This window comes from Stenotrophomonas sp. Bg11-02 (genome assembly GCF_002836635.1).
Lineage (GTDB): Bacteria > Pseudomonadota > Gammaproteobacteria > Xanthomonadales > Xanthomonadaceae > Stenotrophomonas > Stenotrophomonas lacuserhaii.
On sequence record NZ_PJAY01000040.1, the window covers coordinates 1 to 52,299 of the forward strand.

Consider the following 52,299-nt stretch of genomic DNA (forward strand, 5'->3'; position numbering starts at 1 on the left):
CCATGGTCGGCGGAATGTATCCGTGGCCCACAGCGGGGAGCGGCCGACCATTTCGCTTTTCTTTTTTCTTTTCTGTGGTGGGCGCCCGGGATATGTCACAGGGCCGGGCGGTGGGGCTGGGCGGGGGCGTTGAGTGCCATGGATGGCACGAAACGAGGCCCGCAGGATGCGGCTCTTGCCGTCCCCCGACCAGCCCCACCGCCCGGCCCAAACCAAAGAAATCGCACTGAGCGACCCGCCACGAGGGGCTCCGCCGTTCGCTGCAGACGGCGCTGCCGCTACAATCCCACCATGCTGAATTCCATGAACCAGACCCGTGCACGGGTCAATCCCGGCCGCGCGCCATGAGCGCTCGCGGTGGCAATGACGGCCAGGTCCGCATCATCGGCGGGCAGTGGCGCAACACCCGGCTGCCGGTGCCGACCCTGCCGGGCCTGCGTCCCAGCAGCGACCGCGTGCGCGAAACGCTGTTCAACTGGCTGATGCCCCGTCTGGGCGGCGCGCGCGTGCTGGATGTGTTCGCCGGCAGTGGCGCGCTGGGGCTGGAGGCGGTATCGCGTGGCGCGGCCCACGCCACGCTGGTCGAACGGGATCCGCAGCTGGTCGCCAACCTGACCGCCGTGGTCACCAGGCTGAAGGCCGAGGCCCGCGTGCAGGTGGTTCAGGCCGATGCGCTGCGCTGGCTGCAGACCGCCGCACCGGCCCAGGCCAGCATCGCCTTCGTCGATCCGCCGTTCGCCGCCGGGCTGTGGGACAGCACGCTGGCGCTGCTGCCACGGCACCTGAGCGCCGATGCCTGGCTGTACCTGGAATCGCCGGACGGGCAGGCCCCGGCCTTGCCGGCGGAGTGGCTGCTGCACCGCGAAGGCGCCACCCGCGAGGTGCGCTTTGCGCTGTACCGGCGCGCCGCTGCTACACTTTGACCCAATCTGAACGTTCACGACCGCAAATGACCGTCGCCAATCGTCGCATCGCTGTCTATCCGGGCACCTTCGACCCCATCACCAACGGTCACATCGACCTGGTGAACCGGGCAGCGCCGCTGTTCGAAAAGGTGGTGGTGGGCGTCGCACAGAGTCCGTCCAAGGGCCCGACGCTGCCGCTGGAGCTGCGTGTGCAGCTGGCACGCGGGGCGCTGTCCCACCATGACAACGTGGAAGTGATCGGCTTCGACACCCTGCTGGCGCACTTCGTGCGCTCGGTCCAGGGCGGCATCCTGCTGCGCGGCCTGCGCGCGGTCTCCGATTTCGAGTACGAGTTCCAGATGGCCAGCATGAACCGCCACCTGATCCCGGAAGTCGAAACCCTGTTCCTGACACCAGCCGAGCAGCACAGCTTCATTTCGTCCTCGCTGGTACGTGAAATCGCACGACTGGGTGGCGACGTGTCCGGCTTCGTGCCGGCGTCGGTGCTCGATGCGCTGCGCAAGGCCCGCGAAGCCAAGGCGGCGCAGGCCTGATCCACCCGCCCGTGGCGGATGACCGCCGTCGGCACCTTTTTGTATCCACTGCAATCCACAGAACCACCACGGGAGATCATCCATGAACACCACCATGCGCGCGATGCTGCTGGCCTCGCTGGCCCTGGCCTTCACTGCCTGCAAGAAGGAAGAAGCTCCGGCCGCCGCTGCCGATGCTCAGCAGGCGCTGGTCGCCCCGGCCAAGGACGATGATGCCGGCTGGAAGAAGTACCTGCAGACCGTCGCCGTGCAGAACATGGGCACCGTGACCAACAGCCCGTTCCTGTATTACCTCGCACCGGAATCGGATCCGGAGTTCGCTGCCAAGTTCGAGCGCCAGACCGAGAGCGCCACCCAGGCCGTCGCCCGTGGCGTGCAGCCGGGCAACATGCTGGCCTTCGGTTCGTCGGCATCGGGCAAGATGGCCGACATGATCCAGGTCGTGTTCAAGGACGTGTCGCCGGATTCGATGAAGAACGTGCGCGTGCTGTTCATCGGCGACGCCGCTGACAACGCCCGCGTCCAGTCGGTCGTGCAGCCCACCGGTGCCGACTACGTTTTCGTCGAAGCCAAGTAATCCTCGTGCGGTAGCGGCCACGCCAGCCGGTGTGGTCGTGGGCGGCGCCTGCGTGGCGGCGCCCCTGACCGGCCCGCGCGCCCGCGCAGGCCGGTGCCAGTCCAGCATCCCGGTGCCCTGCGGCGGGATGCGGTGCGCGGGCGAGGAGTCATCGCCGTGTCGCTGAAAATCAACGAGCTCTGCGTCAACTGTGACGTCTGTGAGCCGGCCTGCCCCAACCAGGCCATCTCGATGGGTGAAACCATCTATGTGATCGACCCTGCGCGCTGCACCGAGTGCGTGGGCCATTTCGACGAAGCCCAGTGCGTGGTCGTCTGTCCGGTCGAATGCATCGACCCGGATCCGGACATCGTCGAGACACATGACCAGCTGATGGCCAAGCTGCGTGGCCTGCAGCACGATCACCCCGAACTCTACGCGGAGCCCCCATCCGAATGAACCCGATCCTGCGTCCCCTGTTGCTGCTGGGCCTGCTGCTGTCCGCCCCGCTGGCCCATGCCGACGGCCCGGCACGTGCCGCCCACCCCGATGGCGCAGCCATCGCCAGTGGCCACCAGCTTGCGACCCAAGCTGGCATGCAGATCCTGGCGCAGGGCGGCAACGCGTTCGATGCGGCCGTGGCGGTGTCGTCCACGCTGGCCGTGGTCGAGCCGATCAGCTCCGGGCTGGGCGGTGGTGGGTTCTTCCTGCTGCACGATGCGGCCTCCGGCAAGGACCTGATGCTGGACGCGCGCGAGACCGCGCCGGCCGCGGCTACCGAGGCGGCGTTCCTGGACAAGGACGGCAAGCTGGATCGTGACCGCTCGGTCAATGGCGCCTGGTCGGCCGGCATCCCCGGCCTTCCCGCAGCGCTGGTCGAGTTGTCGTCCAGGCATGGCAGGCTGCCGCTGAAGACTTCGCTGCAGCCGGCCATCCGCATCGCCCGCGAAGGCTTCCCGGTGTATGCACGGATGGCCAAGGGCTACCAGTCGCGGCGTGAAGTGATGGAGCGTTATGCCGGCACGCGCGAGGTGTACCTGCGCAACGGCAAGCCGATCGCCGAGGGAGACACCTTCCAGCAGCCGGAACTGGCGCGCACCCTGGAGCGCCTGGCGGAAGGGGGCTTTGATGGGTTCTACCGCGGCCAGACCGGAACGCTGCTGCTGGCCGGTGTGAAGCAGGCCGGCGGCCGCTGGACCGCCGAAGAACTGGCCGGTTACACGGTGAAATCGCGCGAGCCGATCGTGTTCGATTACAACGGCTGGAAGATCACCACCGCACCGCCGCCGTCCTCCGGTGGCATCGCGCTGGCGAGCATGCTGCAGATCCTGGAAGGCTGGGACATCAAGTCGATGGATGAGGCGCACCGTGCCCACCTGGTGGTCGAAGCGATGCGCCGCGCTTACCGCGACCGCACCTTCTTCCTGGGCGATCCGGATTTCGTCGACATCCCGCAGAAGGTGCTGACCAGCAAGGACTACGCACAGGGCCTGCGTGCCACCATCCATCCGCAGAAGGCCACCCCCAGCGACCTGCTGTCGGGCAATCCGACCCCGCTGGAAGACGACGAAACGACGCATTTCTCGATCATTGACCGCGACGGCAACCGGGTCGGCGCTACCCAGACGGTGAACCTGCTGTACGGCTCGGGCCTGATTCCCAAGGGCACCGGGGTGCTGTTGAACAACGAGATGGACGACTTCGCGCTGAAGCCGGGCACGCCCAACGCGTTCGGCGTGATGGGTTACGCCGCCAACGCACCGAAGGCGGGCAAGCGCATGCTCAGCTCGATGACCCCGACCTTCATGGAAAACGCCGACAAGGTGGTGGTGCTGGGCACGCCCGGCGGCAGCCGCATCATCACCATGGTGCTGCTGGGCATCCTGGGCTACGACCAGGGATTGACCGCCCAGCAGGTCGCCGCGCTGCCGCGCTACCACCACCAGTGGCTGCCCGATGCGATCGAAGCGGAAACCGACGCGTTCGATGCCGGCACCATCCGGCAGTTGCAGGCGATGGGCCACAAGATCGACCTGCCGGGCGACAGCGCCGCCGGCGGTCGCGGATCCAGCCACGTCTGGGGCAACCTGCAGACCGTCGAATGGGATCGCCGCAGCAACACGCTGCAGGGCGGCAGCGACCCGCGCAACCCAGTCGGCAGCGCCGAGGTGAAGTGATCCGGTCACGGACGTGCCGAGCCCTGCCCGGCGGGCGGGGCTAGCGATTATTTAACGCTGGCTGACCGATAATTGCCGCATGAAACTATGGTCGATCCGCGGCAACACGCAGCGCCTGGACGGTGGTGCGATGTTCGGCAACGCACCGCGCGCGGTGTGGGAAAAATGGGCAGTGCCTGACGAGCTCAACCGTATCGAACTGGCTTGTCGTGCGCTGCTGGCCAGCCCGCTGGAAGGCAGGACGGTGCTGTTCGAAACCGGCATCGGTGCGTTCTTCGAGCCGCGCCTGCGCGAACGTTACGGCGTGCAGGAAAACCAGCACGTGCTGATCGATTCGCTGCGGGAAGCCGGCTTCGAGCACGAAGACATCGACGTGGTGGTCCTGAGCCATCTGCATTTCGACCACGCTGGCGGCCTGTTGGCGCCGTGGGTGGAAGGGCGTGCGCCGGAACTGCTGTTTCCCAATGCCACCTTCGTGGTGGGCGCCGAACACTGGCAGCGCGCACTGCAGCCGCATCCGCGCGACCGTGCCAGCTTCATTCCCGAACTGCCTGCACTGCTCGAGCAGAGCGGCCGGCTGGAGGTGGTACAGGGCGAATATTCCAGGGTGCTGGGCCGCAGCGTGCGTTTCAGCTTCAGCGACGGCCATACCCCGGGGCTGATGCTGGCGGAGATCGTCGGCCAGCCGGGCAGGGACGGGCTGGCACATGGCGGGGTGGTGTTCTGCGCCGACTTGGTGCCCGGTCGCTCCTGGGTGCACGTGCCGATCACCATGGGCTACGACCGCAATGCCGAACTGCTGATCGACGAGAAGAAACAGTTCCTCGAAGACAAGCTGGCGCGCAACGTCCATCTGTTTTTCACCCACGACCCGCAGGTAGCGCTGGCGCAGCTGCAGCGCGACGACAAGGGCCGTTTCGTGACCGTGCACGAGCACAGCGAACTCAAGGCCCGCGCCCTCGCCTGAAAAAAGGGGACGGAGGGAATTAAGTCGCAATCGGCCGGATCACCGCCGATTGCGACTTAATTCCCTCCGTCCCCTTTCTTTGTCAGCCGATCACGCGGGTGCCGAAGATGCGGTCGCCGGCATCGCCGAGGCCCGGCAGGATGTAGCCCTTTTCATTGAGATGGTCGTCGATGGCGGCGGTGTAGATCTGCACGTCCGGATGCGCGGCCTGCACGGCGGCGATGCCTTCCGGCGCGGCGACCAGGAAGATGCCCTTGATGCGGCGGGCGCCAGCGCGCTTGAGCATGTCGATGGTGGCGATCAGGGTGCCGCCGGTGGCCAGCATCGGGTCCAGGATCAGCGCATCACGCTCTTCCAGGCGGCCGGTGAGGCGCTCGAAGTAGGGCACCGGTTGCAGCGTCTCTTCGTCGCGCTGCAGGCCGACCACGCTGACCCGGGCCGCCGGGATCAGCGACAGCACGCCGCTGAGCATGCCCAGGCCGGCGCGCAGGATCGGCACCACGGTGATCTTGGCACCGGCGATGCGCTGCACCGTCACCGGGCCGGACCAGCCGTCCATGGTGTGCGATTCAGTATCCAGGTCGGCGGTGGCCTCGTAGGCCAGCAGCGTGCCCAGCTCGTTGGCCAGTTCGCGGAAATCCTTGGTGCTGAGCGCGGCGTTGCGCATCAGGCCGATCTTGTGCTGCACCAGCGGATGGCGCACTTCGACGATGTTCATGGGGGCGGGAAAGGGGAAAGGCAGAGGCCTGTATTCTGCCGCAGCCTGCGGGCCCCGGCCAGCGCGGGGACGCGTCCATGACCGATCCGGTGCCCCGGTGTCATGCCGGTGAAACCTCGCCGACATACCTTGCCCTCCCATTCTTCACACCGAATGGGGACACCCGTGCAGACCAAGACGCCGTTGGCGATTGCCATCACCCTGACCTTGGCGATGGGGGCTGCAGCGCCGCTGCACGCCGCCGGGCAGGACGTGGCCGCCACCAGTGCCCTCGCCGCCGATGCCACCGACCTGGACCGCATCGAAGTGCGCGCCCAGCTGGAATCGCAGCTCCGCGCGGTGGACCTCAAGCGCAGCAGCGATGCCATCGAAGACGCCGTGTCGTCCGATGCGCTGGGCCAGTACCCGGACAAGAACGTGGCCGAATCGCTGCAGCGCCTGCCCGGCGTCAGCGTCACCCGCGACCAGGGCGAAGGGCGCTTCGTGGTGGTGCGCGGCCTGGATGCCAACCTCAACAGCGTCAGCATCGACGGCATCGCGGTGGGCACGCCGGAGGATTCCAGCCGCGCCGCTCCACTGGACGTGATTCCGTCCGACTCCACCGAGCGCCTGCGCGTGGTCAAGTCGCCGACCCCGGACATGCCCGGCGATGCCATCGGCGGCGCGATCCTGGTCGAGTCCGCTTCGGCCTTCGACCGCGAAGGCCGCAGCCTGCGCGGCAAGATCGAGGGCAGCCACCAGCAGCTGTCCGGGCACACCAGCCCGAAGGCGGCGATCAACTACAGCGAAGTGTTCGCCGATACCTTCGGCGTGGCGCTGGGCGTGAACTACCAGAACCGCAGATTCGAATCGGACAACACCGAAGTGGAGTACGACGGCGAAGATGATGCCGCGCCGGGGGATGTCACCGCGATCAACCTGCAGCACCGCAAGTACGAAATCGAGCGCAAGCGCATCGGCGCCAATCTCAACCTGGACTGGCGTCCAAGCGAAGACAGCCGCTACTACCTGCGCACGCTGTACAGCCGTTTCGACGATGCGGAGACACGCCAGCGCACCATCTTCAACTTCGAAGACGCGGACATGGTGGCCACCGGTGCCGACCAGTTCCGTCTGGACGACCTGCCGTCCGATGCGATCCAGAAGCGCATGCGCTACCGCACCAAGGAAGAGAACACCTTCGCGGCCAGCCTGGGCGGCGAGAACCGCTTGAGCTCGGCCGTGGTGGACTACAAGGTGGGCTATACCAAGACCGAAGAACGCGTGGACGATGAGATGGAAGCGCGCTTCGAACTGGATGCCGACGACCTGTCCGGCACCCTGGACCAGCGCAGCCGGTTGCCGCGCTACACCTTGTCCAACACCGAGTGGATGGACAACTCCAATATCGCCTATGACCGCATGATCCTGTCGCCCAAGCGGGTGGACGACAATGAACACAGCGCGCAGGTCAACGTGCGTTTCGACGCGGACAACGCCAGCTACAAGATCGGCCTGCTCGGGCGCTGGCGCGAGCGCGACGTGGACGTCAACGAAGTGGAGCTGCGCCGCGGGCCGGCGATCGACCTGGACAGCTGGACCACCAGCGCGCCCGAGCACCGGCATGGGTCGCTGGGGCAGGGTATGAGCTCGGCCCTGATGCGCCGTTACTGGGCGGCCAACAGCGGCCTGTACAGTGCGCGCCCGCAGGAAACCGGGGCCAATGCGGTGACCTCGCTGGAAGAGGATTACACCGCCAGCGAAGACATCTTCGCCACCTACGCGATGGGCACCTGGGACATCGGCGCGCTGCGCATCATCGGCGGCGTGCGCGTGGAGAATACCCAGTTCAGTGCGGTCGGCAACCAGGTCGACGTGGCCGAAGACGAGCGCAGCTTCACCGTCACTCCGCGCGTGGCCAACAGCAGCTACACCAACGTGCTGCCGGGCCTGCACCTGCGCTACGACGCGGCTGACGACTGGGTGCTGCGTGCGTCGGCCAACAAAACCGTTTCGCGCCCTTCCTTCGGCGACATCTCCCCGCGCGTGGGTTACAGCCGCGGCGATGAGGAAGTGCGGCTGGGCAACCCGGAACTGGATCCGTACGAATCGACCAACGTCGACCTGTCGCTGGAGAAGTACCTCGGCAGCACCGGCATCGTCTCGCTGGGCCTGTTCCACAAGTCCATCGACGGCTACATCGTGGAGACCGTGCGCCAGAACGATCCGGCCTACGAGGGCTTCGATGTGACCCAGGCGATCAACGGCGACAAGGCCAAGGTGCGCGGCGCCGAGTTCAACTACCAGCAGCAGCTCGCTTTCCTGCCGCCGGGGCTGGATGGCCTGCTGGTGGGGGCCAGCGGCACCTGGCTGGATACCGATTTCGATCCCGGCCTGGCCGACCGCGCGGGTGATGACTTCATGTTGCCGCGTGCATCCAAGCATGTGTACAGCGCGCATGTCGGCTACGAGAAACATGGCCTGAGCACGCGCATTGCCGCGGTGTACCGCAGCGAATACCTGGACAGCATCGGCGCTGGCCGCGCGTTCGATGTGTTCGTCGCCCCGCATACCCAGCTCGATTGCTCGCTGGACTACAAGTTCAGCCCCCGCGTCAGCATGTACTTCGAGGCACAGAATCTGTTGGACAAGCCGCTTGAGCTTTACCAGGGCACGCGCTCGCGCACCCTGCAACTGGAAGAATACGGCCGCACCTATGCCGTTGGCCTGAAGGTGTCGCTGTGATGGCGCGCCGCATGATGCTGGCCAGCGCGATGACGCTGGTGCTGGCGAGCGCTTGCACGCCCGCCGCGCCGCCGGCGAACGATGCCGCCACCAAGGCGCCTGCCGCCGTGGACGCCAGCGGCGCGCGCCAGGTCGCCACGCTGGCCGAAGCCTTCCTGACCCCGATGACCCCGGACGACAACATCGATTCCCCCGCGGCCTGGAAGGCACCGGACGGCAAGACCTGGCTGATCGCAACGGCCAAGGCCACCGACAAGCTGGTGGTGTATGACGGCAGCACCGGTTCGCCGCTGCGTGAGGTCGGCAGCACGGGCGCCGCGCTCGGCCAGTTCGACCGCCCCAACGGCATATCGGTGACCGATGACCTGCTGTGGATCGTCGAGCGTGACAACCACCGCGTGCAGGTCTTCTCGTTGCCGGATTTCACTCCGCTGGCGGTGTTCGGTGCGGACGATCTGCGCAAGCCGTACGGCCTGTGGGTGGACAAACGCGCCGATGGCTACGCCGTGTACGTGACCGATTCCTGGGACAACGGCGAGGACGCGCAGGGCAATGACATCCTGCCGCCACTGGCCGAGCTGGACAAACGCGTGCGCCAGTATCACGTGCGCCGCGATGGTACGGACGTGACCGCAACGCTGGCCGCCAGCATCGGCGACACCAGCCAAGCCGGCGCGCTGCGCGTGGTGGAATCGATCTGGGGCGACCCGGCCAACGATCGCCTGCTGGTGGCAGAGGAGGACGAGACCTACGCCAGCGAGTTCAAGGTGTACACGCTGGCGGGCCGCTTCACCGGCACCACCTTCGGCCGTGATGTGTTCAAGGCACAGGCCGAAGGCGTGATGCTGCGTACCTGCGGCAAGGACGGCTGGTGGATCACCACCGAACAGGGCAAGGAGCGCAGCGTGTTCCACCTGTTCGACCGCCACAGCCTGAAGCCGGTGGGATCCTTCCAGGGCAACAAGGTGGCCAATACCGATGGTATCTGGATGATGCAGCAGGGCAGCCCGCGCTTCCCGCATGGGGCGCTGTACGCCGTGCATGACGACCAGGGCGTGGTCGCCTTCGACTGGGAGCAGATCGCCAAGGCGCTGGCACTGCCGCTGGAGTGTGCATCGTGATCGCGCGCCTGGCGTCCCTTGCCTTCGGTGTCGCACTGGCGCTGTCTGCCGTGCCGGCGCTGGCCGATGAACTGGCCACGCGCGTGGAGCCCAACAGCCAAGTGCCGGCGGGTAACCGGCACTATGCCGCCACCGGCTTCCCGGACCGCATCGTCGCCTCGCCGGCGGTCGATGCTGCGCGTGGCTTCGCCGTGCGCTGGCGCACCGATGGCAGCGTGCAGGCTCCGCTGCTGGAGATCGCCCCGGCCGACGATACGCCCGGATTCGGACCGATCACCCGCATCACCGCCAGCAGCGAGCCGTTGCAGACCGAGAATGGCCTGTCGCACCACCATCGTGCCGATGTCAGCGGCCTGAAGCCCGGCACGCTGTACGTCTACCGGGTGCAGGGCAAGGACACCTGGAGCGCCTGGAACCAGCTGCGAACCGCTGGCCGTGCCGACCAGCCGATGACCTTGCTGTACTTCGGGGATACCCAGAACAAGAACCTCAGCCATGTCACCCGGGTGGTGCGCGCCGCGCAGAAAGCCGCGCCGGATGCCAACCTGAGCCTGTTCGCCGGCGACCTGGTCAGTGGCGGCTACGACGCCGATGACAGCGAGTGGGGCGAGTGGTTCGCCGCCACCGGCTGGCTGGCACAGGAGACGATGCTGGCGCCGGCGATCGGCAACCACGAGTATTTCGAAGAGTTCGAAGACACTCCGCAGGAGCGCCGGGTGATGGCGCGGCACTGGCCCGCCACGTTCGCCCTGCCTGGCAACGGGGCGAAGGGCGCGGAAAAGAGTACGTACTGGTTCGATTACCAGGGCGTCCGCTTCGCCGTGCTCGATGGTACCTCGGCGATGGACCTGGGCACCGCGCAGGCGCAGGCGCAATGGCTGGACGGCGTGCTGGCGGCCAACACCCAGCCGTGGACGATCGTGGTGGTGCACCAGCCGTTCTACTCGCCGGCGCGTGGCCGACACAACCCGGTGCTGCAGGAAGCGCTGCTGCCGGTTGTGCGCCGCCACCACGTGGACCTGGTGCTGCAGGGCCATGACCACACCTACGGCCGCCGTGGCGAAGACGGCATGGCGACCCCGCAGTTCGTGGTCAGCAACGCCAGCCCGAAGCAGTACCGGCTGTCGAAGGAAGCCCTGCAGACGATGTCGCCGGTGGCCGAGGACACCCAGCTGTTCCAGGTGCTGCGCATCGACCCGCAACGCCTGCACTACGAAGCGCGCACGGTCACCGGCCAGCTTTACGATGCCTTCGAACTGGTCCGCCAGGCCGATGGCAGCACGAAGAAGGTGGAGCTGGAAGAGGGCCGCATCGAACCGCGTCGCTGCCTGCGCCCGCATGCCCCGACCGGGCGCAAGGACCGGTGCTGGGAATGAAGACCTCCGTGCGCAACGCGTTGCCGATGCTGGCACTGGCCGCCGGCCTGGTCCTGATCACCGGCGCGGCGATCGCCGCCGACACGGTGCTGCATCCGTTCCTGGCCGCACAGCCGAAGCAGGCCCCGGAGGAGGTGAACCTGGCGGTGGAAATCCCGGCCGGAAGCTTCACCAAGTACGAGATCAAGGATGATGGACTGGTGCACGTGGACCGTTTCCAGTCGATGCCCGTGGCCTACCCGGCGAACTACGGGTCGATGCCGCGTACGCTGGCCGGTGACAACGACCCCTTGGATGCGCTGGTGCTGACCCGCGAGCCGCTGCATCCGGGGGTGATCGTGCGCTTCCGGCCGATCGGCTATCTGAAGATGGTCGATGATGGCAAGCAGGACGAAAAGGTGATCGGCGTGCCGACCGACAAGGTCGATCCCAGCTATGCCCACATCCGCGATCTGGACGACCTGGCGCCGATCGAGCGCCAGCGCATCGAAGCGTTCTTCCGCGTGTACAAGGACCTGCCCGAAGGCCGCAATCCGGTGCAGTTGAGCGGCTGGGACAACGCCGCCGCAGCGAAGGTGCTGATCCAGCAGTCGATGCAGCGTTTCGACAGCGCCCAGCGCGGCGCTCTACAGCCAGGTCACGCGGCATCGTTATGATGGCGCTTCCTGTTTTTGTCCTGGATGCAGCGCGTGTCATCAGCCCTGGTGTGGTTTCGCCGTGATCTCCGCCTTGCCGACAACCCGGCCCTGCAGGCTGCGCTGGAGGCTGGGCATGAGGTGGTCCCGGTTTACATCCACGCCCCGCACGAAGAGGGCCACTGGGCACCCGGCGCGGCATCCAATGCCTGGCGGCATCGTTCGCTGGCTGCGCTGGATGCGGACCTGCGCGCACGCGGTTCGCATCTGGTCCTGCGGCAAGGCGACAGCCTGGACGTGCTGCAGCAGCTGATCAGCGAGACCGGCGCGGAAGCGGTGTTCTGGAACCGCAGGTACGAACCGGCGACGCAACCGCGTGATGCGAAGATCAAGCGCACGCTGCGCGGGCAGGGCCTGCAGGCAGACAGCTGCAACGGCAGCCTGCTGTTTGAACCGTGGGAGCTGGAAACCAAGCAGGGCGGTCCGTACAGGGTGTTCACTCCGTTCTGGCGCAACGCCCTGAGCAACTGGAGGCTGCAGCCGGGCAGCCGAGCGCCGGCGCGATTGCCCGCGCACGGCGTGCAGGGGCTCGCACTGGACGCGCTGGGGCTGGCCCCGCCGCTGGACTGGGATGCCGGCTTCTGGGAACACTGGCAGCCCGGCGAGGCCGGTGCGCGCGAGGCGCTGACGGTGTTTGTCGATGGTGCGCTGCACGGCTATCGCGAGCAACGCGACCTGCCGGACCGCGTCGGGACCTCGTTGCTGTCACCGCACCTGCATTTCGGCGAGATCGCGCCGTGGCGCATCGTGCATGCGCTGGAAGCAGAGCGCAGCGCCGGCCGCAGCGCCGACATCGATGCCTACATCCGCCAGTTGGGCTGGCGCGATTTCGCCCATCACCTGCTGCACCATTTCCCGAAGACCAGCGACGAGAACCTCAACCCGCGTTTCGATGGGTTTGCCTGGGCCACGCCCAGCAGCGCTGACCTGCAGGCGTGGCAGAAGGGCCGCACCGGCGTGCCCATCGTCGATGCCGGCCTGCGCCAGCTCTGGCATACCGGGGCGATGCACAACCGGGTGCGGATGATCGTGGCCAGTTACCTGTGCAAGCACATGCGGGCGCATTGGATCGTCGGCGCGCGCTGGTTCTGGGACACCCTGGTCGATGCGGACCTGGCCAACAATTCCATGGGCTGGCAGTGGGTCGGTGGCACAGGGGCCGATGCCGCGCCGTATTTCCGGGTGTTCAACCCGGTGACCCAGGCCGAGAAATTCGATCCGCAGGCGCGTTACATCACCCGCTGGGTGCCTGAATTGGCCGCTCTGCCGGTCAAGGCCCGTTTTGCACCCTGGCAGCACGCCGCGCTGCTGGCGGCCAAGGCGCCAGGCTATCCGCGCGCGCCGTTGGTCGATCTGACGGAAGGCCGCGAGGCGGCGTTGGCAGCGTATCGCCGCACCGGGGCGGAGTAGGGCGATTTTGCACGCCGTGGGGAACAAGCTGAACGGGGCGCTGTCGCCACGCGGCGCCCTCATCCCCGCATCGCATCAGGCTGTATATGCTCACCCCGACGCACGCCGGACCAGCCGGCTTCCAAGGAGAACTCCCATGATCCGTTCCGCTCCCCGCAATGTGGCCCTTGCCCTGATGACCGCCGCAGCGCTCAGCGCCTGCGCCACTGGCGGTTCCTACGTGCAGAGTGACCAATACGGCAATGAAACCCAGCAGCAGAACCGCACCGGCCGCAACGCGCTGATCGGCACCGCAGTAGGCGTCGCAGCTGGCCTGTTGACCGGTGGCAGCGCGACCGAGCGCCGCCAGCACGCCATGATCGGCGCTGGCATCGGTGCGCTCAGTGGCGCGGCCGTTGGCCAGTACCAGGACCGCCAGGAACGCGCGCTGCGCGAACGTACCGCCAATACCGGTATCGACGTGGTGCGCCAGGGCGACAACATCAGCCTGAACCTGCCGGACGGGATCACCTTCGATTTCGGCAAGTCAGCGCTGAAGCCGCAGTTCTACGGCTCGCTCAACGGTGTGGCCAGCACGCTGTCCGAATACAACCAGACGATGATCGAAGTGGTCGGCCATACCGACAGCATCGGCAGCGATGCGGTCAACAACCGCCTGTCCAAGGAGCGCGCCGATGCCGTGGCGTCCTACCTGACCGCGCAGGGCGTGCAGCGTGCGCGTATCGAAACGCTGGGCGCGGGCAAGGCCTATCCCATTGCCGACAACAGCACCGATGCGGGCCGCGCGCGGAACCGCCGCGTCGAGATCCGCGTGATTCCGTTGCAGCAGTAACGCGCAGCGTTGGTGCTGCAAAAATGCCGCCCTTGCAGGCGGCATTTTTTGTGGGTGACGACCGTTGGTCGTCACGCCGACAGCAAACAGCTTGACGACCAACGGTCGTCACCCACCGAAGCGGTTGACGGCCAGCGGCCGTCATTACCCGATCAGGCGGCGACCACTTCCAGGATCCGCTTTCCTTCGGCAGCCGCTTCTGCTTCGGCTTTCTCGGTCTGCTGCTGTGCGTACTTCGCTGCCGGGCACTGCGCCATCATGTAGTTGGCATCGAAGTTCAGCTTTTCCACCAGGAAATCAACGAACGCGCGTACCTTCGGCGAGACCAGCTTGCCGCCGGCGAACACCGCGTTGAAGTCCACTTCCGGCCCGGTCCAGCCGGCCAGCACGCGGCGCACCATGCCGGTCTCGATGAACGGCTTGGCCATCACGTCACCGGTCAGCAGCAGGCCTTCGCCGCATACCAGCGCGCCATTGAGCGCGGACACATCGTTGGCCACCATCAGTGGCGTGACCGGGAAATCACGCAGCTCGCCGCCGTTCTCACCGAGCTGCCAGGTGATCCGGTTGGGATGGCTGTGGTACGCCTTGCGCATCGCCAGGATCCGATGGAACTGCAGTTCGTCCGGGTGCAGCGGCTCACCATGCCGCTCGATGTACGCCGGGCTGGCGAACACCTGCGTGCGCAGCGTGCCGAGCTTGCGCGCCACCAGGTTGGAATCGGGCAGCGACCCCACGCGCAGGGCCAGGTCGGCCTCGCCGGCGATCAGGTCCAGCTTCTCGTTGCCCAGGTGCATGTCCAGGCGGATTTCCGGATACATCGCATGGAACTGACCCATCAGCGGCGCGATCCAGGTGATGCCCAGCGAATAGGGCACAGTGAAGCGCAACCAGCCACGCGGGCCGGACTGCAGCTGGCTCACCGCACTCTCCGCTTCTTCCAGTTCGCGTGCGATGCGCTGGCAGTGCTCGTGGTAGATCGAGCCGGCCTCGGTAAGGCCCAGCCGACGCGTGGTCCGGTGCAGCAGGCGTGCGCCGAGGCGCGTTTCCAGTTCCTGCACCTTGCGGCTGACGGTGGTCTTGGGAAGGCCGAGCGATTTGGCTGCAGCAATGAAACTGCCTTGCTCGACCACTTTGACGAAGATCAGCGTTTCGTTGAGATCGTGGGACATGGTCGAATTCCTGAACGTCGGGGACGGGACTATCGTGACAAAAAGATTGGACCGGGTGCGGGATGATTATTCCCCTAAAAGAGGACTAATCAAGTAGGAGTTAGAAGCGCACCATGGCGCCATTCCCGAATCGGAGGCCATCAGCCATGAGCCTGCGCAACATTCTCAACCTTTTCCGCTCCGCCGACCAGCACGACCTGGACCAGGCGATGACGGTCGAAAATCGTCCCAGCTCCTTGGTTAACAAGGATTTTCGGGAGTTTACCGCCGTCCCGCGGCAGCAGCGTGGCGGTGCCCTGCGTCTCCGCCCGCGTGGCTTGGATCGCCTGGGCCGCATCGGTATTGTCCCGCAGATGGGAGGAAATATCCCGTGAACGGGACGCTGGCCCCGGAGGTCCTCGTCCTCGGCGGCACCGGTGCCGTGGGCCAGGGCGTGGTCGGTGCTTTGCTGGAAGCCGGCAGCCCGGTGCTGGTGGTCGGCCGCGATCCGGGCCGGCTGGCCGCACTGCGGCTGCAGTTCGACGACGAGCCGGGCCTGGAGACCATGCTCGGCTCGTTGGCCGATGATGAATCGGCCAAGGTGGTCGCCGACCGCGTCGCCGCACGCCAGCGCCCATTGGGCGCGGTGGTCGCAGCGCTCGGTGGGCCCTATGCGCGTGGCCGGGTCATCGACCGTCCCGGCGATGCGCTGATGCAGACGCTGCAGCTGGACCTGATGCCGAACGTACACGCCGTCCGCCACCTGCTGCCCCTGCTGCAGGACCACCACCACCCGCGCCGCTTCGTGATGATCGGCAGCCCCGCCGGCCTCAAGCCATGGGCCGCCCATGGTGATTCCTCGATTACCGCTGCGGCACTGCGCATGTACGCGCAGGTGGTGCACCAGGAAGCGCAGGCGATCGGCGTGCGTGCGCAGCTGCTGGAAGTCGGTGCGCCGGTGTGCACGCCCAGCAACGCCGCCAACGCCTGCATCGAGTGGCCGAGCGCGCTGCTGGTCGGCCGTCGCCTGGTCTCGCTGCTGGACCAGTGTCACGACAACCGCGCGATCGTGCGCTGCGATACGCGCGATGCGCAGCTGCCTCGCGGGCTGCTGCAGCTGGACGCGCCGCCGCGCTGGCGCGAATCGGCCGGGAGTGCTTGACCTCAACCTTTGTTGAGGTCGCACCATCCCCCGGCCGCCGGCCCGACCGGCACCACGAACGACAGAACACCCGTATCACCACCCCCTACGGATACATGCCATGAACACCATGATGCCCCTCCACCGCACCACCCGCCGCGTGGCCTTCGCCACGGTTTCGGCGTTGGCCCTGGCCATCCTTGCTGCCTGCAGTGGCGGCCATGCCGAAGAAGCCGGCGCACCGCCTGCCCCGGAAGTCAGCGCCGCGCCGGTGCTGGTCAAGCAGGTCAGCCAGTGGGATGAGTTCAGTGGGCGCGTCGAAGCGGTCGAGAATGTCGACCTGCGTCCACGCGTCTCCGGCTATATCGACAAGGTCAACTACATCGAAGGCCAGGAAGTGAAGAAGGGCGATGTGCTGTTCACCATCGATGCCCGCAGCTACCAGGCCGAGTACGACCGCGCCCGCGCCGAAGTCGCCCGCGCCCGCACCCAGTCCACGCTGGCCCGCGGCGAATCCGAGCGCGCCAAGCGCCTGTCCGAACAGCAGGCCATCTCCACCGAAACCTGGGAACAGCGCCGTGCGGCGTCCGAACAGGCTGGCGCCCAGCTGCAGGCGGCGCAGGCGGCCCTGGATGCGGCCGCACTGAACCTGGAGTTCACCAAAGTGCGCGCGCCGATCAACGGCCGCGCGGGCCGTGCGATGGTCACCGCCGGCAACCTGGTCAGCGCCGGCGATGCGGCCAGCGTGCTGACCACGCTGGTGTCGCTGGACAAGGTGCACGTGTATTTCGACGCCGACGAAGCAACCTTCCTGCGCTATGCGCAGATGGCGCGCAAGGGCGAACGCCCCAGCGAGCGCGACGAATCGCTGCCGGTGCGCATCGGCCTGAGCGGCGAGCAGGGCTTCCCGCACGAAGGCAAGGTCGACTTCCTGGACAACCAGGTGACCCGCAGCACCGGCACCATCCGCGTCCGCGCGCTGCTGGACAATGCCGACCGCCAGTTCACCCCGGGCCTGTTCGCCCGCGTGCAGCTGCTTGGCAGCGGCCAGTTCCAGGCCATGCTGATCGATGACCGCGCGGTGTTGACCGACCAGGACCGCAAGTACGTCTACGTGGTCGACAAGGACGGCAAGGCGCAGCGTCGCGACATCGCGCTGGGTCGCAGTGCCGAAGGCCTGCGCATCGTGGAGAACGGACTGGCGGCCGGCGACAAGGTGATCGTCGACGGCGTGCAGAAGGTCTTCATGCCGGGCATGCCGGTACAGGCCAAACCGGTGGCCATGCAGTCGGGCACCGCGCCTGCCGCAGCCCCTGCAAAAGCCCCCGTTCCGGCACCCGCACCGGCACGGGTTGGTAGTGAAACCGCCGCACTGAACTGATCCATCCGGCCAGCGTCACCGCGAACCCCGATCCCCTGCCAGCACGGCAGGGGCAGGGTGGCTGCACCCCCGCGCCGGCCAAACCCAAGGACATTCCCATGGATTTCTCCCGCTTTTTCATCGACAGGCCGATCTTCGCGGCGGTGTTGTCGATCATCATCTTCGCCGCCGGCCTGATCAGCATCCCGCTGCTGCCGACCGGTGAATACCCCGACGTCGTCCCGCCTTCGGTGGTGGTGCGCACCGTGTACCCGGGCGCCAACCCGAAAGTGATCGCCGAAACGGTGGCCACGCCGCTGGAAGAAGCGATCAACGGCGTGGAGGACATGATGTACATGAAGTCCGTCGCCGGCTCCGATGGCGTGCTGCAGATGACCATCACCTTCCGCCCGGGCACCGACCCGGACGCGGCGGCGGTGAAGGTGCAGAACCGCGTGGCGCAGGCCCAGGCCCGTCTTCCCGAAGACGTGCGGCGGCAGGGCGTTACCACCCAGAAGCAGTCGCCGACCTTCCTGATGGTGGTGCACCTGACCTCGCCGAACGGCAAGTACGACACGCTGTACCTGCGCAACTACGCCCGCCTGCACGTCAAGGACGCGCTGTCGCGCATCCAGGGCGTGGGTGATGCACAGATCTTCGGTGGCGGTGATTACGCCATGCGTGCCTGGCTGGACCCGGACAAGATCGCCGCGCGCGGCCTGACCGCCAGCGACGTGGTCGGGGCGATGCGCGAGCAGAACGTGCAGGTCTCGGCCGGCCAGCTGGGTGCCGAACCGATGCCCAACAGCCAGTTCCTGACCCTGATCAATGCGCAGGGCCGGCTCAAGAGCGAGCAGGAATTCAACGACATCGTGCTCAAGAGCGGCGTTGACGGTGAAGTGGTGCGTCTGTCCGACGTTGCGCGGCTGGAACTGGGCGCCGGTGACTACACCCTGCGCTCGCAGCTGGATGGCAAGAACGCGGTGGGTATCGGCATCTTCCAGGCGCCGGGCGCCAACGCGCTGGAAATCCGCGACGCCGTCATGAACACCATGGACGAGATGCAGAAGACCTTCCCGGCCGACGTCAAGTACGAAGCGGTGTATGACACCACCATCTTCGTGCGCGACTCGATCAAGGCCGTGGTGTCCACCCTGCTGGAAGCCATCGCACTGGTGGTGCTGGTGGTTATCCTGTTCCTGCAGACCTGGCGTGCCTCGATCATTCCGCTGATCGCCGTGCCGGTGTCCATCGTGGGTACCTTTGCCGCGCTGTACCTGCTGGGCTTCTCGATCAACACGCTGAGCCTGTTCGGCCTGGTGCTGGCGATCGGCATCGTGGTCGATGATGCGATCGTGGTGGTGGAGAACGTCGAGCGCAACATCGAAGAAGGCCTGTCACCCACCGCGGCCGCCCACCAGGCGATGAAGGAAGTGTCCGGCCCGATCGTCGCCATCGCGCTGGTGCTGTGCGCGGTGTTCGTGCCGATGGCCTTCCTGTCCGGTGTCACCGGCCAGTTCTACAAGCAGTTCGCGGTCACCATCGCCATTTCCACGGTGATCTCGGCGATCAACTCGCTGACCCTGTCGCCGGCCCTGGCCGCGCGCCTGCTCAAGCCGCATGACGCCGCCAAGGATGCGCCGACGCGCATCATCGACCGTCTGTTCGGCTGGATCTTCCGTCCGTTCAACCGCTTCTTCAAGTCCAGCTCGGAGAAGTACGAGCGCAGCGTGTCGAACATCCTCGGCAAGCGTGGCGCGGTGTTCGTGGTGTACGCCCTGCTGCTGGTCGGCACCGGTGTGATGTTCAAGCTGGTCCCGCCGGGCTTCATCCCCACCCAGGACAAGCTGTACCTGATCGCCGGCGTGAAGCTGCCGGAAGGCTCTTCCATCGCCCGGACCGACGCGATGCTGAAGAAGGTCGCGCAGATCGCCATGGAAACCGATGGCGTGGCGCACACCATTTCCTTCCCCGGCCTCAATGCACTGCAGTTCACCAACACGCCCAACACCGGCGTGGCCTTCGTACCGCTGAAGCCCTTCAGCGAGCGCAATGGCCGCACCGCAGCGCAGATCAACGCGGAGATCAACCAGAAGATCGCCGCGCTGCAGGAGGGCTTTGCGTTCTCGATGATGCCGCCGCCGATCCTCGGCCTGGGCAACGGCAACGGCTACCAGATGTTCATCGAAGACCGCGGCAACCTGGGCTACGGTGCGTTGCAGACGGCTGTGCAGACCATGCAGGGTGCTGTCTCGCAGACCCCGGGCATGGCCTTCCCGATCACCAGCTACCAGGCCAACGTGCCGCAGCTGGATGCCGAAGTGGACCGCGTCAAGGCCAAGGCCCAGGGCGTGCAGCTGACCGAACTGTTCGACACGCTGCAGACCTACCTCGGTTCGTCCTATGTCAACGACTTCAACCAGTTCGGCCGCACCTGGCAGGTGATCGCCCAGGCCGATGGCCAGTTCCGCGACAGCGTGGAAGACATCGGCCGCCTGCGTACCCGCAACGACCGTGGCGAAATGGTGCCGATCGGTTCGATGGTCACCGTCAAGCAGACCTTCGGCCCGGACCCGGTGCTGCGCTTCAATGGCTACCCGGCCGCCGACCTGGCCGGTGAAACCGATCCGCGCCTGCTGTCCTCCACCGAAGGCATGGCCAAGCTGACCGAGATCGCCGCCCAGGTGCTGCCGCCGGGCATGGTCACCGAATGGACCGACCTGAGCTACCAGCAGGCCACCCAGGGCAATGCCGCGCTGATCGTTTTCCCGGTGGCGGTGATGCTGGCCTTCCTGGTGCTGGCCGCGCTGTATGAAAGCTGGTCGCTGCCGCTGGCGGTGATCCTGATCGTCCCGATGACCCTGCTGTCGGCCCTGTTCGGCGTGTGGCTGACCGGCGGTGACAACAACGTGTTCGTGCAGGTCGGCCTGGTGGTGCTGATGGGCCTGGCGTGCAAGAACGCGATCCTGATCGTCGAGTTCGCCCGGGAGCTCGAAATGGGCGGCAAGGGCATCGTCGAAGCGGCGCTGGAAGCCTGCCGCCTGCGTCTGCGCCCGATCGTGATGACCTCCATCGCCTTCATCGCTGGCACCGTGCCGCTGGTGCTGTCGCATGGCGCAGGCGCCGAGGTCCGTTCGGTCACCGGCATCACGGTGTTCGCCGGCATGCTGGGCGTAACGTTGTTCGGCCTGTTCCTGACCCCGGTGTTCTACGTGGCCCTGCGCAAGTTCGTCACCCGCAATGGCGGTGGCCAACTGGTGACCCACGGCGAATCCACGCTGCATCACTGACCTGTTCCTCCCCCGGTAGCTGCCGAGCATGGCCCGGCGCTACCCCCTGACCCAACCTGGAACCCCACAATGAACGCGAATACCAACAAGATTGCGCTGGTCACCGGCGCCACCCGTGGCATCGGCACCGAGACCGTGCGCCAGTTGGCGCAGGCCGGCGTGCACACCCTGCTGGCCGGTCGCAAGCGCGACACCGCCGTGGAAGTCGCCCTGAAGCTGCAGGCCGAAGGGCTGCCGGTGGAAGCCATCGAGCTGGACGTCACCGACGAAGCCAGCATCGCCGCTGCCGTCGAGCAGGTCCGCACGCGCCATGGCCACCTGGACATCCTGGTCAACAACGCCGGCATCCTGCTTGATGACATCAGCAAGGCGCCGTCGCAGCAGTCGCTGGAAGCCTGGCGGCGCACCTTCGACACCAACGTGTTCGCGCTGGTGGCGGTGACCCAGGCGTTCCTCCCGCTACTGCGCGAGTCGGCCGCTGCCCGCATCGTCAACGTGTCCAGCCTGCTCGGTTCGGTCACCCTGCACAGCCAGCCGGGTTCGCCAATCTATGACTTCAAGGTGCCGGCCTACAACGTGTCCAAGAGCGCGGTCAATGCCTGGACCGCACAGCTGGCCTACGAACTGCGCGACACCGCGCACAAGGTCAACACCGTGCATCCGGGCTACGTGAAGACCGACATGAACGGTGGCGAGGGCGAAGTGGAAGTGTCCGTGGGTGCGCAGTCCAGCGTGCAGATGGCGCTGCTGGATGCCGATGGCCCGAACGGCAGCTTCACCTACCTGGGTGAGGTGCTGCCGTGGTGATCAAAACCCTGGTGGTTGCCCTGGCCAGCGTGCTGCTGGCCGGCTGCGTGACCGTCGGACCCAACTACAAGGCGCCGGTGGAAGCACCGGTGACCCTGCAGGGATCGGCGGCGCCGGTGTACAGCACCGAGTCGCCGGTGGCGACCTGGTGGGCACAGTTCGATGATCCGGTGCTGGAGGAACTGGTGCACCGCGCGCTGGCCGACAACCTGGACCTGCGTGTCTCGGTATCGCGCGTGCAGCAGGCGCGTGCGGTGTTCGTTGAAAGCCGCCTGGACCAGGCCCCGCACGTCACCGCAGGCGGTTCGTACGACCGCCGCAAGCAGCCTGATGCGTTGGCCAGTGGTGACCGGGTGTTCAGCGAGACCTACCAGCTCGGCTTCGACGCCGGTTGGGAGCTGGATCTGTTCGGTCGCCAGCGTCGTGCCGCCGAGGCCGCACGCGCGGACCTGGATGCGGAGTGGGCCAACCTCGCCGATGCCCAGGTACTGGTCGCCGCCGAAGTGGCCCGCAACTACTTCGAGCTGCGCGGCACGCAGAAGCGCATCGCAGTCGCCGAACAGACCCTGGGCAACCTGCGTGACACCCAGAAGCTGACCGAAACCCGCTGGGACCTGGGCGCGGGCAGCGAGCTGGACGTGCAGAGCAGCCGTGCCCGGTTGAAGGCCATCGAAGCGGACATCCCGCTGCTGGAAGTGGCCCAGACCCAGTCGCGGCATCGCCTGGCGGTGCTGCTGGGCCTGCGTCCGGATGCGTTGGACGGCCTGCTCGCCCCGCGCGATGTACCGGCCTTCGCCAAGGCATTGCCGCTGGGCGACACCCGTGAACTGCTGCGCCAGCGAGCGGACGTACGCGTGGCCGAACGGCGGCTTGCCGCAGCCACCGCACGGGTCGGCGTTGCCACCGCGGATCTGTTCCCGCGGTTGTCGCTGAGCGGCTTCGTCGGCTTCCTCGGGGGTGATGCCAGCGGGCTGGTAAACGGCAACAACAAAGCGTGGTCGCTGACCCCGTCGTTGAGCTGGGCCGCGTTTGATTTCGGCACCGTGCGCGCGCGCCTGAAGGCCAGCAAGGCCGAAGCCGATGGCGTGGCGGCGCAGTACGAACAGGCCGTGCTGCTGGCGCTGGAAGACACGGAGAACGCGCTGACCCGCTACGCCAAGCAGCAGGCCCGGCTGGCGATCGTCGCTGAGCAGGCGCAGGCCGCACGGCGTGCGGAAACACTGGCGCAGATCCGCTATCGCGAAGGGTCCGAAGACTTCCTGACCCTGCTCGATGCGCAGCGCACGCAGCTGTCGGCCGACGATGCACTGGCCGCCGCCGAAGCGGAGGTCAACGTCAGCGTGGTCGGTGTGTACAAGGCACTCGGCGGCTGGGGCCAGGCCGCCCAGCCAACCGTCGCGCTGGCCAACTGACGCAGCATCGGTAGTGACGGCCGCTGGCGTAGGTGGCTGACGACCGTTGGCGGTAGGTGGGTGACGACCGTTGGTCGTCACGCTCCTGCTCTTGCCGCTGCGCTCGCCGAGCATGGCTCGGCGCTACCCAGCCCAGGCCACCCCCCGGTAGTGACGGCCGCTGGCCGTCACGCCGTTGTGTTACCGCGCATCCCACTCCAGCTCCACCAGCAACGGGAAATGATCGGACGGCAGGATGCCGTCCACCCGCCCGTCAAGGGTGGCGAAGCTGCGCGCCTTGAAGCCGCGCACCAGTACCCAGTCCAGTTCGGTGGTCGCCTTGCCGGTGAAATCATGGAAGGTCTTCTTCGGTCCATGCGGCGCAGCCACCTGCGTGCGTGCATCCTGCAACGCGGTGGTGAAGGCCGCGTAGGTCGGCCCACCGGGTTCGCTGTTGAAGTCCCCGGTCACCACTACCGGGATATCCGGCGACAGCGTCTTCAGGTGCGCCACGATCGCCTGTGCACCGCGGACGCGCTGCGGCTCGTCTTCTTCGCGGTAGGGCAGGTGGGTGTTGAACAGGTAGAAGCGCCGCCCGTCCGTCACACGACGGAACAAGCCCCAGGTGACCATGCGCGGGAACAGGTTGCCCCAGCTGATGCTGCCTGGCACATCCGGCGTATCGGACAGCCAGAAGTTGCCGGACTGCTCCAGCGCCAGCGCCTTGCTGTCGTAGAACACGCCCATGTGCTCATCACCATCACCGCCACGCCGCCCTTCGCCGAACCATTCGTAGTCCGGCAACTGCGCGGCAAGATAATCGGCCTGCTCCTTGACCAGTTCCTGCGTACCCATCACGTCCGGGTGCGCAGTGCGGATGGTAGTCACCAGCGCCTCACGGCGATCCGGCCAGCGTTTCTGCGGCGCGGTATCGGCGGGCGTGCGTACGTTGAAGGACATCACCTTCAGTGGTGCGGGCGGGGTGGCCGCAGCAGGCAATGCAAGCGCAAGCAGAAGCAAAGCGGCAGGGCGCCGCAGACGATGCAACATGAGAATCCCTCCATTCCAGGCGAACACGGTCGTGGCAAGGGTCGCATGGAAGGGACGGGATGGGATGTGCCGTTCCGGCTGGTTGGCCGGATCAACCGGGCAGCGCGTCCCATCGCTGTACCAGCCCGACCAGGTACAGCAGTCCGTACAGCAGGCAGATGGCCGAGCTGACCCAGACGAAGCGCGCGCTGCGCCCGTTGCCAACCAGCACGAAAGGGCCCAGCAGCGCGCGCAGCAGGAAGACGCTGGCAATGCCAACCAGCACCGGCCGCAACAGGGGCAGGGGACCGATCAGCCCCGCCCCGGACAGCGCATACGCCGCCCACGCCAGCAGCACGACGCAGATCATGCTGGTCAGCGCCGCCGGAACGCGGCTGCCGCTGCGGGCTGCCGCGACGATACGGTCGCCCGCACCACACCACTGGTAGCCAGGTGGGCCCTGCAGGATCACCACCAGGTGCAGCAGCGCGGCCAGTGCGGTCAGTGCTGCGGCGGTAACCAGCAGCGGCGCGCCGGAAGAGGGCATCACCGGGCCTGCCTCATGCACGGGCCTCGGTGTCTTCAAGCAGCGCCAGGCGGTCACTGCGTCCGCTCCACAGCGCGTGGTCCGGCAGCGGTTGCATGCGCTCCAGCAACACCGGCCAGCGCTGCGCCAGCCGGGCATTCAGGGCCAGGAAGTGCTGGTTGCCTGCATCCAGCGCGTTGTCGGCGAGGATGGCATCTTCCGGGCATTCCGGGACGCAGAGGCCACAGTCCACGCATTCCTGCGGGTTGATGGCGATGAAGTTGGGGCCCACGTGGAAGGCGTCGGTCGGACAGATGTCCACGCAAAGGGTGTGCCGGCACTGGATGCAGCTCTCGGTAACGACATAGGTCATGGAAAACCTCCTGCAGTTGAGGGGGATGAAGCTCAAGCGGTCAGGCCACCGTCGATCACGAAGGTCTGGCCGGTCAGGTAGCCGGCGCTGGACGACAGCAGGAAGTTGGCCAATGCAGCGACTTCGGTGACCTCACCCAGGCGTTTGAGCGGGATGTCGGCGGTGATCGACCTGCGGATGGCAGGATCGATCTGCTCGACCATCTCCGTGGCGATGAAGCCCGGGGCGATGGCGTTGACGGTGATCCTGAAGCGCGCCAGTTCTACTGCAAGGGTCCGCGTGATGCCGATCATCGCCGCCTTGGTGGCGGCATAGCCGACCTGGCCCTTGTTGCCTCTCAGGCCGGTCACCGAGGACATCTGGATGATCCGGCCCCGGCGCGCCGACACCATCGCCGACGACATGAACCGGCTGAAATAGATCGCCGAATCCAGGTTGGTGGCCACCACGTCGCGATAGCGTTCGACGTCCAGGTTGAACATCAACTGGTCGCCCGTGATACCCATGTTGTTGATCAGGCCATACGGCTCGCCGAAGCGTTCGATGAGCCGTTCGCAGGCCTGCTCCACCGCGGCAGCGTCGCGGCCATCGCACTGGATGCCGTGCGCGTGCCCGCCCGCAGCGGCGACCTCCTGTTCAAGCAGTCCGGCCGCTTCGGTGGAGGACTGGTAGGTGAAGGCCACGGTATAGCCTTCGGTGGCGAGCGCTCTCACCAGGCCTTTGCCGATGCCGCGGCTGCCGCCGGTAACCAGCACCCAGGCGCAGGTGGATGAAGTGAGTCTCTGCATGTCGGTCTCCCGGTCAACGGTGTGTAAGGGTGCGTGGCACGTCGCGGCAACTGCAGCGGTCATGTGCTGGCGTCCCGCAACGGCCATTCCGCAGCTTTCATTTCTGCATAGCCGAATGCCGCTTCGTAACTCGGCCCGGCGACCCACGAGCTGAGGAAGTGCACGCCCCGCACGGGAAATCCGTAGTGGAAGGTGTGGCCTTTCAGGCTGGTGCCGACCATCGCCCCGTAGCCCGAACCGTCGGTGTTGTTGGTGAAGCGGGTGTAGGTGTGCGGTGTTGCCACTTCGGTATGCAGCACGCGCCCGCGCAGGCCAGGCGCCTGTTGCATCAACCGTTCAACCAGCACCGCCGCAGCGCGGGCTTTCTTCTCCCGATAGGGCGGCGTCCTTCGCCGCGGCCAGTGGGCGACCGAGTCGAGCACGTTCAGGCACAACACGTTGCCCCCCTGAGGATCCAGTGCCTGGTAATTGGTGACATCCATCGGCGAGCATTCCCAGAACGCGTGCTCGCTGGCGGCTTCTCCAGCGTCCGGCAACCCGGCTGTTCTGCGCGCGATCGACGCGGCTGCCGGGTCGTCGGCGAACATCATCGACTCGGTATGCGCAAGCCCGAGTTCGGACGGGGCGGCGTCGGTGACGAGATACACCGTGGTAGTGGAGCGTGCAGGCCTCAGCGCCGCCAGCTTGCTGGTCGTTTCGGCCAGCGCAACCTCCTCGCCGAACAGGGCACCCACGGCATAGTGCGGACTGGTGTTGATGTACACCTGGCCTGCATGGAAATCACCGCGGCGCGTGCGCACCCCGGTGACCCGTTCACCGCCATCGGTAAGAACCTGCTCGACCGGCGTGCCGAGCAGCAGATGGCCGCCAGCGTCGGTGATCTGCTGCGCCAGCAGGTTGGACAGGTGCTGGGCCGATCCTGTGACATACGCGTTGCCACGGCATAACGTGCCGTAGACCACGTGCAGGAAATACAGGTACCCCAGGTCCTCGGGGTAGCCGCCGCCGTAGATACCCGGTGCGGCCAGCAGTTCGATCAGGTAAGGATCGTTGACCAGTGCGCCCAGTCCTTCATAGACGGTCTTGGCCTTGAGATGGCGATGGGCGTGGCGAAGCTGCGCCATGTCCGGTTCGAAGCTGCCATCCTGTATCTGGAACTGGTAGTAGCTGTTGCGACCGTAGGTCTGTACATGTTCGAAGAACGTGGCGATACCTGCAGCCTCATGCGGGAATCTCGCGGTCAACACCGCCTGTACGCCTGCAGTGTCGTTGGGCAGCTCGAGCGCTTCGCCAGCGCGCCATGCACAGAAATAGTCCGGGCTCCGCACCAGTCCCAATGCGGCCTCCAGGCCCAGGCTGCGCAGCATGCGCAGCAGGTTGCCCTGTTCATTCATCCCGCTCAGCTTGTGCAGGCTGCAGTCGAACGTGGCATCCACCCGTGGTCGCACGAACGTCGTGGCATAGCCGCCCGGCACGATGTGTTTGTCGATCAGCAGCAGGCGGGCGGACGGATCACGCTTCACCAGCATGGCCGCACAGGCCAGGCTGGTGATGCCGGCGCCGACGAAAATGGCGTCCCAGCGCTGCAGGGTCATGCGCGCAGACCCAGCTTGTCCACCCATGTATTGATCACGTGGAATCGTTCGTCGTTCAGGCGGGTGTTGGCCGCTGATCGCCACACCGTTTCGATCGCCTCGGGATCGTCCGGCTGGACGGGGAACTCGAACGAGGTGTGCAGCGCGATCTCCGGATTGTAGGTGTACATGTCGACCAGCCGCGGGAAGATCTGCCGGGACATCGCACGCACCTGGTCGACTTCCTCCGCGCTGGCGGTTTCGAAGTAGGATTCGGCGATCCAGCGACCGAAGGCGATATGCCGTGCTTCGTCGTGATGGTGTGCGCGGAACAGGGTGCGGGTCATCGGCTCCACGTCCGGACCCTGGGTCGTATGCATCGCGCCCATCTCCGCCACCCATTCCAGCAGCAGGGTGAACAGCACGCCCACCGGTGGCGCCATGGCCGGCAGCGTGTCGGTGAGCAGCGAATACAGTCCCTGCGGCGGCTGGAACAGCGGCAGGCCGGCCTTGGCCATAAAGCGCTTGAAGGTCAGCGTATGGACGATTTCCTCCTTGGAGAACACCATCAGGTATTCCTGCAGCTCAGGCGCTATGCGTGCGTGGTGGCGGGTGATGTAGCCCAGGTACAACGGTGGCAGGGTCTGTTCCAGCCAGATGAACATGGAGATGTCGCGCGCTGTTTCCAGCCAGGCCAGTTCGAGCCGGTTGGCCTCGGTCAATGCCCCGGCGAAGGGCGTGCCGGCGATCCACAAGTGGTCCAGGTTCTTCGGCGCGATGCCCTTGTCGATCGGCTCATTCCACGGCAGTACCGTGGCGTGGTCCATCGTATCCAGGTGCGAGGCTTCGCTGAGGCGGAGCACTTTCCCGATCCGGGACGGGGCGATGGTGAGCGTGGTTTCTGTCTGCATGGTGGTTCCTTTGAGGCGCTTTGGTCAGGCGGGAAACAACACCCGGTCAAGCCGGTGCCTGCGCTGCCTGGGTAAGTTCCACGATGTAGTCGCAAAGCGCCTGGAGCGTGCCGATGTTGCGGCTGGCGAATGCCTTGGGATCCATCGCCACGCCAAGCTTCTTTCTCACCACCACCTGCATTTCCACGAAGTCCAGGCTGTCCAGGTCCAGGCCTTCGATGGTGCTCTCCAAGGTGATGTTCTCGATCTCGTCATCCTTCAGTTCCAGGATCAGCTCGCGGATGACGTTGAATACGGATTCAGTGGTGTTCATGGGTATCGTTCTCCTGTGGGTGGGCCAGTTTCCGGATCATCAGGCCCAAGGTGATGGTCATGACGTGGCGCTGCTGCAGGTGTACGCCGAGATCCAGCGTGCCCACTGCTTCATCGTCACTTTCGACCAGGTCGATGTTGTCGATCTGGTAATCGACGACGGGGGGAAGCGCACCGGCGCAGCAGAGTTCGCCGGCAAATACGGTCTGGTGCGTGGTCTGCACCAGCAGGTGCGAGCTCAGGTCCTGGATGTGCTCGAGCTGTTCGTCCAGCCGCAAGGCCGGTCCAAGCCGATCGAATGCGGTGCACAGGCGGTACCGGATGAAGTCACCGAATACCAGCGCATCCAGCGCGACCCATTGATCCAGTTGCTTGCCGAGGCCGTCTTCGAAGTGGCGCAGCCAGGCTTCGGTTTCGCCCACCGGAAGGGTGATGCGGCGCGCGTCGGACTCCCAGGCAGGCGGCTGGATACGGCGTGCACCGCCGATGAAGTGCTCCGCAGTGCCGGTGCAGGGACGCAGTTTGAATCCGGTCCGGTCCACGCGATGGACCAGCGCCAGGCTGACGTCGCGGTCACGCAGGACAGGCGCCTTCAACAGCGTCTTGAAATGGATCCAGGGGGCGGCGGCCTGCCCCGGATCCGCAGCCGCCGCGCGACCCAGCGTTTGCTTGATCGGCAGCATCGCCAGCATGCCGTGGACCACCACATCGGCGGCATTCATGCGCAGGGCGGCTTCACGGTCGAAATGGATGGGGTTGCGGTCGCCTGAGAGCCGCGCCCAGGCCTCGATGTCCTGGCTGTCGAAACGAAGGTCCATGCTTACTCCGCCCGGGCGATCATCACGCCCGCGTTGGCGCCGCCGAAGCCGAAGCTCAGGTTCAAGGCGTTGTGGATGTCCTGGCCCTGCAGGTGTTGGTTGGCCACGTAGTTCAGATCGCACTCGGGGTCGGGGCGGTCCAGGTGGATCGTCGCGGGGATGGTGCGATGCTCGATGGCCTTCAGGCACAGCACCGCCTCCAGCGCGCCGGCTGCGCCGATCAGGTGGCCGGTATAGGACTTGGTGCTGGACATCGGGATCGCATGCGCGGCCTGGCCCAGTGCTTCCTTCAGAGCGTTGGTTTCGTTGACATCATTGAGCGGCGTGGAGGTGCCATGCAGGTTCACGTAGCCGATGTCTTCGGGTGCCACGCCGGCCTGCACGCACACCTGGCGGATCACCTGCACACGCGCCTGCATGTCCTCGGCCGGTGCGGTCATGTCGTAGGCGTCGGAGAAGTTCGCGTAGCCGGTGATCTCGCCGAGGATGCGGGCGCCACGCTGCCGTGCCAGTTCGTAGTCCTCCAGGCACAGCACGGCTGCGCCTTCGGAAAGCACGAAGCCACTGCGGTCCTGGCTGAACGGACAGCAGGCGCGGCGGATGTCGTCCTGCTCCTTGCTCAGGGCCTGGATCACATCGACCGACCAGACGTTGAACTGCTCTTTCAACGACTCGCTGCCGCCGGCCAGCATGACCTTGGCGCGCCCGCTACGGATGGCCTCGTAGGCTTCGCCGATGGCGATGGTGCCCGTTGCGCAGGCGGCCACCGGACTGTTCTGCACGCCGCGGAAGTTCCAGTTCATGGTGACACCAGCAGTTGCCGCGTTGCACATCGACATGACCGTAGCGAACGAGGTCGCCACGCCGGTCTGGCGGTAGTCATTGTTGTTTGCGTTGGCGGTATCCAGGCCTCCCCAGCCGGTGCCGAGCATCACGCCACGGTCGAACGGCGTGCAGATGTCGTCGAGCCCGGTGTCGCCGAATGCCATGCCGATGGCCTCCTCGGCCGCGACCAGGCAGTACTTGGCGAACAGCGGCAGCATCTTGGAGGTCTTCTTCGGGAACGGCCGCATCTGCTCGCGTCCGAAGTCATCGATGAAGCCGAAATAGCGCGCAGTGATGGCTTGATCATCGTGGGTGTATCGCTTGTAGCCCACGCGGTAGGCCATGATCGCTTGCCATATCGCATCGGCGTTGGCGCCCATCGAACTGATGGCGCCGTATCCGGTGATGGCGACGCGGCGCGGGCGCGGTGTAACGGGCATATCCATGGTGCTGGTCTCCTGCAGCAAGGGGCATGGGATGTCGCCGCGTGATGGCGGCAATCGGGTATCAGGCATCTGCAAAGGCGCGTTCCACGACGTAGTCGCCGGGGTGACCGCGTCCGGGCGAAACGGCGAAGCCACGGGCATCGAGCAGGGCGCGTGTTTCTGCCAGCATTGCCGGCCCGCCGCAGATCATTACCCTGTCGCTGCCCGGCGAAAGCGCAGGCAGGCCAATGTCATCGCAAAGCCGGTTGTCGGCGATCAGGTCGGTAATGCGACCCTGGTGCGGGAAGGGCTCGCGGGTGACAGTCGGGTAATACACCAGTTTCGAACGGACCTCCTCGCCGAGATAATCATGGCGCGGCAACTCTTCCTGCAGATATTCGCGATAGGCGAGGTCGGCCGCCCTGCGCACGCCGTGCACCAGCACCACTTTTTCGAATGCGGCGTAGGTTTCCGGGTCGCCTGCCAGGCCAAGGAATGGGGCCAGCCCGGTGCCGGTGCAGAGCAGGTAAAGCACCCGGCCTGGCCGCAGGTCGGAAAGAATCAACGTGCCGGTCGGTTTGTTACCCACCAGCACTCCATCGCCCGGCTGCAGATGCTGGAGTTCAGTGGTGAGCGGGCCGCCGGGCACCTTGATGCTGAAGAACTCCAGATGCTCTTCATGGCTGGGACTGGCCAGGCTGTAGGCGCGCATCAGCGGGCGTCCTTGGCGTTGCAGCCCCACCATCACGAACTGGCCGGTTTCAAACCGGAACGATGGTGAGCGGGTCGTGGTGAAACTGAAAAGGCTGTCGTTCCAATGGCGAACGGCGAGGACGCTTTCTACCCTGTTTGATTTTCCTGCAGCCGGTGTCGAATTATTTTCCAGCGCCGGAAGGGCGTGGGCCGCATGCTGCGCAACGTCGGAGGCATTCATTCAAACTGTGACCGCGTGAATGTAGGAAGTGCGACCTTAGTTGTGGAGTCGCGCAGCGGGTGTGCGGTCGGTCACAGTGTTAATCGTCAAGGTATAGACATAATGTCCAAGCCGTCATCTCTGTGCTTTTGATTTCATAAAGTGTCGCAACGCGCTCGGCATTTTGTTTGGAAAGTTCTGATGGCCGGGGCCGGTTTGTTCCGAACACGACATTGTGCGGGGCAGGCGGTAGTGGTTTCCGTGCAACGTCGTCGGCAATGCCTGTCGAGCCTCTTCACCCGACGCAATCGACAGGATCACCAGCGCACGACATGTCTACCGCTACGCTTGGGCCAACACGTAATTCCCTGTCGGAAAGGACTGTCATGATCAAGTGGGCCATCATCTTCGCCATCATCGGCCTCATCGCCGGTGCCCTCGGCTTCGGCGGCATCGCCGGCGCGTCTGTCGGCATCGCCAAGTTCCTGTTCTGGGCGGGCATCATCATCGCCGTGGTGCTGTTCCTGCTCGGCATGACGATCGCCAAGAAAGTGACCTGACCAGTCTTTTGGCGGGCGTGCAATGAAAAAGCCGCATCGGTGACGATGCGGCTTTTTGATTGGGCGGAATCAGCCGATGCCGGGCCTGTCGAGCACCGCTTCCACGTGGTGCCCGTCGGGATCGATGAGGAAGGCCGAGTAGTAGTGGGGGCCGTAATCGGGGCGGGGCCCGGGCGCGCCATTGTCCTGGCCGCCAGCGGTAACACCGTCACGATGGAAGGCATCAACTGCCTCCTGCGATCTCGCGGCAAACGCGATGTGGGAGCCGTCACGCGGCAGGGCGGCATCGTCTGTGAGGTTGAGCAGCAACAGGTCCTGGTTGTCGACCAGGCCATAGCCGATGGAGTGCTCGCCATCGAAGACGCGGCGATAACCCAGTGCGCCGAGGGCGGCGTCGTAGAAGCGGCCGGCGCGGGTGAGGTCGCCTACGCCCAGAGAAAGATGGTGGAACATCGGACATCGCTGTGGGGATCGGACAGCGAGCATAGCGGTGGCTCGGCTCCGGCGCTGCGACGGGTGCAGACCTGACGGCGCGGGCGGCCCGCCTCAGGCGGCAGGCACGAACGGGGGCGGCGGCTGGTTGGTCATTCCCCAGAACATGCCGAGCTCCTGCACCGCCGATACGAATTCATCGAAGGCGAGCGGCTTGACCACGAACGCATTCACGCCCACCTCGTAGCTTCTCACCAGATCGCGGTCCTGGCGGGAGGCGGTCAGCATCACCACCGGGGTAGGACGTAGCGCCTCATCGCCACGGATCTCGGCAAGCACTTCAAGGCCATTCAACTTCGGCAGCTTCAGGTCCAGCAGCACCACCACCGGCCCGCCGTGATGTTGCCCGGCGTAGCGTCCGGTGCTGCGCAGGTAATCCAGCGCTTCTTCGCCATCGCGCACGTGGATGACGGGATTGAGCAACTGGCAGCGTGCCAATGCGGCGATGGTCAGCTCTGCGTCCTGCAGGCTGTCTTCTACGAGCAGTATCGGTCGCAGGTCTCTCATGCAGCGTCCTTCAGGATCGAGTCGCCAGCGTCACGGGTCTGGCGTGGGGGGCGCATAGATTTGCATGAGGCCGGTCCGCTGTCAGTACTCCGATGAACGGTTAATATTAACGCTTCAGGATGTGCGTTCAGGCTGTTCTGTGACCGGCCTCCCACCCTGAACTTCCCGGTGTGTCAAATGCGTCAGAATCACGCGGGTTTAACCGTCGCGTCGACAAATTGACGGTGCGCGAAGGGTCGGCAGGGGGACTCTGCACGGAGGTGAAAGCCTGCGTAGGCGTGAACCCCCCACACACAGGACTCACTCATGGAGCTCATGATTGCGCTGCTCGGCATCGCCGCAGCCTTTGCCTCGACGCTGGTCGTGCTGCAGGCGGCCACCCTGGTATGGAAGAAGCTACGCGTGCGGCGTGATGCCGTCAGGAGATCGATTGCCTGATGCGTGCTGTCCGTTATGCGTATGAAAAAGCCCGCCGATGGCGCGCGTCTCCGTTAGTGTCGGCCTGGGCGGCATTCCGTTATGCCCTGACCGGCGACACCGGGTATTTCCGCTCCCATGCGGGCTGGAGGCTGTCGCGCATCCATCGTGGTTCGCTGCAGGAAGACGAGTGAAGCAATAAACGAAAAAGCCCGGAAACCCTTGAATTGCGGGGGTTTCCGGGCTCTCGCGGACCTTGTCGGTCCCTACAATGGTGGAGGTGGGCTCTACCCATTTCCTTCGGTAAGTCATTGACGTAACAGGTTGATCATCGGTGCAGGGGGCGCAGATGCCCCCAAGCATGCCCCCGTGTCACGCTGCCTTGCTATCCCGCTCGCTGATCCGGTCGTGGATCCAAGCATCGACCTCAGATTCGACCCATGCCGCCATGGTCCCGAGATGGACTGGGGCAGGGAAGGTGTGCGCTTTGATCCGGTCGTAGATCGTCGTCTTCGACATGCCGACACGCTCCTGCACTTCCTTCAGGCGGAGCAGGCGCGGCGGCGCGGCAGTGGTGGTGGTTTCGCTCATGTCTTCCTCGATGTTATGCCGCGGATCCGGCGGCCGCAGCCGCCAGGCGCAGGGGGATCTGTACAACGTTGCTGGCCGGCTCAGGAGCCTTGCGCGCGACGCGCGCGGGACGATTCAGCCGGCGCCAGCTGGCCAGCGCCGCGTCCGGGTCTGCGTGCTTGGGAGTCTTCGTGCACCGGCACTCAACGAAGTGGCCACCGCCTGCGCTTGTGCTGCGGCCGTCATGGATGTGCCGCGCGCTGTGACCAGCGGCGCAGGGCGCCAGGCCCTCGGGGTGGTCGATCTGGCACTGGGTCATTGGACACCTCGACTGGAAGGGAAGGAGCGGAAGCAAATACGATGGGACGGATGAACCTGTTCGCTAATTCGACGCATGCGGAACTGCACGGCGCCGCCAAGGGTTTGGCTGGCGAACTGCGCATGAGCGCGGAGGTGCAGGAGCTGCTGCTGGACAAGCGCTATGTGTCGCCCCACCGGCGCAGGCTCTTGCGCACGCCTGCACCTGGCATCGATCGGCAGCTCGCGGACCTGCTGGATGCGCTGGCCAAGCAGGTGCACCACGGCGCGCATATAGAGGGCGACGCCGAGCAGCTGCTGAAGGACCCGGCCGCAACGCTCCTGGGCGTGTTCGGCCCGAAGCTGGCGGAGCTGCAGCGGAACGCTCGCCACCACGTGGTGCTCGAAGCGGCGAACGTGACCCTGCGGGCTCACGCGTCGGCGTGGCTCGAGGCAGGCGAGCCCGGCGAGACACGGCATGCGCGCGCGCTGGCTAGCAACAGCGGCTTGGCCGAAATTCTGAAGGAGATGGAGCCCCTTCGTAGGTGACTCGGCAGAAAGGAACAGCGAAAATGCTGTCGTCTGGTCGAAAGGAGCAGCACATGCCCCGGCGAATTGAGGTCCAGGGATACAGTTTGGTGATCTCGTCGACAGCGCTGGAGCGCCGTTGGCGGGGTGTCGTACATCTGATCGACTCCGATGGCAGGCACGTGAGGACCATCGAAACTCGCGTCGACCATGCAACATCGGATGACGCGGAAAAGGTCGCAGCCGGCCTCGGCGAGCAGGCCGCTCGACACCTTGCCGGAATGAGGCTTCACTAAGCCGATTCATGCTGCCGCCGCCATCGGCGCTGCGACAGGGTCCAGATTTGCCTCGGCAAGCGCGCGCAGCGGCGGCGGGCTGACGCTGTTGCCGACCATGCGCACGGCGGCGCTGGTGGTGAGCGGTGTGCCGTTTGCCGTGCGGTCGATGATGTAGCCCGGCGGGAACCCCTGCGCGCGGTACAGCTCGTGTGGCTTGAGCATGCGCAGGCCGATATCCACGATGACGTAGGGCGTGCCCTTGATGACGACGGTGACCAGCGCCAGTCGGTCCTTGGTAGTCACCGTATCCAGCGGGTCACGCGGATCCACCGCGATACCGCTGCCGTAGTACTTCACCAGGAACGCGGCAACGCGCAGCGCGCCCTCCTGATGCTCCGGCGACAGCTGGGCCAGGTCTGCGGTTACCAGGTGCTGCTGGCTGCCGGTGGCGGTGATAGTGCTGACCGGCATGCGCGCATCGCGCCCGCCGCCGTCGTAGAAGCCACCGTTGGCCTGCTCGAGGAAGGCGGTAGCCACGCAGTGGTGCTCGGCCTGCGCGGCGACTGTGGAAAGCGGGGCGCGCGCGTCTGCGCCGACCATGTTCCTGCGCAGCGTGACCAGGCTGGCGGCGGCAATGCCCAGCGCGTGCGCGGCGCCTGCAGGCCGCGCCGCCCCAGCACCCGAGGTGATCGTGGGCACCGGATCGGTAACCGAAGTACCGATGCTTTCGCCCCGGAACTTCACAAGGTGCGGCGCTGCGACCGCGTGCTTGATGCCCCCGGCCACCACGGTGCCCAACGGCTGCTGCAGGTCCAGTGCGCGCGGAGCCTGGCCCTCGCGCTCGCCGTAGCCGGTCTGCACCAGCACGGGCGCGACCAGCGCCGTATCCGCTTTTGCCGTCATGGTGTACAGCGGGTCGGCGCCAGTGCGTGGTTCCGACTGGCCCGCCCGGCCACCGACCCCGGCAAGAACTGGCGTGACCACCGAGAAGTGGCCGCCTTTCACCCCGGCGCACATCGTGCGCAGCGGGTCGCCCGCATCCATGGTGCGCTGGGTGCTGGCGTTTGCATGTTCGGTAATAAAGGGCGCCAGTTCCGGCATGGCCAGCATCAGCTCGCCGCGGTTGGCAGCGGTGATGGTGCGCAGCGGCTCGTGCACGCCATGGACCCGGTCGGCACCCTGGTGCGTCACCGGCACAATGAACGGGTCCGCCGACTGGATGACGTGACGCATGGTGCCCTTGGCGATGCGGCGCATCGTGGCGTCGGCCAGCGGCCGCTTGCGCCCGAAGATGGACGGGCAGGAGATGCTGAAGTCCAGGCAGTCGGCAGCGGATACGCGCGGCTTCTGGCCCGGCGCGGTGCCGTGGCTTGCCGCAGGCCAAACGATCGTCTCACCGTCGCGACGCCCCAGAAGGAACAGCCGCTCCCGGCTTGTGCCAGCACCGAAGTCACTGGCCACCAGCTTTCGCCATTCGACCACGTACCCCAGCGCCCGCAACGCGGCGACGAAATGCCGCCACGTGCGGCCGGTGCGGCTCTTATCGGGGACCAGCTGCTGATGCTCGACCGGCACGCGCTCGCCGCGCGCTGCAACGGTGCCGTCCATCTTCAGCACGCGACCCGTCGCCTTGCAGCGCTTGGCGATCAGCGGGCCCCACGTCAGGATCTGCCACACGTTCTCCATCGAGAAGATGCGCGGGGCGGTGTTGGTAGCGTTGACTAGGTCGGCGCGCAACAGCATGCCGATCCACTTCAATACCACCCACGACAGGGCGCGCGTCTTTCGGCTGCGCGGCTGGCCGCCCTTGGCCTGGCTGAAATGCGTGCAGTCAGGGGAGGCATGGAACCAGCCCACTGCACGGCCGGCCACGTCCACGCGCGGATCGGCGTGCCAGATGTCCTCGCGGTGGTGGCTAGTGAGCGGGTGGTTCGCCGCGTGCATGCCGATCGCCAGTTCGTCGTGGTTGTAGGCGAGCGCGGGGTCTTGGCCCAACGCCTGCTTCAGCGCCTCGCTGGCGCCGCCGCCGCCGGCGAACAGATCGACCACAATCTCACCGGGGCGCAGGCGCGAACGCTGCGGCAGCGGGAAGTTGAACGAGCGAGAGCCATCAGCCATGGGTAGATTCCTTCGGGCACTGGTTGCAGGTAGCGGTGAGCGGCGCGCGCTGAGAAAAGCGGGAGCCACGGACGGGGACGGCGGGGCAGGTGACGGTGTGCCCGCAGGACAGGAGGCAGCTGTACTGCCTGCCTGACGGGGTGGCGCTCATGACGTTCCGCAATGGATTAGCCATGACGCGTCAGGCCCAGAGAGCGCAGGCGGGATTCACGGCGCAGCCAATCACCGAAGGAGGTGTCGCTGTCTTCCCGAAGATAAGCGGCATATCGGCGCTGCCCAGGTGTCGTCTTGGGCGGCAATGCCACGGCGGCCCTGCGGCCGGCCCGTGTGGCGCAGAACACGTCATCGCCACCAGAGAGGGCGTTGCCCTGATGCCGTACCATCAGGCCGCGATCAACCAGTGCCATGCAGAGGTTGTGATCGCCACTGCCGTGGCCCGTCGCAAAGTGGTTGCGGTGACTCGGCTCCCATCCGCCGTGCCCGACGCCGAGTGCATGCCGGAGAATCTCCAGCTGGTCGGCAGGCAGAGCGGGCGATGTGACGACCTCAGCCATTGCCCACCGCCTTGTTGTCGATCAGGTATATCTCGTGAGCAACGCGGTTGTCAGCGATCTTCGTGCGCTCGTCGCGGTACTTCGCGCAATCCAGCCACGTGGCCATGTCGGCGCGGGTGGGTTTGTACGCCTTGGTGAAGAAGATGTAGCCACCGCAGCACTGATATCCATGCCAGCCTCCAGCGTGCGGGCCAAGCCGGATGGCGAGCGCGCTTGAACCATCACCGTAGCGAACCAGGTCGCCCTCAAGCGGCCACTCCTCAGCAGCAGCGCCGGCTCCGGCGGGCAACGGCTTGTCGAAGTGCAGCGCATTCTTGGCTTCCTGCTTCGCCCTGATCCGTGCCATCACGTCAGGCTGGTTGATGCGGTCCAGTTCGGCCTGGCCATCGGCCATCATGCTCAGGCCGGCCACGCTGCAGTAGGCGGCCAACGTGACCATGACGCCGCCGACTTCCTGAGCGGGTTCACCTACCGGCCGGCCATAGACGTAGTCCACCAGCGTGCGCACGCGCGCGCTGTCATAGCCCTTCGACTGCAGCAGCTCCAGAACCTCCTCGAGCAGGCGGTCGCCGCGCTCGGTCATGTTGCGATAGAGCGGGCGCTCGAAGCACTTCCGCGCCCAATCCGCTACGCCGGCTTGGAAGTCCAGGACCTCCGGGCGCAACGCCATCGGCCGCACAAACCACGCGTAAGGTCCGTCTTCGGTGTCGCCCATCCATGCCAGTCGCCAGTCGCCCTCCGGAGCTTCCGGATTCCAGGCGCGCATCTCCTTCCAATACAGCTCATCTCCGTCTTCCAGCGCCTCATCGGTGAAATCTCCGGCGACGGTCACAAAGTCAAAGCCCTGCGCGAGCACCAGCTTGTCCAGCGCTTCTTCCCTATCATCTGGCCAAGTCGGCAGATCCGGGTGGATCAGCTGCCCATAGTCGCAACGCGGGGAAAGCCGCTCAGCCAAGTAGAGGCCGCGCCACGGGTCGGTACTGTCGATCTGTGCGTTCATCGTCGGGCCTCAGTCCGCACTGCTGATGCGGAAGGCATCGGAGAGGCGGTCAAACAGCAGGCCCAGCTCTCCGATCTGCAGGGCAAAGCGGGCATCCAACTCCGCACGCCGGCCGTCGTCGTCGCTTTCTTCCAGCTTGTCCAAGGCACCATCGAGAAAGCGCAGCTTGCGCACGACCAGGTCGTCGCCCAGCACCAGCGAGATGTTGTCCTCGACCACCAAGCCGAGGCGGGTCACCTGCTTGCCTGCATCGAGGTGCTTATTGATCTCGTCGCTGACCAATTCCTGCCGGTCGAGCTTGGCAATGGCGCCTCCGGCGAGGGGGTCCTCGAGCTGGCACTGCTCGCCCAGCGACAGCCCGGCCGGCAGCGCTTCGCCCGCAATCCAGCCGGTCAGCACCGATCGCGGCGCGACCTCGGCATTCAGCGGCATGGCCGGGAAGCTGCCGAGCAGGCCACGAATGTCCGACATCAGGTACTCGCCCAGCTTGCGGCTGCTGGTGTCCACGAAGGCGACGCCGCGTGCCAGGTCGAGGAAGACATCGCAGCGAGACGACTTGACGAGCGCCTTGGGCAGCAGCTCGTGGATCAGGTCGTCCTTCATTCGCTTGCGCTCACGGCCACCGGGGCGGCGACCTTCGTTGCGCTCGATCTCGGCCAGCTTCTGCTCAAGGGCTTCGGCGACGGCTGAGGCCGGCAGGATCTTGTCCTGGGCGCCGACGGTCAGCCACAGCCAATCGCCGATGGCGTGGTGCAGCTGCTCGGTTTCCTCGCGGCCGAACGGCGAGATGAAGCCACGGGAGGACATCTCCAGCGGGCCGACCGGCTTCAGGGTGGCGGCCCGCAGCTGCTCGGCGACCTGGGAGAAGTCGAGGCCGACGGGGAAGCGGAACATGACGAGGTTGCGGAAGAACATGGCGGCTCCTGAAAGGGATTGCCGGCGCGTGGAACCCGGCCGGCGCGGGGCTCGGCATGGCCGAGCGGGCGGATTCAGTGCGTATCGGTGTAGGGGTAGCGCTTTTGCTGCGCGGCGCGGCGGCGTGCATCGCGGCGGCGGTGCATCTCTGCCTTGAAGGCCGGCCAGTTCTTTCGGGTCTCGGCCACGGCGCGCCATGAGAAGTACATGACGGCGATGAGGAAGACGACGGTGAAGGTGTGGGCGCCGGTCTGGATGGCGCGCACCAGCAGCGCCAGGCAGAAGCAGGCGGCAAAAGCGCAGTAGGCGGGCACGGTGAGGTGGTTCACGGCTGGTCCTGTTCGGTGCCGATGGCGTCCGAGTGGTGGATGGCGATATCGGAGTTGTCCTTGAGCAGCAGGGCAGGCGCCAGCGGAGCCGGGGAGGGCAGGGGCGGCAGGCCGGTCTGCATGGCGGCGATGAAGTCGTGCTCGGTCATGAGCGGAACGCCGTATAGGCCGCGTCGTACTCGCTGCCGAGGATCTCGGTCATCGCGGGCATCGCCTTGCGGGTGCTGGCGTAGAGGAATCCGTCGTGCAGGAACAGCGACAGACCCTCCAGGAAGAAGTCCAGGTTGTTGTTGAAACCCAAGGCGCGGTAGACGCCGTCCGTGTCGATCTTTCGAGCGGGAAGGTGCTCGGTCCACTCAGCCTGCAGAGCCTTGATGGCGGCCTTGGTTTCAGCCGTGGCACCCTTAAGCGGGCTGCTACGCGGAACCTGCAGGCCGTTGTTGTCGGGAGCTCGCCACAGGTCGCGGGGCATGGCGGGACGGAACTTGATGCCTGCGAGTACGGGCGGATCCGCGTACATCAGGCCCTCGCCGCCGAAACGCTGCGCGAAGGCATCGATCTCCGCCTGCAGTTCCGCCTTCGCCGCCTTTTCCGCATGCCAGGCTGCCAACACAGCCGGATCGTTGGTCTTGAAGAAGCTCATGCGGCATTACCTCCCGTTGGCCGTGCTGCAATGGCAAGGTCACGGGTCATATCGGCGACGGCGCGCGCTGCGCTCTTGCGGCCGTCGAGCACTTCGCGGCGGGCGAGGGCGGCGGCACGGACGATGTGTGCTGCGCGGTAGCCCATGCGGGCAGCAGCAATGGCCACGCAGACGGCGGCACCGTGCGCGCGCTGTTGGCGGATGTCAGGAGCCCTCCGGAAGGGGAGGATGACGGCGCTCATGCGGCACCGCCTTTGACACGTGCGAGGGCAGCGCGGAGTTCATCAAGGTCCGTGTTGCGGATGGTGCCTGGCCGGTTGTCGTCCCCGCGCACGCTCGCGATTGCAGCTCGGTTAGCGGCCTCGATCAGCTCGGCGACGGCGACGATTGCAGACTCGCTGTCTTCGATGTCCAAAACGTAGTCTTCAGGGCAGCGCGCCTTCTTGTTGAGGTCCTTGAAGGTCGCAGTGGCGTGGGCCATTACCGCCAGCACATCGCAAGGGGCGCTCATGCCGCCACCTGCTGGGAGAGCGCGGTGGTGTATTGCGGGGCAGTGGAGCCGGCCAGCTTGAGCTGCATGAGGGCGCGCTCGAGGTCGAGCATCAGCACTGCGGCTTCTTCCGGGCTGGCGTGGAGGAAGGCTTCTTCGAACCTGATGCAGACGGCGCCGGCGCGCGGCCGGGCCTCAACGGTGAGGCGGACGGTGCCCTGGGGAGCGAGAGCGAAAGAGGCCATGACTCAGCGCCCCTTGTCGAAGCTGCTGACGAAGGCAGCGGTGAAGCCGGCGGCGAAGGCGCTGATGCAGCGCATTGCGGCGGTCATTGCCCGGATGGGGCGCTCATGCGTCGGCATGGTTGGGTCTCCTGCGCCCGCCCCCGGGATGGGGCGTCTTCGGCGACAGCGCTAGACTACGGAATACCGTAGGCGTGTGTCAACGGTATTCCGTAACGTAATTGTGGGAATGTTTGAACGGGTTAAGCTGGACCGGCCAGCACCAATGGAGGGATGACCCACATGGATTCTTTACTTGGCGGTGCCAGCGTGTTCGTCGCGCTCGCTGCGTTCTTCTTTTTGGTGGTGCTGACGATTTTGTGGATCCTCGTGCCGTTCGCGATCTTCGGCACGAAGCCGCTGCTACGGCAGATCCTTGCGGAACTCAGGCGCGCCAACGATCTTGCGGCCCCAACGACCGTGGCGGTCGTGCCGCCCTACGAGCAGCGCCCGCCTGCACCCTATGTCGATGAGAGGGAGCGGATCGAGCCGACGCTCGGGACTATTCGCGATGCTGTGCGTCAAGCACGTGAGGGTGACGGGCCCCGCTAGCGGGCCCGGCATTGGCCACGGGAAGGGGCTGGAGGGCGCCGCATGCAGGCCGCTGCTAGATAGCGCGCAAGCCCGATCGATGGCATCATCACGCGGCCATCACGGAGATGGCCGGCTGCCACGAAGGGCGCCGCAAATCTACAGGGGACAAGGATGAAAAAGTTTCTGACGGCCGTTGCCGTTGTACTGCTGGTGCCTGGCTGTGCCTCAGTGTTGAACGAATCGACGCATCCCGTGCGTGTCGATACCGTAACGTCTGGCGGCGAGGTGGTTAATGGAGCTGATTGCACTGTTACCAACGACAAGGGGAAGTTCAATGTGCGCTCTGGCGACACTGTAAACGTTCGCCGTTCGGCCAAGGATTTGGACATCACTTGCACCTCGCCGGGTCAACCCGATGCGTCTGCTCGTGCTGTCTCGCGCGCTAACGGCGGCATGTGGGGAAATATCCTGCTCGGTGGCGCTGTTGGCGCGATCGTCGATCACAACAAAGGAACTGCCTACACGTACCCGACTTGGATGCAGCTCGTGTTCGGGAAAGTACTTACGTTTGACCGTCGGGGCGAAAAGGAAGGCGCCCCGGTCAAGGCCGTTGAAGTCACGAACAGCAGTAACGTAGCGGTTCAAAATCCCTAAGGGTTCACTAACGATCCTCGTCGACACAGACTTGGAGAGCTCGGGCATTGTGTAGAAGATGAAGCCCCGTGAAAGCGGGGCTTTTCTTATCTACTGACGGTGCCTTCAGAACTTCCTCAGACCGGCGTGGATCAACGCCTTCCCGAGAATTGTCACCTCGTCGGCGTCCGGCCGGTATGCGGGAAAATCGGTGTTGACACTGACCACCCACAAGCCATCGCCGCGCTTCTGCAGCATCTTGATTTGCGTTTCGCCACCGACGTTGATCAGGTAGTAGTCGTCGCCGTCGAAGTAGTCGACGCTGGTATCAATCCAGATGATGTCGCCATCTTCGAGCTTCGGACGCATTGAAGGGCCGCGTCCGGTGATTAGCTGGATGCGGCCAGGGCGGGGCAGATAGCCCAGCTTGCGCCGGACCTCCCACTCCGCAACCTCGATGGTCTGGACCACCTCAGGGTAGTCATCGTTGACCACACCAATACCCATGCCGGCACCCCCTTCGAAAACGTCGAAGCGAACATAGCCCGGCCGTGTCTCAATCTCCGCGACGGATGCGACAGCGCCTGCCGTGACTCGCTTCTTGCCTTTGCCGGTCTCAAGCCAATCCACGTGCACGCCGAGGCGGCGCGCAATCTTGTGCAGCGCGGTGCTGGACTTGGAAAGCCCCAGTTCCAGGTTGGACAAGGTGGTCGCCGCAATGCCGGCGGCTTTCGCCAGCTCGTTGCGTGAGATCTCTTGCGCCTCTCGTTCGGCGCGTATGCGGGAGCCAATCGTATCCATGTTCATATTTGAACGGAACTCCGTAACGGAATGCCGTTGACTAGGCGTTACGGAATACCGTAGGCTGCTCGACATGGACAAATCCTGGGCTGAAGTGATTTCCGAGCTGCAGATCAAAGGCATGACGTATGCCCTGATCGGCGAAGCGGTGGGTTGTGCAGCGTCAACGATCGGCGATCTGGCCAGTGGCCGATCTCAGTCACCGCGCGCTGCGGCGGCCTTCGCGTTGCTCAAGCTGCATTCCGAGCGCGTCGCCAATGGCGCCACCATGTCCGCGCCGCCCGTCGCTCAAATCCGGGAGCTGGTCAACAGCCGCATGAGCAAGCGCGCGCTGCGGCAGAAGTTCGGTTTCCGGACGGACGCGCACTTGGCGAAGGTGCTGGGTCTGCCTGCGGAGCAGGTGGAAGGGTGGGGCGAGACGGACATCATTCCGGCGCTGCCGCAGGTGATGAAGCTGCTGGGCCATGAGGAACAACCGGCCCAGCAGCGCCGCCCGAAGGATCCGGACGCCAATCGCATCGTCACCCTGGAGGTGGCCTGAAATGCGCGCGCTGGAGTGGATGCTGCTGCCGTTGGGCATCGCAGGCTGGCTAATTGGTTGGCCGTTCCACGTTGTACAGGACCGCAATTGGGCAGCATTCGGCCCCGCCGCCGTTACAGCCAGGCGTGCAGCTCGCGCAGTGCGAATCCGTCCACTGCGCTGTAGAGCCCAAGCTGTACCAGCAGATGCGAATCGCCACTCAGCAGATTCCCGTCGAACGTCATCTCGCGCATCTCGCGGGTCGTCTCGATGAAGTACCCGAGCCGATTCGACGCGGCAAACACCAGCATCGGCGGCTTGAGCGAGTACGTCTCCAGATCCGTTTTCAGTGCCTTGGCCTGCTCCGGGTTGGGGTGCGCCAGATCCAAGATCACCAAGTACTTCTTTCGCAGCGTCATGTCGCCCTCCTTGCGGGCTGTTCGTGTGGTGCCTGCAGCGTAGCGCAAGGGGGGCGGCACCTTTCGTCCATGAGTTGTTGATGTCCATAACGCACATGTTGCGTCCCAGTAGTGCCCGAATCCACGTTCACGAGACCGCCCAATGAACATCGCAGATGCCGCCTACAAGACCGTCCACGCCTATCCGGGCGGTAGCGAAACGCTTGCCCTGCGCATCGGCATGTCGGCCGCGGTGCTCCGGAACAAGGTCAACCCGAACAACACCACGCACCACCTGACGTTAGCTGAAGCCAGCGAGGTCATGGGCGTTACCGGTGACGACAGCATTCTGCACGCCCTGGCGGCGCAGCACGGGTACACGCTGCAGCAGATCGAAGCAGAGAGCACCGGCAGTGTCCTGAATGCTGTGCTGGAGAACGGCGCGAAGCACGGAGCTTTCTCGCGGGCATGCCAGGAGGCGCTGGCGGACGGCCTGATTACCGAAAACGAGATGAAATTGATCAGCTCGGCAGGCAGCGCGCAGATGGAGGCCGTGACTTTCTTGCTCGCCCGGTTCCGCAGCGTTGTTGGTCAGCACGGAGTGGGCGTATGAGCCAGCTTGCCCGGTCCACCGATTCCAGCGGTAGCCACGAGGCTGCTGCGCGCCTTGTCCGGAGCGGCATGTATGCCGCGCAGAAGGACCTCACCGCCGCGGCCGTACAGCGCTATCCCGGCATGACCAGCATGCAGCTGGCCCGCGTCACCGGCATGGACCGGCACATGGTCGCCAGGCGTCTGCCTGATCTCGCCAAGGAGGGCCGCGCATTCCGTGGCGCCAAGGCCGTGTGCCCGATCAGCAACATCACCGTCTGCACCTGGTGGCCAGTGGCCCAGGGCGACAACTTCACCCTGGCGGTCTAAGCAATGTCCACGATCATCATGTCCCAGTGCTGGCCGCTCCAGCAGCTGAGCGTCACCCAGAAAGCAGTGCTCATCTCGCTGGCCGACCAGGCGAACGACGACGGGGTCTGCTGGCCGGCCATCGGCACCATCGCCAAGCGCTGCTGTATGTCCGAGCGCGCCGTGCGTACGGCGATGGACCATCTGGAGGCTGTGGGCCTGCTGAGCCGTGAGCGTCGATTCAACAGCAGCAACGTGTATTCGGTGACGCCGGCCAAGTTCGATGCGTCGGCGGTGGGCACCAAGGCAAAGCGGAAGGCTGCGAAGCCGGGTACTGCACCGGGCGCAGGGGGTGCATCAGATGCAGGGGGTGCATCAGATGCAGGGCGTGCGCCCGATGCAGTAGGGGGTGCGCCCGCTGCAGGAGGTCCGGCACGGGGCGCAGGTCTGGAGGTGCGCCCCGTGCCGCCTAACCGTCATATAACCATCATTGAACCATCAGATGAACCGTCATTTCCGGCGGTCCTGCCGGACGCGCCGGCGGTGGTCGAATCGGAGACCGAGCTGCAGGCGGCATGCCGGGCGGCCTGGACGGCCTACGCCATGGCTTACCGCGAACGTCACGGCGCAATGCCGGTGCGCAACGCCAAGGTCAACGCCAACGTGAAGCAGCTGGTGAAGCGGCTCGGCGTGGTGGAGGCACCGCAGGTCGCAGGCTGGTTTCTGCGGGTCAACGAGCGGATGGTGGTCCAGGGCATGCACGACCTCGGCCTGCTGCTCGCGCGCTGTGAGGCCTACCGCACCCAGTGGGCGACCGGCCGGCAGATGACCGCCACCAGCGCGCAGCAGGCGGACCAGACCCAGTCGAACCTGAGCGCGGCGGAAGAGGCCAAGGCCATCCTGGCGCAGGGGAGGGCACGCAATGCTGGCTGATCACGAGCAAGACAGGCTGGTGGAGCTGCTGGTGGCCACGGCCGAGGTCATCGGCGACCAGATGCGCCCGACTGCCGCGGCCTTCATCGTCAACGACCTGGCCGGCTATCCGCTGCCGGCGCTGGAGAAGGCATTGGCCGCGTGCCGCCGGGAGCTGAAGGGGCGCCTGTCGCTGGCGGCGATCCTCGAGCGAATCGACGACGGCCACCCGGCGCCGAACGAAGCCTGGGCGAACGCCATTCGCGCCGCTGATGAGGCCGCAACGGTGGTCTGGACCGAGCAGACGCGCGACAGCTGGACCGCGGCGCTACCGCTGATCGAGGCCGGCGACAAGATCGCTGCGCGCCAGGCGTTCCTGGAGGTGTACACCCGGCTTACAAAGGACGCGCGCGCTGCAGGACAGATGGCCGTGCACCACGCATCGATTGGCTTCGATGCCTCCGGCCGTGATGCGGTCCTCCAGCGGGCAGTCGCCGCAGGCCAGCTGGCGCACGAGAAGGTTGCCGAACACCTCGCACTGCCTATCACGATACTCGCCTTCAACCCGCTGGCTCTTCTGGCTGGTCGAGTGGAGGCCAGCCCCGAAACGAATGAGCGAACCCTCAAGCGCTTGGCCGAGATCGCTGGGCTGTTCAGGCCGACGCAAGGTGCAGCGGTATGAACGAGAGCCGCGTCTCCCTGGAGGTCCGCCCGGTTTCCGTGCCCGTGGCAGAGGCGGGTTGGTATCTGGCCTATGGCTACGGCATCAAGCCGCTGGTGCTGTACGCGGCTCGTGGCACCACTGTATGGCGGGTGGGCATGCGCCAAGTTCCAATCACGCAATATGCCGGTCCGGTTCCGGAGCAGCTGGGATGAATCGTCTCGCTAGCCATTCGCCTTTACTTGAGGGGCTGGGATATCAACAGTTCGCAAGCTCGGTAAGTCTGTTCGGCTGCTTCCTCGATGTCCCTGAGGACGCGTCGGTAGACCTCGGCCGCCTCAGATTCGCGCTGCGGATCGTCAGCGAGCGGTGCCCAGTCTTGGAGATCAAGTCGGCCTTGGCGAACTGCCAGGAGAAGGCGATGGAATTGCGGGCCAACCTCACCCATGTGTTCAATCTCACGAGCGAGTTCCAAGAGCTCTGGGGTGAAGGCGGGATGCTGAATTGCCAGATTGAAGAGTGCCTGCCTTCCGCGCGCAAGAGCTTGCGCCAGGTCTGGCCGAGTTTCTGCCCATCGCCATCGGCTATCCGCCTCTGTGATGACGCGCCACGCAAGCCCCTGAGCCTTGAGCAACCGCTGACGTTGGAGCTGAGCCTCGTAAACATCGGCCCGCATCCGCTCAGTGTTGGCTGCTCCGATGAGTCTGGCTCGCTCAGCCCGATGAGCCAGCAGCGGAACAATGACGGCCACCGCGAGCGCTGCGAATGCAACACCGACGCTGATGACGCTAGATATCGCCTGAATTACAGCAGACAACTCAGTAAGGGAAGGCGGACTGGCTGCGGCTATGCCCAAGCAGTGAAATGGAATTGGAGTCATCGGCGCTCTCTTGCGTGCCTAGGTCGGATGGCAATAGGTAACCACGAAAAGGTTGGGGCGGCGAAGTGCGGGGTTTGAACGCACCACGGGCGACCAAGGAAGATGCCGCCCGGATAGAGCTGGCCAAGGTCGGGCCGTGCATGGCTTGCCTGGCGCTGACGACGCAGAGGCTGCTGGCGCCGTGGCAGGTGGTCTACGGCTGCGACTACAACCACGCGAAGAGCGGGAACATCCGCCGCGGCCATGCTTTCGGCTTCGCCCTGTGCAAATGGCACCACATGCGCGTGCCGATGGAAGGAAAGAGCTTCGCCCGGATGCGCGAGATTTACGGTCCGAGCCTGCTCGACGGTTCACGGACCTTCCATGAGGCCTACGGCTCGGACGACTACCTGATCGCCCAGCAGACCTACATCAACGAACTGAGGAGCGTCGCATGAGCGATCCGACCAAATCCATCGCCGAGCACGTGCGCACCGTGCTGACCGCGCGTCCGGAGCATGCCCACACCTACGCAGATGTCCACGCCGCGCTGCGCACCCAAGGCGTTGATCCGGAGCTGGCGACCGAAGCGATCCAGCAGGCACTGCGCTACCTGAAGACGTGCGGATTCGCCAACAAGGTCGGCATGGGCACCCACGCCACATTCCAGGCGACCGGCAAGGGCATGCAGCGGCCGAGGCTCGCGCGGGAAGAAAGTACGCGCCGGCGCCGAGAGAGGGACCGGATCAGGCACCAGGCTAAACGCGCCGCCCCGCCGCGCGAACGGCGCGTGGATGCGAACACGGTTCCCCGGCCGAAGCCGAAGAAAGCCGAGGCATTCACTGGCCCCGCCATGACTGTGGAGGAGTTCAAAGCGGCCGGGGGCGTGGTTGAGCGCCTGACGACCCACTGGGAGCAGATGGAGCAGGCAGCATGAGCATCTGCCCGATCGTCAACGAGGCGTGGCGCGTAGCCCATGCCGCCCACGCCGGCCAAGTCGATAAGGCCGGCCGTCCCTACATCGAGCACGTGGCCCGGGTGGCACTGGCTGTGGAGGGCGATGACGAGGCCGAGGCGGTTGCGTGGCTGCACGATGTGCTGGAGGACTGCCCGGCGTATGCCCATCTGGTGGTGAAGTTCCCCCCGATCATCGCGGAGGCAGTTTTGGACCTGACCCGAACGCGCTTCGGTGATGCGTTCTACTACTGGAACATCCGCCGAAACTCACTGGCACTGAAGGTGAAGCTGGCCGACATCGCCGACAACAGCGATGAGGCTCGGTTGGCGCTGCTGGATACGGATACGGCGGACAGGCTCCGCATCAAGTACGCCAAGGCGCGCGCTGCACTGGGAGTGGGCGCATGAGCGAGCTGGATAAGAATGCGCGGGAGCTGCTGGCCGAAGCGTTCGCATGTGATGAGGCAGAGTTGTTGCGGGAAGAGGTAAGGGCCGCGCGGGTAGTTCTCGCGTGGCATGCCGCCCGCATGCCGCCCAATGGCTTCGTGCTGCTGCCGATGCAGGCGACGCAGGAGATGTACGCGGCATGGATGTGCAGCGAGGGCGGCTGGGCCCATCGATACAAGGCGCTGCTGGCCGCCCGGCCGGGAGCTGCCAATGACTGAGCGCGCGCTGGAGCTGGTGCTGCCCTGGCCGAGCAAGGATCTGTCGCCGAACGCCCGCGTTCACTACCGGGTCAAAGCGGCAGCCACGAAGCTGGCGCGACAGACGGCGGTGGTGCTGGCCCACGAGGCAGGGTGGAAAGGCCTGGAGTTGCCGCCGGGCCGCCTGCACCTGTGGATCGACTGCTACCAGGCGCCGGGGAAGAAGCTGCCGGACGACGACAACATGATCGGCCGCTGCAAGGCGTACCGGGATGGCATCGCCCAGGTGCTGGGCATCGACGACAGGCGGTTCAAGAGCCACCCGGACGTGAAGGACGAGCGCCGGCCGGGCGGGCAGGTGGTGATGCGGATCACGGGCGAGCTGCCGGCAGCAGCCCAGCAACAAGGGGAGCAGGGCAATGCAGGTTGATACGTTCGGGGCATACGTGCGGGCGGAGCTGGAGCACTGGGGCAGGGAGTTCGCGCTGCACCGGGATGTGGACTACCTGGGCCACCATTCGAAGAACGTGCTGCAGGTGCTGATCGAGCACAAGGGCGATATGCCGGGCAGGGCGCAGGGGTACAAGCCGCTGGAGTCGGACAGCCGGGCGCAGATGATCGAGGACATCTTGGCCTGCATCAGCCGGGATAACGTGGCGATGGCATGCTCCCTGCGCGCGTACTACTGCGGCCAGGGGCGTAAGAAGGTGGAGCGGTTCGAGACGGCGATCATGCTGATGTCCAATTGCGGCCATCGAGCGGTGTCCAACCGGCAGTACCTCAGCCTAGTAGAGCTAGGCTTTCAACGCGTTCGAGGGCGTCTCGAGGGGCAGTGTCTGGCAGCATGATCCTTGCCGGCCATCATTTTCTTAAGCAATATTCGAACTTCTATCGGAGCAGGGGAACATGGATGAAAGTATTCGTGAGCTGGTCAGGGGAGCGTAGTCAAGCAGTCGCGAACTATCTGCGGGATTGGATCGCTTGCGTGATCCAAGCCGCCAAACCGTGGGTTTCTACAAGGGACATTGATCGCGGCTCACTCTGGTTCGGAGAGATCAGCGGAGAGGCTGCTATCGGCGTCATATGTCTGACTCAGCATAATAAGAATCAGCCTTGGATCCTCTTTGAGGCAGGAGCGCTCGCAAAGGGCCTTTCGAGTTCTCGAGTGTGCACCCTGCTGATCGACCTGGAACCAAGTGATGTACGAGATCCCTTGGCTCAGTTCAATCACACGCAACCAAACATGGAAGGGATGCGCGCGCTAGTGGGCACGCTGAATGGAGCATTGGGCGCAAGCGGACTAGACGCGAAGACGCTCGAGCAGGCATTCATGACCTACTGGCCGCAATTCGAACGTGAATTCGCGCGAATCCTTGAGGCGACGCCAGCCCCCGTACCGGACGCGCCGCGTAGTGATACTGATGTTCTGGAAGAGATATTGGATACCGTTCGCTCTACCTCTGTCAGGGTCGGGCGCCTGGAGAAGGAGCGTAGCCGACCTCTCACGCACCCATTGACGATGCCGGCCTACTACGGCGGCGGAGAGGGCGTGGCAACCTACGCCGACGGTGCTCTTTCGCGCGCATTCGGAGGAGCGCCCCTTAATGATGAGCAACGAGCCATGGTCGCCAAAATTCTCATGCGCAAAGCAAGCAATCCGGAAGACCCTGAAGGACCGGCAATCGCTTGACAGGTGCACACCTCTAGCCTAATATTTCAGGCACTGTGACATAGAAGCATCCGGATCTCTCCGGGGGCTTTTTCATTTCCGGAATCCATATGCTCCTGACCGCCTCGACAATCCAGCAGGCGGTCGGCTGCAGCGCCGCGACCGCGCAGCTTTGGGCCAAGCCGCTCTCTGATGCCTGCGCCCTGTATGTGATCAGCACGCCGAAGCGGTTGGCGGCCTTCCTCGCCCAAGTCGGGCATGAGTCGGCCAGCCTGAAGAAATTGGTGGAGAACCTGAACTACGGCGCGCAGGGTCTGGCTGATACCTGGCCTACCCGTTACGCGGTGAACCCGAATGCCCGCCCCCGCGTGCCCAACCAGCTCGCGCGCGCGCTGGAACGGAAGCCGCAGGCGATCGCCAATAACGCCTACGCCAACCGGATGGGCAACGGGCCCGAGTCGAGCGGCGATGGCTGGAAGCACCGCGGCCGTGGGCCGATCCAGAACACGGGCAAGGCGAACCACGCTGGCATGCGCGACACGCTGCGCGCCAAGGGCGTCAAGGCGGTTCCAGACTTCGAAGCTAGCCCTGAGCTTCTGGAAGTTCCGCAGTGGGGCGCCCTGGCGGCTGCTGCGTACTGGGATGCGAACAACCTCAACAAACTGGCCGACGCCGGCAGGTTCGATGAGATCACCCAGCGGATCAACAACGGACAGACCGGCGCCGCCGACCGCCGGGCGCGGTATGCGCGTGCGCTGCCGATCCTGGCGGAGCGAGCAAAGGCGGCCACGACAGCTGACTTCAGTCGGGTGAGTGCCACGGTGGACAGCACCGCTCGCAAGGTGGTGCCCTAATGGAAGAGACGACAGCCCCTTGGTGGCTCGCCGGTGGCGCGGCCGCGCTCTGGATTGCCCGCGAATTCATCGGCGCAGTGCTGAGTCGCAAGCAGGACAAGGCCGAATCAGAGGGGAGTGTTGCCCTTATCGCCGGCCTCACGGCTCGCGTTGAAGGTCTGGAAGCAAGCCAGCTGAAGCTGGGTCAGCAGCTCGCCGAAGAGATGAAGTTGCGCATGGAGGCTCAGGAGCTCGCCCACAAGTTGAGGCTGCGTGTGCTGTCTCTGGAAGCATCCCTTCGCGGCCTCGGTGCCGTCATCCCGCCGGAGA

General features: G+C 65.5%; 68 protein-coding genes (1 of these 68 only partly in view). 40 read left to right on the top strand and 28 right to left on the bottom strand.

What is annotated here, in order from left to right; genetic code table 11:
- Positions 1-344 precede the first annotated feature (344 nt).
- The 6 genes from rsmD (at position 345) to CXG43_RS01630 (ending at position 5,159) form a co-directional block, all read left to right on the top strand.
- Positions 345-923, top strand: coding sequence for a 16S rRNA (guanine(966)-N(2))-methyltransferase RsmD (rsmD, locus tag CXG43_RS01605; protein ID WP_101098407.1), 579 nt, complete (start codon positions 345-347; stop codon positions 921-923).
- A 26-nt stretch (positions 924-949) separates the two neighbouring features.
- On the top strand, positions 950-1,459 hold the full coding sequence (coaD, locus tag CXG43_RS01610) for a pantetheine-phosphate adenylyltransferase (RefSeq protein ID WP_042612384.1): 510 nt from the start codon (positions 950-952) through the stop codon (positions 1,457-1,459).
- An 82-nt stretch (positions 1,460-1,541) separates the two neighbouring features.
- Positions 1,542-2,036 carry a hypothetical protein gene (locus CXG43_RS01615; protein ID WP_042612383.1) on the top strand — a complete coding sequence of 165 codons (495 nt, stop codon included), beginning with the start codon at positions 1,542-1,544 and terminating at the stop codon, positions 2,034-2,036.
- Positions 2,037-2,192: 156 nt separating this feature from the next.
- Entirely contained in the window at positions 2,193-2,474 is a 282-nt protein-coding gene (locus CXG43_RS01620; RefSeq protein ID WP_042612382.1) for a YfhL family 4Fe-4S dicluster ferredoxin, read from the top strand.
- Positions 2,471-4,192, top strand: a complete 1,722-nt coding sequence (gene ggt, locus CXG43_RS01625) for a gamma-glutamyltransferase (RefSeq protein ID WP_101098408.1) — start codon at positions 2,471-2,473, stop codon at positions 4,190-4,192. The genes CXG43_RS01620 and ggt overlap by 4 nt, the downstream gene beginning before the upstream one ends.
- A gap of 79 nt (positions 4,193-4,271) precedes the next feature.
- Positions 4,272-5,159, top strand: coding sequence for an MBL fold metallo-hydrolase (locus CXG43_RS01630; protein ID WP_101098409.1), 888 nt, complete (start codon positions 4,272-4,274; stop codon positions 5,157-5,159).
- Between the two features lie 82 nt (positions 5,160-5,241).
- On the opposite strand, the gene upp is transcribed toward CXG43_RS01630, so the two are convergent.
- Positions 5,242-5,877, bottom strand: a complete 636-nt coding sequence (gene upp, locus CXG43_RS01635) for a uracil phosphoribosyltransferase (protein WP_042612379.1) — start codon at positions 5,875-5,877, stop codon at positions 5,242-5,244.
- Positions 5,878-6,042: 165 nt separating this feature from the next.
- Here upp and CXG43_RS01640 point away from each other — a divergent pair, with 165 nt between their 5' ends.
- The 6 genes from CXG43_RS01640 to CXG43_RS01665 all read left to right on the top strand — a co-directional run bounded on the left by CXG43_RS01640 (position 6,043) and on the right by CXG43_RS01665 (position 14,035).
- Positions 6,043-8,601 carry a TonB-dependent receptor gene (locus CXG43_RS01640; RefSeq protein WP_101098410.1) on the top strand — a complete coding sequence of 853 codons (2,559 nt, stop codon included), beginning with the start codon at positions 6,043-6,045 and terminating at the stop codon, positions 8,599-8,601.
- Complete coding sequence (locus CXG43_RS01645; RefSeq protein WP_101098411.1) at positions 8,601-9,722, top strand: phytase; 1,122 nt, start codon at positions 8,601-8,603, stop codon at positions 9,720-9,722. The genes CXG43_RS01640 and CXG43_RS01645 overlap by 1 nt, the downstream gene beginning before the upstream one ends.
- Positions 9,722-11,098, top strand: a complete 1,377-nt coding sequence (locus tag CXG43_RS01650) for a metallophosphoesterase family protein (RefSeq protein WP_101098463.1) — start codon at positions 9,722-9,724, stop codon at positions 11,096-11,098. Before CXG43_RS01645 ends, CXG43_RS01650 begins: the two co-directional genes overlap by 1 nt.
- Positions 11,095-11,754 carry an inorganic diphosphatase gene (locus CXG43_RS01655; RefSeq protein ID WP_101098412.1) on the top strand — a complete coding sequence of 220 codons (660 nt, stop codon included), beginning with the start codon at positions 11,095-11,097 and terminating at the stop codon, positions 11,752-11,754. Before CXG43_RS01650 ends, CXG43_RS01655 begins: the two co-directional genes overlap by 4 nt.
- Before the next feature lie 33 nt (positions 11,755-11,787).
- Positions 11,788-13,203 carry a deoxyribodipyrimidine photo-lyase gene (locus tag CXG43_RS01660; RefSeq protein WP_101098464.1) on the top strand — a complete coding sequence of 472 codons (1,416 nt, stop codon included), beginning with the start codon at positions 11,788-11,790 and terminating at the stop codon, positions 13,201-13,203.
- Between the two features lie 136 nt (positions 13,204-13,339).
- The gene (locus tag CXG43_RS01665) at positions 13,340-14,035 is read left to right on the top strand and encodes an OmpA family protein (protein ID WP_101098413.1); all 696 of its coding nucleotides are present in this window, start codon (positions 13,340-13,342) and stop codon (positions 14,033-14,035) included.
- Positions 14,036-14,187: 152 nt separating this feature from the next.
- Here CXG43_RS01665 and CXG43_RS01670 read toward each other — a convergent pair whose 3' ends face one another.
- Positions 14,188-15,207, bottom strand: a complete 1,020-nt coding sequence (locus CXG43_RS01670; protein ID WP_101098414.1) for a LysR family transcriptional regulator — start codon at positions 15,205-15,207, stop codon at positions 14,188-14,190.
- A 146-nt stretch (positions 15,208-15,353) separates the two neighbouring features.
- Between CXG43_RS01670 and CXG43_RS01675 the strand changes: the two genes are divergently transcribed.
- From CXG43_RS01675 to CXG43_RS01700, 6 genes are all read left to right on the top strand, one after another.
- Positions 15,354-15,581 carry a hypothetical protein gene (locus CXG43_RS01675; RefSeq protein ID WP_101098415.1) on the top strand — a complete coding sequence of 76 codons (228 nt, stop codon included), beginning with the start codon at positions 15,354-15,356 and terminating at the stop codon, positions 15,579-15,581.
- Positions 15,578-16,348, top strand: coding sequence for an SDR family oxidoreductase (locus CXG43_RS01680; protein ID WP_101098416.1), 771 nt, complete (start codon positions 15,578-15,580; stop codon positions 16,346-16,348). Before CXG43_RS01675 ends, CXG43_RS01680 begins: the two co-directional genes overlap by 4 nt.
- Before the next feature lie 112 nt (positions 16,349-16,460).
- The gene (locus CXG43_RS01685) at positions 16,461-17,708 is read left to right on the top strand and encodes an efflux RND transporter periplasmic adaptor subunit (RefSeq protein WP_157825026.1); all 1,248 of its coding nucleotides are present in this window, start codon (positions 16,461-16,463) and stop codon (positions 17,706-17,708) included.
- Between the two features lie 98 nt (positions 17,709-17,806).
- Positions 17,807-20,977, top strand: a complete 3,171-nt coding sequence (locus CXG43_RS01690; RefSeq protein ID WP_101098418.1) for a multidrug efflux RND transporter permease subunit — start codon at positions 17,807-17,809, stop codon at positions 20,975-20,977.
- A 69-nt stretch (positions 20,978-21,046) separates the two neighbouring features.
- Positions 21,047-21,784, top strand: coding sequence for an SDR family oxidoreductase (locus CXG43_RS01695; RefSeq protein ID WP_101098419.1), 738 nt, complete (start codon positions 21,047-21,049; stop codon positions 21,782-21,784).
- The gene (locus CXG43_RS01700; RefSeq protein ID WP_101098420.1) at positions 21,778-23,196 is read left to right on the top strand and encodes an efflux transporter outer membrane subunit; all 1,419 of its coding nucleotides are present in this window, start codon (positions 21,778-21,780) and stop codon (positions 23,194-23,196) included. Before CXG43_RS01695 ends, CXG43_RS01700 begins: the two co-directional genes overlap by 7 nt.
- Before the next feature lie 180 nt (positions 23,197-23,376).
- On the opposite strand, the gene CXG43_RS01705 is transcribed toward CXG43_RS01700, so the two are convergent.
- The 10 genes from CXG43_RS01705 to CXG43_RS01750 all read right to left on the bottom strand — a co-directional run bounded on the left by CXG43_RS01705 (position 23,377) and on the right by CXG43_RS01750 (position 31,690).
- Positions 23,377-24,225, bottom strand: coding sequence for an endonuclease/exonuclease/phosphatase family protein (locus CXG43_RS01705; protein WP_101098421.1), 849 nt, complete (start codon positions 24,223-24,225; stop codon positions 23,377-23,379).
- A gap of 91 nt (positions 24,226-24,316) precedes the next feature.
- Positions 24,317-24,754: a hypothetical protein gene (locus CXG43_RS01710; RefSeq protein WP_198551451.1), complete on the bottom strand. Its 438-nt coding sequence runs from the start codon at positions 24,752-24,754 to the stop codon at positions 24,317-24,319.
- Positions 24,755-24,764: 10 nt separating this feature from the next.
- A complete protein-coding gene (locus CXG43_RS01715; protein WP_101098423.1) occupies positions 24,765-25,103 on the bottom strand; it encodes a ferredoxin family protein in 339 nt (112 codons plus the stop codon).
- A gap of 32 nt (positions 25,104-25,135) precedes the next feature.
- A complete protein-coding gene (gene fabG, locus CXG43_RS01720) occupies positions 25,136-25,891 on the bottom strand; it encodes a 3-oxoacyl-ACP reductase FabG (RefSeq protein WP_101098424.1) in 756 nt (251 codons plus the stop codon).
- A gap of 59 nt (positions 25,892-25,950) precedes the next feature.
- Positions 25,951-27,486, bottom strand: coding sequence for an NAD(P)-binding protein (locus tag CXG43_RS01725; protein WP_101098425.1), 1,536 nt, complete (start codon positions 27,484-27,486; stop codon positions 25,951-25,953).
- Positions 27,483-28,376 carry a diiron oxygenase gene (locus CXG43_RS01730; protein WP_101098426.1) on the bottom strand — a complete coding sequence of 298 codons (894 nt, stop codon included), beginning with the start codon at positions 28,374-28,376 and terminating at the stop codon, positions 27,483-27,485. The genes CXG43_RS01725 and CXG43_RS01730 overlap by 4 nt, the downstream gene beginning before the upstream one ends.
- Before the next feature lie 46 nt (positions 28,377-28,422).
- Positions 28,423-28,689, bottom strand: coding sequence for a phosphopantetheine-binding protein (locus tag CXG43_RS01735; RefSeq protein WP_101098427.1), 267 nt, complete (start codon positions 28,687-28,689; stop codon positions 28,423-28,425).
- Complete coding sequence (locus CXG43_RS01740) at positions 28,676-29,506, bottom strand: MaoC/PaaZ C-terminal domain-containing protein (RefSeq protein ID WP_101098428.1); 831 nt, start codon at positions 29,504-29,506, stop codon at positions 28,676-28,678. Before CXG43_RS01740 ends, CXG43_RS01735 begins: the two co-directional genes overlap by 14 nt.
- 2 nt (positions 29,507-29,508) lie before the next feature.
- Positions 29,509-30,777 carry a beta-ketoacyl-[acyl-carrier-protein] synthase family protein gene (locus tag CXG43_RS01745; RefSeq protein WP_101098465.1) on the bottom strand — a complete coding sequence of 423 codons (1,269 nt, stop codon included), beginning with the start codon at positions 30,775-30,777 and terminating at the stop codon, positions 29,509-29,511.
- Between the two features lie 61 nt (positions 30,778-30,838).
- The gene (locus CXG43_RS01750) at positions 30,839-31,690 is read right to left on the bottom strand and encodes a ferredoxin--NADP reductase (protein ID WP_101098429.1); all 852 of its coding nucleotides are present in this window, start codon (positions 31,688-31,690) and stop codon (positions 30,839-30,841) included.
- A gap of 365 nt (positions 31,691-32,055) precedes the next feature.
- On the opposite strand from CXG43_RS01750, the gene CXG43_RS01755 reads away from it, so the two are divergent.
- Positions 32,056-32,229, top strand: a complete 174-nt coding sequence (locus CXG43_RS01755; protein ID WP_042612362.1) for a DUF1328 domain-containing protein — start codon at positions 32,056-32,058, stop codon at positions 32,227-32,229.
- A gap of 69 nt (positions 32,230-32,298) precedes the next feature.
- Here the strand turns inward: CXG43_RS01755 and CXG43_RS01760 are convergent, their stop codons facing one another.
- Positions 32,299-32,682, bottom strand: a complete 384-nt coding sequence (locus CXG43_RS01760) for a VOC family protein (protein ID WP_101098430.1) — start codon at positions 32,680-32,682, stop codon at positions 32,299-32,301.
- 93 nt (positions 32,683-32,775) lie between these two features.
- Entirely contained in the window at positions 32,776-33,228 is a 453-nt protein-coding gene (locus CXG43_RS01765; protein ID WP_101098431.1) for a response regulator, read from the bottom strand.
- A gap of 315 nt (positions 33,229-33,543) precedes the next feature.
- On the opposite strand from CXG43_RS01765, the gene CXG43_RS19535 reads away from it, so the two are divergent.
- A complete protein-coding gene (locus CXG43_RS19535) occupies positions 33,544-33,666 on the top strand; it encodes a hypothetical protein (protein WP_269801204.1) in 123 nt (40 codons plus the stop codon).
- On the top strand, positions 33,666-33,839 hold the full coding sequence (locus tag CXG43_RS19015) for a hypothetical protein (RefSeq protein ID WP_157825016.1): 174 nt from the start codon (positions 33,666-33,668) through the stop codon (positions 33,837-33,839). The genes CXG43_RS19535 and CXG43_RS19015 overlap by 1 nt, the downstream gene beginning before the upstream one ends.
- A 178-nt stretch (positions 33,840-34,017) precedes the next feature.
- On the opposite strand, the gene CXG43_RS01770 is transcribed toward CXG43_RS19015, so the two are convergent.
- Positions 34,018-34,236 (bottom strand): AlpA family transcriptional regulator, encoded by a 219-nt coding sequence (locus CXG43_RS01770; RefSeq protein WP_101098432.1) that lies wholly within the window; start codon positions 34,234-34,236, stop codon positions 34,018-34,020.
- A gap of 13 nt (positions 34,237-34,249) precedes the next feature.
- Positions 34,250-34,534, bottom strand: coding sequence for a hypothetical protein (locus CXG43_RS19370; RefSeq protein WP_101098433.1), 285 nt, complete (start codon positions 34,532-34,534; stop codon positions 34,250-34,252).
- A gap of 50 nt (positions 34,535-34,584) precedes the next feature.
- Here CXG43_RS19370 and CXG43_RS01780 point away from each other — a divergent pair, with 50 nt between their 5' ends.
- Entirely contained in the window at positions 34,585-35,061 is a 477-nt protein-coding gene (locus CXG43_RS01780) for a hypothetical protein (protein WP_101098434.1), read from the top strand.
- A gap of 281 nt (positions 35,062-35,342) precedes the next feature.
- Here CXG43_RS01780 and CXG43_RS01790 read toward each other — a convergent pair whose 3' ends face one another.
- The 10 genes from CXG43_RS01790 to CXG43_RS01830 all read right to left on the bottom strand — a co-directional run bounded on the left by CXG43_RS01790 (position 35,343) and on the right by CXG43_RS01830 (position 41,612).
- A complete protein-coding gene (locus tag CXG43_RS01790) occupies positions 35,343-37,436 on the bottom strand; it encodes a DNA cytosine methyltransferase (RefSeq protein ID WP_101098436.1) in 2,094 nt (697 codons plus the stop codon).
- A gap of 167 nt (positions 37,437-37,603) precedes the next feature.
- Positions 37,604-37,990, bottom strand: coding sequence for a hypothetical protein (locus CXG43_RS01795; RefSeq protein WP_101098437.1), 387 nt, complete (start codon positions 37,988-37,990; stop codon positions 37,604-37,606).
- On the bottom strand, positions 37,983-38,990 hold the full coding sequence (locus CXG43_RS01800) for a hypothetical protein (protein WP_101098438.1): 1,008 nt from the start codon (positions 38,988-38,990) through the stop codon (positions 37,983-37,985). The genes CXG43_RS01795 and CXG43_RS01800 overlap by 8 nt, the downstream gene beginning before the upstream one ends.
- 9 nt (positions 38,991-38,999) lie before the next feature.
- Positions 39,000-39,905 (bottom strand): recombination-associated protein RdgC, encoded by a 906-nt coding sequence (locus CXG43_RS01805; RefSeq protein ID WP_101098439.1) that lies wholly within the window; start codon positions 39,903-39,905, stop codon positions 39,000-39,002.
- 74 nt (positions 39,906-39,979) lie between these two features.
- Positions 39,980-40,234, bottom strand: coding sequence for a hypothetical protein (locus CXG43_RS01810; RefSeq protein ID WP_198551452.1), 255 nt, complete (start codon positions 40,232-40,234; stop codon positions 39,980-39,982).
- A complete protein-coding gene (locus tag CXG43_RS19020) occupies positions 40,231-40,383 on the bottom strand; it encodes a hypothetical protein (RefSeq protein ID WP_157825018.1) in 153 nt (50 codons plus the stop codon). Before CXG43_RS19020 ends, CXG43_RS01810 begins: the two co-directional genes overlap by 4 nt.
- A complete protein-coding gene (locus CXG43_RS01815) occupies positions 40,380-40,877 on the bottom strand; it encodes a hypothetical protein (RefSeq protein ID WP_101098440.1) in 498 nt (165 codons plus the stop codon). Before CXG43_RS01815 ends, CXG43_RS19020 begins: the two co-directional genes overlap by 4 nt.
- Positions 40,874-41,119, bottom strand: a complete 246-nt coding sequence (locus tag CXG43_RS01820) for a hypothetical protein (RefSeq protein WP_101098441.1) — start codon at positions 41,117-41,119, stop codon at positions 40,874-40,876. Before CXG43_RS01820 ends, CXG43_RS01815 begins: the two co-directional genes overlap by 4 nt.
- A complete protein-coding gene (locus tag CXG43_RS01825; protein WP_101098442.1) occupies positions 41,116-41,388 on the bottom strand; it encodes a hypothetical protein in 273 nt (90 codons plus the stop codon). Before CXG43_RS01825 ends, CXG43_RS01820 begins: the two co-directional genes overlap by 4 nt.
- Positions 41,385-41,612 carry a hypothetical protein gene (locus CXG43_RS01830; RefSeq protein WP_101098443.1) on the bottom strand — a complete coding sequence of 76 codons (228 nt, stop codon included), beginning with the start codon at positions 41,610-41,612 and terminating at the stop codon, positions 41,385-41,387. Before CXG43_RS01830 ends, CXG43_RS01825 begins: the two co-directional genes overlap by 4 nt.
- 279 nt (positions 41,613-41,891) lie before the next feature.
- On the opposite strand from CXG43_RS01830, the gene CXG43_RS01835 reads away from it, so the two are divergent.
- The gene (locus tag CXG43_RS01835) at positions 41,892-42,200 is read left to right on the top strand and encodes a hypothetical protein (RefSeq protein WP_157825020.1); all 309 of its coding nucleotides are present in this window, start codon (positions 41,892-41,894) and stop codon (positions 42,198-42,200) included.
- Positions 42,201-42,353: 153 nt separating this feature from the next.
- Positions 42,354-42,836, top strand: coding sequence for a hypothetical protein (locus CXG43_RS01840; protein WP_101098445.1), 483 nt, complete (start codon positions 42,354-42,356; stop codon positions 42,834-42,836).
- A 105-nt stretch (positions 42,837-42,941) separates the two neighbouring features.
- Here the strand turns inward: CXG43_RS01840 and CXG43_RS01845 are convergent, their stop codons facing one another.
- Positions 42,942-43,616, bottom strand: coding sequence for a helix-turn-helix transcriptional regulator (locus tag CXG43_RS01845; protein WP_101098466.1), 675 nt, complete (start codon positions 43,614-43,616; stop codon positions 42,942-42,944).
- Between the two features lie 73 nt (positions 43,617-43,689).
- Between CXG43_RS01845 and CXG43_RS01850 the strand changes: the two genes are divergently transcribed.
- Positions 43,690-44,157 carry a hypothetical protein gene (locus CXG43_RS01850; protein WP_101098446.1) on the top strand — a complete coding sequence of 156 codons (468 nt, stop codon included), beginning with the start codon at positions 43,690-43,692 and terminating at the stop codon, positions 44,155-44,157.
- A gap of 113 nt (positions 44,158-44,270) precedes the next feature.
- Here the strand turns inward: CXG43_RS01850 and CXG43_RS01855 are convergent, their stop codons facing one another.
- The gene (locus CXG43_RS01855; RefSeq protein ID WP_101098447.1) at positions 44,271-44,555 is read right to left on the bottom strand and encodes a hypothetical protein; all 285 of its coding nucleotides are present in this window, start codon (positions 44,553-44,555) and stop codon (positions 44,271-44,273) included.
- A gap of 142 nt (positions 44,556-44,697) precedes the next feature.
- On the opposite strand from CXG43_RS01855, the gene CXG43_RS01860 reads away from it, so the two are divergent.
- The 15 genes from CXG43_RS01860 to CXG43_RS01935 all read left to right on the top strand — a co-directional run.
- Positions 44,698-45,147 (top strand): phage regulatory CII family protein, encoded by a 450-nt coding sequence (locus CXG43_RS01860; protein WP_101098448.1) that lies wholly within the window; start codon positions 44,698-44,700, stop codon positions 45,145-45,147.
- Complete coding sequence (locus CXG43_RS01865; protein ID WP_101098449.1) at positions 45,144-45,455, top strand: winged helix-turn-helix domain-containing protein; 312 nt, start codon at positions 45,144-45,146, stop codon at positions 45,453-45,455. The genes CXG43_RS01860 and CXG43_RS01865 overlap by 4 nt, the downstream gene beginning before the upstream one ends.
- 3 nt (positions 45,456-45,458) lie before the next feature.
- Entirely contained in the window at positions 45,459-46,367 is a 909-nt protein-coding gene (locus CXG43_RS01870; RefSeq protein ID WP_101098450.1) for a helix-turn-helix domain-containing protein, read from the top strand.
- Positions 46,357-47,028, top strand: coding sequence for a hypothetical protein (locus tag CXG43_RS01875; RefSeq protein ID WP_101098451.1), 672 nt, complete (start codon positions 46,357-46,359; stop codon positions 47,026-47,028). The genes CXG43_RS01870 and CXG43_RS01875 overlap by 11 nt, the downstream gene beginning before the upstream one ends.
- Positions 47,025-47,222, top strand: a complete 198-nt coding sequence (locus CXG43_RS01880) for a hypothetical protein (RefSeq protein ID WP_101098452.1) — start codon at positions 47,025-47,027, stop codon at positions 47,220-47,222. The genes CXG43_RS01875 and CXG43_RS01880 overlap by 4 nt, the downstream gene beginning before the upstream one ends.
- Positions 47,219-47,965: a hypothetical protein gene (locus CXG43_RS19025; protein ID WP_157825022.1), complete on the top strand. Its 747-nt coding sequence runs from the start codon at positions 47,219-47,221 to the stop codon at positions 47,963-47,965. Before CXG43_RS01880 ends, CXG43_RS19025 begins: the two co-directional genes overlap by 4 nt.
- A complete protein-coding gene (locus CXG43_RS01890) occupies positions 47,962-48,324 on the top strand; it encodes a Ref family recombination enhancement nuclease (RefSeq protein ID WP_101098454.1) in 363 nt (120 codons plus the stop codon). Before CXG43_RS19025 ends, CXG43_RS01890 begins: the two co-directional genes overlap by 4 nt.
- Positions 48,321-48,803, top strand: a complete 483-nt coding sequence (locus CXG43_RS01895) for a hypothetical protein (protein WP_101098455.1) — start codon at positions 48,321-48,323, stop codon at positions 48,801-48,803. The genes CXG43_RS01890 and CXG43_RS01895 overlap by 4 nt, the downstream gene beginning before the upstream one ends.
- Positions 48,800-49,231, top strand: a complete 432-nt coding sequence (locus tag CXG43_RS01900; RefSeq protein ID WP_101098456.1) for an HD domain-containing protein — start codon at positions 48,800-48,802, stop codon at positions 49,229-49,231. The genes CXG43_RS01895 and CXG43_RS01900 overlap by 4 nt, the downstream gene beginning before the upstream one ends.
- On the top strand, positions 49,228-49,488 hold the full coding sequence (locus CXG43_RS01905; RefSeq protein ID WP_101098457.1) for a hypothetical protein: 261 nt from the start codon (positions 49,228-49,230) through the stop codon (positions 49,486-49,488). The genes CXG43_RS01900 and CXG43_RS01905 overlap by 4 nt, the downstream gene beginning before the upstream one ends.
- The gene (locus CXG43_RS01910) at positions 49,481-49,897 is read left to right on the top strand and encodes a hypothetical protein (protein ID WP_101098458.1); all 417 of its coding nucleotides are present in this window, start codon (positions 49,481-49,483) and stop codon (positions 49,895-49,897) included. The genes CXG43_RS01905 and CXG43_RS01910 overlap by 8 nt, the downstream gene beginning before the upstream one ends.
- Positions 49,887-50,315 carry a hypothetical protein gene (locus tag CXG43_RS01915; RefSeq protein ID WP_101098459.1) on the top strand — a complete coding sequence of 143 codons (429 nt, stop codon included), beginning with the start codon at positions 49,887-49,889 and terminating at the stop codon, positions 50,313-50,315. Before CXG43_RS01910 ends, CXG43_RS01915 begins: the two co-directional genes overlap by 11 nt.
- Positions 50,312-51,157, top strand: a complete 846-nt coding sequence (locus CXG43_RS19030; RefSeq protein ID WP_157825024.1) for a toll-Interleukin receptor — start codon at positions 50,312-50,314, stop codon at positions 51,155-51,157. The genes CXG43_RS01915 and CXG43_RS19030 overlap by 4 nt, the downstream gene beginning before the upstream one ends.
- An 89-nt stretch (positions 51,158-51,246) precedes the next feature.
- Positions 51,247-51,990, top strand: coding sequence for a glycoside hydrolase family 19 protein (locus tag CXG43_RS01930; RefSeq protein ID WP_198551453.1), 744 nt, complete (start codon positions 51,247-51,249; stop codon positions 51,988-51,990).
- Positions 51,990-52,299, top strand: the 5' portion of a protein-coding gene (locus CXG43_RS01935; RefSeq protein ID WP_101098462.1) for a hypothetical protein. Its footprint extends 11 nt past the window's final position; only the first 310 of its 321 coding nucleotides appear in the window; the start codon lies at positions 51,990-51,992; its stop codon lies beyond the right edge, outside the window. The genes CXG43_RS01930 and CXG43_RS01935 overlap by 1 nt, the downstream gene beginning before the upstream one ends.

What these genes read in the sequence shown, in the direction of transcription:
- CXG43_RS01860 (WP_101098448.1), top strand. Translation starts at nt 44,698, where the DNA reads ATGAACATCGCAGATGCCGCCTACAAGACCGTCCACGCCTATCCGGGC.
- CXG43_RS01665 (WP_101098413.1), top strand. Translation starts at nt 13,340, where the DNA reads ATGATCCGTTCCGCTCCCCGCAATGTGGCCCTTGCCCTGATGACCGCC.
- CXG43_RS01845 (WP_101098466.1), bottom strand. Translation starts at nt 43,616, where the DNA reads ATGGATACGATTGGCTCCCGCATACGCGCCGAACGAGAGGCGCAAGAG.
- CXG43_RS01750 (WP_101098429.1), bottom strand. Translation starts at nt 31,690, where the DNA reads ATGAATGCCTCCGACGTTGCGCAGCATGCGGCCCACGCCCTTCCGGCG.
- CXG43_RS01770 (WP_101098432.1), bottom strand. Translation starts at nt 34,236, where the DNA reads ATGAGCGAAACCACCACCACTGCCGCGCCGCCGCGCCTGCTCCGCCTG.
- CXG43_RS01725 (WP_101098425.1), bottom strand. Translation starts at nt 27,486, where the DNA reads ATGACCCTGCAGCGCTGGGACGCCATTTTCGTCGGCGCCGGCATCACC.
- upp (WP_042612379.1), bottom strand. Translation starts at nt 5,877, where the DNA reads ATGAACATCGTCGAAGTGCGCCATCCGCTGGTGCAGCACAAGATCGGC.
- CXG43_RS01735 (WP_101098427.1), bottom strand. Translation starts at nt 28,689, where the DNA reads ATGAACACCACTGAATCCGTATTCAACGTCATCCGCGAGCTGATCCTG.
- CXG43_RS01760 (WP_101098430.1), bottom strand. Translation starts at nt 32,682, where the DNA reads ATGTTCCACCATCTTTCTCTGGGCGTAGGCGACCTCACCCGCGCCGGC.
- CXG43_RS01630 (WP_101098409.1), top strand. Translation starts at nt 4,272, where the DNA reads ATGAAACTATGGTCGATCCGCGGCAACACGCAGCGCCTGGACGGTGGT.
- rsmD (WP_101098407.1), top strand. Translation starts at nt 345, where the DNA reads ATGAGCGCTCGCGGTGGCAATGACGGCCAGGTCCGCATCATCGGCGGG.
- CXG43_RS01865 (WP_101098449.1), top strand. Translation starts at nt 45,144, where the DNA reads ATGAGCCAGCTTGCCCGGTCCACCGATTCCAGCGGTAGCCACGAGGCT.
- CXG43_RS19535 (WP_269801204.1), top strand. Translation starts at nt 33,544, where the DNA reads ATGATTGCGCTGCTCGGCATCGCCGCAGCCTTTGCCTCGACGCTGGTC.
- CXG43_RS01840 (WP_101098445.1), top strand. Translation starts at nt 42,354, where the DNA reads ATGAAAAAGTTTCTGACGGCCGTTGCCGTTGTACTGCTGGTGCCTGGC.
- CXG43_RS01765 (WP_101098431.1), bottom strand. Translation starts at nt 33,228, where the DNA reads ATGAGAGACCTGCGACCGATACTGCTCGTAGAAGACAGCCTGCAGGAC.
- CXG43_RS01780 (WP_101098434.1), top strand. Translation starts at nt 34,585, where the DNA reads ATGAACCTGTTCGCTAATTCGACGCATGCGGAACTGCACGGCGCCGCC.
- CXG43_RS01900 (WP_101098456.1), top strand. Translation starts at nt 48,800, where the DNA reads ATGAGCATCTGCCCGATCGTCAACGAGGCGTGGCGCGTAGCCCATGCC.
- CXG43_RS01905 (WP_101098457.1), top strand. Translation starts at nt 49,228, where the DNA reads ATGAGCGAGCTGGATAAGAATGCGCGGGAGCTGCTGGCCGAAGCGTTC.
- CXG43_RS01825 (WP_101098442.1), bottom strand. Translation starts at nt 41,388, where the DNA reads ATGAGCGCCCCTTGCGATGTGCTGGCGGTAATGGCCCACGCCACTGCG.
- fabG (WP_101098424.1), bottom strand. Translation starts at nt 25,891, where the DNA reads ATGCAGAGACTCACTTCATCCACCTGCGCCTGGGTGCTGGTTACCGGC.
- CXG43_RS19020 (WP_157825018.1), bottom strand. Translation starts at nt 40,383, where the DNA reads ATGACCGAGCACGACTTCATCGCCGCCATGCAGACCGGCCTGCCGCCC.
- CXG43_RS01670 (WP_101098414.1), bottom strand. Translation starts at nt 15,207, where the DNA reads ATGTCCCACGATCTCAACGAAACGCTGATCTTCGTCAAAGTGGTCGAG.
- CXG43_RS01615 (WP_042612383.1), top strand. Translation starts at nt 1,542, where the DNA reads ATGAACACCACCATGCGCGCGATGCTGCTGGCCTCGCTGGCCCTGGCC.
- CXG43_RS01730 (WP_101098426.1), bottom strand. Translation starts at nt 28,376, where the DNA reads ATGCAGACAGAAACCACGCTCACCATCGCCCCGTCCCGGATCGGGAAA.
- CXG43_RS01715 (WP_101098423.1), bottom strand. Translation starts at nt 25,103, where the DNA reads ATGACCTATGTCGTTACCGAGAGCTGCATCCAGTGCCGGCACACCCTT.
- CXG43_RS01685 (WP_157825026.1), top strand. Translation starts at nt 16,461, where the DNA reads ATGCCCCTCCACCGCACCACCCGCCGCGTGGCCTTCGCCACGGTTTCG.
- CXG43_RS01915 (WP_101098459.1), top strand. Translation starts at nt 49,887, where the DNA reads ATGCAGGTTGATACGTTCGGGGCATACGTGCGGGCGGAGCTGGAGCAC.
- CXG43_RS01790 (WP_101098436.1), bottom strand. Translation starts at nt 37,436, where the DNA reads ATGGCTGATGGCTCTCGCTCGTTCAACTTCCCGCTGCCGCAGCGTTCG.
- CXG43_RS01850 (WP_101098446.1), top strand. Translation starts at nt 43,690, where the DNA reads ATGGACAAATCCTGGGCTGAAGTGATTTCCGAGCTGCAGATCAAAGGC.
- CXG43_RS01740 (WP_101098428.1), bottom strand. Translation starts at nt 29,506, where the DNA reads ATGGACCTTCGTTTCGACAGCCAGGACATCGAGGCCTGGGCGCGGCTC.
- CXG43_RS01690 (WP_101098418.1), top strand. Translation starts at nt 17,807, where the DNA reads ATGGATTTCTCCCGCTTTTTCATCGACAGGCCGATCTTCGCGGCGGTG.
- CXG43_RS01675 (WP_101098415.1), top strand. Translation starts at nt 15,354, where the DNA reads ATGAGCCTGCGCAACATTCTCAACCTTTTCCGCTCCGCCGACCAGCAC.
- CXG43_RS01910 (WP_101098458.1), top strand. Translation starts at nt 49,481, where the DNA reads ATGACTGAGCGCGCGCTGGAGCTGGTGCTGCCCTGGCCGAGCAAGGAT.
- CXG43_RS19030 (WP_157825024.1), top strand. Translation starts at nt 50,312, where the DNA reads ATGATCCTTGCCGGCCATCATTTTCTTAAGCAATATTCGAACTTCTAT.
- CXG43_RS01695 (WP_101098419.1), top strand. Translation starts at nt 21,047, where the DNA reads ATGAACGCGAATACCAACAAGATTGCGCTGGTCACCGGCGCCACCCGT.
- CXG43_RS19025 (WP_157825022.1), top strand. Translation starts at nt 47,219, where the DNA reads ATGAATCGTCTCGCTAGCCATTCGCCTTTACTTGAGGGGCTGGGATAT.
- CXG43_RS19370 (WP_101098433.1), bottom strand. Translation starts at nt 34,534, where the DNA reads ATGACCCAGTGCCAGATCGACCACCCCGAGGGCCTGGCGCCCTGCGCC.
- CXG43_RS01805 (WP_101098439.1), bottom strand. Translation starts at nt 39,905, where the DNA reads ATGTTCTTCCGCAACCTCGTCATGTTCCGCTTCCCCGTCGGCCTCGAC.
- CXG43_RS01820 (WP_101098441.1), bottom strand. Translation starts at nt 41,119, where the DNA reads ATGAGCGCCGTCATCCTCCCCTTCCGGAGGGCTCCTGACATCCGCCAA.
- CXG43_RS01855 (WP_101098447.1), bottom strand. Translation starts at nt 44,555, where the DNA reads ATGACGCTGCGAAAGAAGTACTTGGTGATCTTGGATCTGGCGCACCCC.
- CXG43_RS01800 (WP_101098438.1), bottom strand. Translation starts at nt 38,990, where the DNA reads ATGAACGCACAGATCGACAGTACCGACCCGTGGCGCGGCCTCTACTTG.
- CXG43_RS01835 (WP_157825020.1), top strand. Translation starts at nt 41,892, where the DNA reads ATGGATTCTTTACTTGGCGGTGCCAGCGTGTTCGTCGCGCTCGCTGCG.
- coaD (WP_042612384.1), top strand. Translation starts at nt 950, where the DNA reads ATGACCGTCGCCAATCGTCGCATCGCTGTCTATCCGGGCACCTTCGAC.
- CXG43_RS01870 (WP_101098450.1), top strand. Translation starts at nt 45,459, where the DNA reads ATGTCCACGATCATCATGTCCCAGTGCTGGCCGCTCCAGCAGCTGAGC.
- CXG43_RS01795 (WP_101098437.1), bottom strand. Translation starts at nt 37,990, where the DNA reads ATGGCTGAGGTCGTCACATCGCCCGCTCTGCCTGCCGACCAGCTGGAG.
- CXG43_RS01815 (WP_101098440.1), bottom strand. Translation starts at nt 40,877, where the DNA reads ATGAGCTTCTTCAAGACCAACGATCCGGCTGTGTTGGCAGCCTGGCAT.
- CXG43_RS01930 (WP_198551453.1), top strand. Translation starts at nt 51,247, where the DNA reads ATGCTCCTGACCGCCTCGACAATCCAGCAGGCGGTCGGCTGCAGCGCC.
- CXG43_RS01895 (WP_101098455.1), top strand. Translation starts at nt 48,321, where the DNA reads ATGAGCGATCCGACCAAATCCATCGCCGAGCACGTGCGCACCGTGCTG.
- CXG43_RS01655 (WP_101098412.1), top strand. Translation starts at nt 11,095, where the DNA reads ATGAAGACCTCCGTGCGCAACGCGTTGCCGATGCTGGCACTGGCCGCC.
- CXG43_RS01880 (WP_101098452.1), top strand. Translation starts at nt 47,025, where the DNA reads ATGAACGAGAGCCGCGTCTCCCTGGAGGTCCGCCCGGTTTCCGTGCCC.
- CXG43_RS01645 (WP_101098411.1), top strand. Translation starts at nt 8,601, where the DNA reads ATGGCGCGCCGCATGATGCTGGCCAGCGCGATGACGCTGGTGCTGGCG.
- ggt (WP_101098408.1), top strand. Translation starts at nt 2,471, where the DNA reads ATGAACCCGATCCTGCGTCCCCTGTTGCTGCTGGGCCTGCTGCTGTCC.
- CXG43_RS01830 (WP_101098443.1), bottom strand. Translation starts at nt 41,612, where the DNA reads ATGGCCTCTTTCGCTCTCGCTCCCCAGGGCACCGTCCGCCTCACCGTT.
- CXG43_RS01755 (WP_042612362.1), top strand. Translation starts at nt 32,056, where the DNA reads ATGATCAAGTGGGCCATCATCTTCGCCATCATCGGCCTCATCGCCGGT.
- CXG43_RS01705 (WP_101098421.1), bottom strand. Translation starts at nt 24,225, where the DNA reads ATGTTGCATCGTCTGCGGCGCCCTGCCGCTTTGCTTCTGCTTGCGCTT.
- CXG43_RS01875 (WP_101098451.1), top strand. Translation starts at nt 46,357, where the DNA reads ATGCTGGCTGATCACGAGCAAGACAGGCTGGTGGAGCTGCTGGTGGCC.
- CXG43_RS01745 (WP_101098465.1), bottom strand. Translation starts at nt 30,777, where the DNA reads ATGGATATGCCCGTTACACCGCGCCCGCGCCGCGTCGCCATCACCGGA.
- CXG43_RS19015 (WP_157825016.1), top strand. Translation starts at nt 33,666, where the DNA reads ATGCGTGCTGTCCGTTATGCGTATGAAAAAGCCCGCCGATGGCGCGCG.